This is a genomic window from Actinomadura napierensis, assembly GCF_039529375.1.
Lineage (GTDB): Bacteria > Actinomycetota > Actinomycetes > Streptosporangiales > Streptosporangiaceae > Spirillospora > Spirillospora napierensis.
Map to the genome: position 1 here is coordinate 1 of NZ_BAAAMR010000023.1, position 56,371 is coordinate 56,371.

General features: G+C 72.9%; 53 protein-coding genes (1 of these 53 cut by a window edge). 34 read left to right on the top strand and 19 right to left on the bottom strand.

Translation table 11 applies throughout. The annotated features are described in order from the left end of the window. Positions 1-272: 272 nt before the first annotated feature. The 4 genes from ABD296_RS15260 (at position 273) to ABD296_RS15275 (ending at position 5,363) form a co-directional block, all read left to right on the top strand. Complete coding sequence (locus ABD296_RS15260) at positions 273-824, top strand: hypothetical protein (protein WP_344266857.1); 552 nt, start codon at positions 273-275, stop codon at positions 822-824. Positions 825-1,354: 530 nt separating this feature from the next. Continuing rightward, a complete protein-coding gene (locus ABD296_RS15265; RefSeq protein WP_407061477.1) occupies positions 1,355-2,122 on the top strand; it encodes an ABC transporter ATP-binding protein in 768 nt (255 codons plus the stop codon). A 3-nt stretch (positions 2,123-2,125) separates the two neighbouring features. Further along, entirely contained in the window at positions 2,126-4,645 is a 2,520-nt protein-coding gene (locus ABD296_RS15270; RefSeq protein WP_344266863.1) for an ABC transporter permease, read from the top strand. 106 nt (positions 4,646-4,751) lie between these two features. Continuing rightward, a complete protein-coding gene (locus tag ABD296_RS15275; protein ID WP_344266866.1) occupies positions 4,752-5,363 on the top strand; it encodes an SMI1/KNR4 family protein in 612 nt (203 codons plus the stop codon). 27 nt (positions 5,364-5,390) lie between these two features. Here the strand turns inward: ABD296_RS15275 and ABD296_RS15280 are convergent, their stop codons facing one another. The 3 genes from ABD296_RS15280 to ABD296_RS15290 form a co-directional block, all read right to left on the bottom strand. Next, the gene (locus tag ABD296_RS15280) at positions 5,391-6,803 is read right to left on the bottom strand and encodes an NAD(P)/FAD-dependent oxidoreductase (protein ID WP_344266869.1); all 1,413 of its coding nucleotides are present in this window, start codon (positions 6,801-6,803) and stop codon (positions 5,391-5,393) included. Positions 6,804-6,880: 77 nt separating this feature from the next. Then, positions 6,881-7,351, bottom strand: coding sequence for an Lrp/AsnC family transcriptional regulator (locus ABD296_RS15285; protein ID WP_344266872.1), 471 nt, complete (start codon positions 7,349-7,351; stop codon positions 6,881-6,883). A gap of 55 nt (positions 7,352-7,406) precedes the next feature. Continuing rightward, positions 7,407-8,828 carry an amidase gene (locus ABD296_RS15290; RefSeq protein ID WP_344266875.1) on the bottom strand — a complete coding sequence of 474 codons (1,422 nt, stop codon included), beginning with the start codon at positions 8,826-8,828 and terminating at the stop codon, positions 7,407-7,409. A 157-nt stretch (positions 8,829-8,985) separates the two neighbouring features. Here ABD296_RS15290 and ABD296_RS15295 point away from each other — a divergent pair, with 157 nt between their 5' ends. Then, a complete protein-coding gene (locus tag ABD296_RS15295) occupies positions 8,986-9,561 on the top strand; it encodes a TetR/AcrR family transcriptional regulator (protein WP_344266878.1) in 576 nt (191 codons plus the stop codon). 42 nt (positions 9,562-9,603) lie between these two features. Here ABD296_RS15295 and ABD296_RS15300 read toward each other — a convergent pair whose 3' ends face one another. Then, complete coding sequence (locus ABD296_RS15300; RefSeq protein ID WP_344266881.1) at positions 9,604-10,230, bottom strand: TetR/AcrR family transcriptional regulator; 627 nt, start codon at positions 10,228-10,230, stop codon at positions 9,604-9,606. A 276-nt stretch (positions 10,231-10,506) separates the two neighbouring features. On the opposite strand from ABD296_RS15300, the gene ABD296_RS15305 reads away from it, so the two are divergent. The 6 genes from ABD296_RS15305 to ABD296_RS15330 all read left to right on the top strand — a co-directional run bounded on the left by ABD296_RS15305 (position 10,507) and on the right by ABD296_RS15330 (position 17,443). Then, positions 10,507-12,123: an ABC transporter substrate-binding protein gene (locus ABD296_RS15305; RefSeq protein ID WP_344266884.1), complete on the top strand. Its 1,617-nt coding sequence runs from the start codon at positions 10,507-10,509 to the stop codon at positions 12,121-12,123. Continuing rightward, positions 12,123-13,085, top strand: coding sequence for an ABC transporter permease (locus ABD296_RS15310; protein ID WP_344266887.1), 963 nt, complete (start codon positions 12,123-12,125; stop codon positions 13,083-13,085). Before ABD296_RS15305 ends, ABD296_RS15310 begins: the two co-directional genes overlap by 1 nt. Then, positions 13,082-13,951, top strand: a complete 870-nt coding sequence (locus ABD296_RS15315) for an ABC transporter permease (RefSeq protein WP_344266889.1) — start codon at positions 13,082-13,084, stop codon at positions 13,949-13,951. Before ABD296_RS15310 ends, ABD296_RS15315 begins: the two co-directional genes overlap by 4 nt. Beyond that, positions 13,948-14,931 carry an ABC transporter ATP-binding protein gene (locus ABD296_RS15320; protein WP_344266891.1) on the top strand — a complete coding sequence of 328 codons (984 nt, stop codon included), beginning with the start codon at positions 13,948-13,950 and terminating at the stop codon, positions 14,929-14,931. The genes ABD296_RS15315 and ABD296_RS15320 overlap by 4 nt, the downstream gene beginning before the upstream one ends. Further along, positions 14,928-15,749, top strand: a complete 822-nt coding sequence (locus ABD296_RS15325) for an ABC transporter ATP-binding protein (RefSeq protein ID WP_344266894.1) — start codon at positions 14,928-14,930, stop codon at positions 15,747-15,749. The genes ABD296_RS15320 and ABD296_RS15325 overlap by 4 nt, the downstream gene beginning before the upstream one ends. A gap of 65 nt (positions 15,750-15,814) precedes the next feature. Then, complete coding sequence (locus tag ABD296_RS15330) at positions 15,815-17,443, top strand: CocE/NonD family hydrolase (RefSeq protein ID WP_344266898.1); 1,629 nt, start codon at positions 15,815-15,817, stop codon at positions 17,441-17,443. Between the two features lie 24 nt (positions 17,444-17,467). Here the strand turns inward: ABD296_RS15330 and ABD296_RS15335 are convergent, their stop codons facing one another. Together ABD296_RS15335 and dapD are read right to left on the bottom strand one after the other, a co-directional pair. Next, the gene (locus ABD296_RS15335; protein WP_344266901.1) at positions 17,468-17,827 is read right to left on the bottom strand and encodes a hypothetical protein; all 360 of its coding nucleotides are present in this window, start codon (positions 17,825-17,827) and stop codon (positions 17,468-17,470) included. 140 nt (positions 17,828-17,967) lie between these two features. Further along, positions 17,968-18,942 (bottom strand): 2,3,4,5-tetrahydropyridine-2,6-dicarboxylate N-succinyltransferase, encoded by a 975-nt coding sequence (gene dapD / locus ABD296_RS15340; RefSeq protein ID WP_344266904.1) that lies wholly within the window; start codon positions 18,940-18,942, stop codon positions 17,968-17,970. A 180-nt stretch (positions 18,943-19,122) separates the two neighbouring features. On the opposite strand from dapD, the gene ABD296_RS15345 reads away from it, so the two are divergent. Together ABD296_RS15345 and ABD296_RS15350 are read left to right on the top strand one after the other, a co-directional pair. Beyond that, the gene (locus tag ABD296_RS15345) at positions 19,123-19,740 is read left to right on the top strand and encodes a CHAT domain-containing protein (RefSeq protein WP_344266907.1); all 618 of its coding nucleotides are present in this window, start codon (positions 19,123-19,125) and stop codon (positions 19,738-19,740) included. Positions 19,741-19,793: 53 nt separating this feature from the next. After that, positions 19,794-22,262 (top strand): tetratricopeptide repeat protein, encoded by a 2,469-nt coding sequence (locus tag ABD296_RS15350; protein WP_344266910.1) that lies wholly within the window; start codon positions 19,794-19,796, stop codon positions 22,260-22,262. A 16-nt stretch (positions 22,263-22,278) separates the two neighbouring features. Here ABD296_RS15350 and ABD296_RS15355 read toward each other — a convergent pair whose 3' ends face one another. From ABD296_RS15355 to ABD296_RS15365, 3 genes are all read right to left on the bottom strand, one after another. Then, complete coding sequence (locus ABD296_RS15355) at positions 22,279-23,607, bottom strand: serine hydrolase (RefSeq protein ID WP_344266913.1); 1,329 nt, start codon at positions 23,605-23,607, stop codon at positions 22,279-22,281. Then, positions 23,604-24,206, bottom strand: a complete 603-nt coding sequence (locus ABD296_RS15360) for a DUF3887 domain-containing protein (RefSeq protein WP_344266916.1) — start codon at positions 24,204-24,206, stop codon at positions 23,604-23,606. The genes ABD296_RS15355 and ABD296_RS15360 overlap by 4 nt, the downstream gene beginning before the upstream one ends. A gap of 239 nt (positions 24,207-24,445) precedes the next feature. Next, entirely contained in the window at positions 24,446-24,898 is a 453-nt protein-coding gene (locus ABD296_RS15365; RefSeq protein ID WP_344266919.1) for a VOC family protein, read from the bottom strand. Positions 24,899-25,037: 139 nt separating this feature from the next. Between ABD296_RS15365 and ABD296_RS15370 the strand changes: the two genes are divergently transcribed. Beyond that, positions 25,038-28,436 (top strand): protein kinase domain-containing protein, encoded by a 3,399-nt coding sequence (locus ABD296_RS15370; protein WP_344266922.1) that lies wholly within the window; start codon positions 25,038-25,040, stop codon positions 28,434-28,436. A gap of 4 nt (positions 28,437-28,440) precedes the next feature. Here the strand turns inward: ABD296_RS15370 and ABD296_RS15375 are convergent, their stop codons facing one another. From ABD296_RS15375 to ABD296_RS15405, 7 genes are all read right to left on the bottom strand, one after another. Further along, entirely contained in the window at positions 28,441-29,751 is a 1,311-nt protein-coding gene (locus ABD296_RS15375) for a protein kinase domain-containing protein (RefSeq protein WP_344266926.1), read from the bottom strand. Beyond that, entirely contained in the window at positions 29,744-32,101 is a 2,358-nt protein-coding gene (locus tag ABD296_RS15380) for an ATP-dependent Clp protease ATP-binding subunit (RefSeq protein WP_344266929.1), read from the bottom strand. The genes ABD296_RS15375 and ABD296_RS15380 overlap by 8 nt, the downstream gene beginning before the upstream one ends. 178 nt (positions 32,102-32,279) lie before the next feature. Beyond that, a complete protein-coding gene (locus ABD296_RS15385) occupies positions 32,280-32,816 on the bottom strand; it encodes a hypothetical protein (protein WP_344266932.1) in 537 nt (178 codons plus the stop codon). 334 nt (positions 32,817-33,150) lie between these two features. Further along, complete coding sequence (locus ABD296_RS15390; RefSeq protein ID WP_344267126.1) at positions 33,151-33,924, bottom strand: class I SAM-dependent methyltransferase; 774 nt, start codon at positions 33,922-33,924, stop codon at positions 33,151-33,153. A gap of 123 nt (positions 33,925-34,047) precedes the next feature. Continuing rightward, positions 34,048-34,242 (bottom strand): DUF397 domain-containing protein, encoded by a 195-nt coding sequence (locus tag ABD296_RS15395; RefSeq protein WP_344266935.1) that lies wholly within the window; start codon positions 34,240-34,242, stop codon positions 34,048-34,050. A gap of 3 nt (positions 34,243-34,245) precedes the next feature. After that, the gene (locus tag ABD296_RS15400) at positions 34,246-34,440 is read right to left on the bottom strand and encodes a DUF397 domain-containing protein (protein ID WP_344266938.1); all 195 of its coding nucleotides are present in this window, start codon (positions 34,438-34,440) and stop codon (positions 34,246-34,248) included. Beyond that, positions 34,437-35,252, bottom strand: coding sequence for a helix-turn-helix domain-containing protein (locus ABD296_RS15405; RefSeq protein ID WP_344266941.1), 816 nt, complete (start codon positions 35,250-35,252; stop codon positions 34,437-34,439). The genes ABD296_RS15400 and ABD296_RS15405 overlap by 4 nt, the downstream gene beginning before the upstream one ends. A 99-nt stretch (positions 35,253-35,351) precedes the next feature. Between ABD296_RS15405 and ABD296_RS15410 the strand changes: the two genes are divergently transcribed. The 3 genes from ABD296_RS15410 to katG all read left to right on the top strand — a co-directional run bounded on the left by ABD296_RS15410 (position 35,352) and on the right by katG (position 38,596). After that, positions 35,352-35,780, top strand: a complete 429-nt coding sequence (locus tag ABD296_RS15410; protein ID WP_344266944.1) for an ATP-binding protein — start codon at positions 35,352-35,354, stop codon at positions 35,778-35,780. Between the two features lie 133 nt (positions 35,781-35,913). Beyond that, positions 35,914-36,336: a Fur family transcriptional regulator gene (locus ABD296_RS15415; protein WP_344267129.1), complete on the top strand. Its 423-nt coding sequence runs from the start codon at positions 35,914-35,916 to the stop codon at positions 36,334-36,336. Between the two features lie 16 nt (positions 36,337-36,352). After that, a complete protein-coding gene (katG, locus tag ABD296_RS15420; RefSeq protein ID WP_344266947.1) occupies positions 36,353-38,596 on the top strand; it encodes a catalase/peroxidase HPI in 2,244 nt (747 codons plus the stop codon). An 83-nt stretch (positions 38,597-38,679) separates the two neighbouring features. On the opposite strand, the gene ABD296_RS15425 is transcribed toward katG, so the two are convergent. Further along, complete coding sequence (locus ABD296_RS15425; RefSeq protein ID WP_344266951.1) at positions 38,680-39,111, bottom strand: Fur family transcriptional regulator; 432 nt, start codon at positions 39,109-39,111, stop codon at positions 38,680-38,682. Positions 39,112-39,275: 164 nt separating this feature from the next. Here ABD296_RS15425 and ABD296_RS15430 point away from each other — a divergent pair, with 164 nt between their 5' ends. From ABD296_RS15430 to ABD296_RS15450, 5 genes are read left to right on the top strand one after another with little or no spacing between them, the layout of a single operon-like run. Further along, complete coding sequence (locus ABD296_RS15430; protein ID WP_344266954.1) at positions 39,276-40,502, top strand: serine/threonine-protein kinase; 1,227 nt, start codon at positions 39,276-39,278, stop codon at positions 40,500-40,502. A 56-nt stretch (positions 40,503-40,558) separates the two neighbouring features. Next, entirely contained in the window at positions 40,559-42,124 is a 1,566-nt protein-coding gene (locus ABD296_RS15435; RefSeq protein WP_344266957.1) for an ABC transporter substrate-binding protein, read from the top strand. Continuing rightward, entirely contained in the window at positions 42,125-43,108 is a 984-nt protein-coding gene (locus ABD296_RS15440) for an ABC transporter permease (RefSeq protein WP_344266960.1), read from the top strand. Positions 43,109-43,112: 4 nt separating this feature from the next. After that, positions 43,113-43,970 carry an ABC transporter permease gene (locus ABD296_RS15445; protein WP_344266963.1) on the top strand — a complete coding sequence of 286 codons (858 nt, stop codon included), beginning with the start codon at positions 43,113-43,115 and terminating at the stop codon, positions 43,968-43,970. Next, a complete protein-coding gene (locus ABD296_RS15450; RefSeq protein WP_344266966.1) occupies positions 43,964-45,427 on the top strand; it encodes an ABC transporter ATP-binding protein in 1,464 nt (487 codons plus the stop codon). The genes ABD296_RS15445 and ABD296_RS15450 overlap by 7 nt, the downstream gene beginning before the upstream one ends. Before the next feature lies 1 nt (position 45,428). Here the strand turns inward: ABD296_RS15450 and ABD296_RS15455 are convergent, their stop codons facing one another. Then, entirely contained in the window at positions 45,429-46,208 is a 780-nt protein-coding gene (locus tag ABD296_RS15455; RefSeq protein WP_344266969.1) for an SDR family NAD(P)-dependent oxidoreductase, read from the bottom strand. Positions 46,209-46,311: 103 nt separating this feature from the next. Here ABD296_RS15455 and ABD296_RS15460 point away from each other — a divergent pair, with 103 nt between their 5' ends. Genes ABD296_RS15460 through ABD296_RS15475 form a run of 4 tightly spaced genes read left to right on the top strand, consistent with a single transcriptional unit; the run spans position 46,312 to position 48,725 of the window. Further along, positions 46,312-47,136, top strand: coding sequence for a helix-turn-helix transcriptional regulator (locus ABD296_RS15460; RefSeq protein WP_344266972.1), 825 nt, complete (start codon positions 46,312-46,314; stop codon positions 47,134-47,136). A gap of 26 nt (positions 47,137-47,162) precedes the next feature. Further along, positions 47,163-47,876 (top strand): class I SAM-dependent methyltransferase, encoded by a 714-nt coding sequence (locus tag ABD296_RS15465; protein ID WP_344266975.1) that lies wholly within the window; start codon positions 47,163-47,165, stop codon positions 47,874-47,876. A gap of 7 nt (positions 47,877-47,883) precedes the next feature. Next, positions 47,884-48,039, top strand: coding sequence for a hypothetical protein (locus ABD296_RS15470; RefSeq protein ID WP_344266978.1), 156 nt, complete (start codon positions 47,884-47,886; stop codon positions 48,037-48,039). After that, a complete protein-coding gene (locus ABD296_RS15475) occupies positions 48,039-48,725 on the top strand; it encodes an alpha/beta hydrolase family protein (RefSeq protein WP_344266981.1) in 687 nt (228 codons plus the stop codon). Before ABD296_RS15470 ends, ABD296_RS15475 begins: the two co-directional genes overlap by 1 nt. Before the next feature lie 15 nt (positions 48,726-48,740). Here the strand turns inward: ABD296_RS15475 and ABD296_RS15480 are convergent, their stop codons facing one another. Beyond that, positions 48,741-49,283, bottom strand: a complete 543-nt coding sequence (locus ABD296_RS15480; protein ID WP_344266984.1) for an SMI1/KNR4 family protein — start codon at positions 49,281-49,283, stop codon at positions 48,741-48,743. Positions 49,284-49,379: 96 nt separating this feature from the next. Between ABD296_RS15480 and ABD296_RS15485 the strand changes: the two genes are divergently transcribed. The 8 genes from ABD296_RS15485 to ABD296_RS15520 all read left to right on the top strand — a co-directional run. Further along, entirely contained in the window at positions 49,380-49,751 is a 372-nt protein-coding gene (locus tag ABD296_RS15485) for a BlaI/MecI/CopY family transcriptional regulator (protein ID WP_344266987.1), read from the top strand. Continuing rightward, positions 49,748-50,638: a M56 family metallopeptidase gene (locus ABD296_RS15490; protein ID WP_344266990.1), complete on the top strand. Its 891-nt coding sequence runs from the start codon at positions 49,748-49,750 to the stop codon at positions 50,636-50,638. Before ABD296_RS15485 ends, ABD296_RS15490 begins: the two co-directional genes overlap by 4 nt. Positions 50,639-50,691: 53 nt before the next feature. Continuing rightward, positions 50,692-52,602 carry a potassium transporter Kup gene (locus ABD296_RS15495; protein WP_344266993.1) on the top strand — a complete coding sequence of 637 codons (1,911 nt, stop codon included), beginning with the start codon at positions 50,692-50,694 and terminating at the stop codon, positions 52,600-52,602. A gap of 90 nt (positions 52,603-52,692) precedes the next feature. Then, entirely contained in the window at positions 52,693-53,226 is a 534-nt protein-coding gene (locus ABD296_RS15500) for a toxin-antitoxin system HicB family antitoxin (RefSeq protein ID WP_344266996.1), read from the top strand. Between the two features lie 78 nt (positions 53,227-53,304). After that, complete coding sequence (locus ABD296_RS15505) at positions 53,305-54,150, top strand: DUF4097 family beta strand repeat-containing protein (RefSeq protein ID WP_344266999.1); 846 nt, start codon at positions 53,305-53,307, stop codon at positions 54,148-54,150. A gap of 28 nt (positions 54,151-54,178) precedes the next feature. Next, positions 54,179-55,153, top strand: coding sequence for an ATP-binding cassette domain-containing protein (locus tag ABD296_RS15510; RefSeq protein WP_344267002.1), 975 nt, complete (start codon positions 54,179-54,181; stop codon positions 55,151-55,153). Beyond that, positions 55,150-55,953: an ABC transporter permease gene (locus ABD296_RS15515; protein ID WP_344267006.1), complete on the top strand. Its 804-nt coding sequence runs from the start codon at positions 55,150-55,152 to the stop codon at positions 55,951-55,953. Before ABD296_RS15510 ends, ABD296_RS15515 begins: the two co-directional genes overlap by 4 nt. Before the next feature lie 99 nt (positions 55,954-56,052). After that, positions 56,053-56,371, top strand: the beginning of a protein-coding gene (locus tag ABD296_RS15520) for a polysaccharide deacetylase family protein (RefSeq protein WP_344267009.1). 458 nt of this gene lie beyond the right edge of the window; 319 of the gene's 777 nt are visible here — the first part of the coding sequence; it begins with the start codon at positions 56,053-56,055; the stop codon falls past the right edge of the window.

A 56,371-nucleotide genomic window follows, 5' to 3' on the forward strand; every position in this document is an offset into this window, starting at 1 on the left:
GGCGCCCTTGACTTTGGAGGGGCGGCCCCGTACGCCAGCGCCACCCCACCGCACGGCCGACCCCTCCGCCAACACCCTGTCCATCTCTCGCCGATCCACCACTCTCCGCTCACCCGAACGCCGCCCCACCCCGTACCGCTCCGGCCCGTCTGCCTCGGCCTTTCAAACCCGGCTTGTCTCACGTCCCAGTTTGGATTCTGCGCGCTGTCGCTTCTTGCGTCAGGTGGTGGCGTGCTTGGTGGAGGAGGCCATCGCGGGATGCCAGAAGGGAGGTGGTCGTCTCTCTGCGTTCGCTGGTCAGCGAGCTCGCGGTGAGCAAGGCGGGATTGACCGTCGAGAGCGGCGGACTGCCGGGCGCCCCGATCAGCGCCAAGGTGTACCGACCAGCGGAGAAGGGCTTCGCCTTGGATGAGTCGTGCGGCGACCTCGGTGGCGAGTGCGGCGGTGTAGTCCGTGCCGTCGTCGGTGCGGAGCCAGCTTTCGCGGCGGGTGCCGTCGGGCCAGGTGATGACCGCGTGTCCCCAGGAATGCTGGCGGGGACGGGGCGCGGCCTTGAGTTCGGTACCGGCCAGCCGGCGGACGGCGAAGCGTCGGAGGGGCTCGATGGACAGCAGCTTTCCGGCGATGGGGAGTACGGCCCGCAGGACGGGCGAGGCGGGGCCAGGCCGGTGGTCACGGTCACCGACGGTGCGTTGCCGGCGCGTTGGGCGGCGAGCAGTTCGGCGGAGGGGGCGCCGGTGGACTTCGCCTTCTGGCCGTCGGGCAGGGCCAGGTCCCGCGGGTCGGCGCTGAGGCGGGCGGTGACCTGGCGGTCGTCCTGGTAGCGGCGGCCGCCGGTGGTGATGGCGTCGGTGATGGACGCGACGAAGGCGGCGCCCATGAGGCCCTCCTCCATGGCCACGGATCGCTTTCGCGTCCGTCCAGGACGGAAGATCGACCGGTCCGCCGAACGCCGCGCCCGCCGTGGTCGTCTCCAGCTCGGAGCTTCAGGAGCGGGAGCGCACCAAGCAGGCCGCCGTCACCGGTGCGATCGAGGACGTGCTGCGGCAGCGCGGCGCGGAGCCCGGCAGGGCGAGGATGGCGGCGCAGATCGCCTCAGTCGCCTTTCAGAACGCCTTCGACCGATGGGTCGACGTCCACGAAGAAGGACTCCGCCGCCTGCCTTCACGCGGTCACCGTGTCGCTCCGGGACGCGCTGGTCGAAGGCGCCGGTCACTCCGGCTGACGCCGTCACTCGCGACGGACGGTACAGCCTGCACTACCACGGGTGGGTCACTAGCTGCATTGTTGCGGGTCGGCGACCTCCCTAGCGTCGGGAGCCTCCGAACCGAAGCCTCCCGGAAGGCACCAGCCGATGTCCATGCCCCCGGCGCCATACGCCGTCAGTGTCGAACGTGTCAGTAGGACGTACGGCGGTGGTGAGCGGCCCGTTGTGGCGCTGGCCGACGTCGACGCCTGGTTCGCCAGGGGGACGATGACCGCGGTGATGGGGCCGTCCGGTTCCGGCAAGAGCACGCTGCTGCACTGCGCGGCGGGCCTGGACCGGCCGAGTTCCGGCCGGGTCCGGATCGGGGACACCGACCTGTCGGCGATGTCGGAGAAGAAGCTGACCGAGCTGCGCCGCAGCCGGGTCGGCTTCATCTTCCAGGCGTTCAACCTGGTGGGGGCGCTGACCGTCGAGCAGAACATCATGCTGCCGTCGCGGCTGGCGGGCGTCCGCCCGGATCCGGCGTGGGTCGCGGAGGTGATCGGACGGGTCGGGCTGAGCGACCGGCTCCGGCACCGGCCGGCGGAGCTGTCCGGCGGACAGCAGCAGCGGGTGGCGATCGCCCGGGCGCTGGTGAGCCGGCCGGAGGTGATCTTCTGCGACGAGCCGACCGGCGCGCTGGACACCCAGACGGCGGCGGAGGTGCTGGCGCTGCTGCGGTCGGTGGTCGACCAGGCGGGCCAGACGGTGATCATGGTGACGCACGATCCGGTGGCCGCGTCCTACGCCAACCGGGTGATGGTCCTCGCGGACGGCCGGATCGTGCAGGACATGCCGCAGCCGGGCGTCCAGCGGATCGCCGAGCAGCTGGCGATGCTCGGCCGCCGGCAGCCCGCCGCGAGCCGGGAGGGCTGAGGCGTGCTCGCACTGGCCGCGCAGATGCTGCGGTTCCGCAAGGGCAATTTCGTGGCGACGTTCATCGCGCTCGCCGCGGGCGTCATGATCCTCACGGTGTGCGGGCTGCTGGTGGAGTCGGGGCTCCGCTACGAGGGGGAGACGCAGCGGTACGCGAAGGCGTTCGCCGTGGTCGCCCACCGCGACCTCACGATCACGCACAAGGAGTTCGGTGACACCGAGACCAGCACGGTGACGCTGCCCGAGCGCGGCGGCGTCCCGGACGCGCTGGTTCGCCGGATCGCCGCGGTGCCGGGTGTCGCGGGCTCGGTGGCGGACCGCTCGATCGCGGTGGCGCCGGCGGCGGCGCCGAAGGTGGAGACCACGGGGCACGGCTGGGGAAGCGCGGCGCTTGCCCCGTACCGGGTGGTGTCCGGGACGGCGCCGCGGGCCGACGGTGAGATCGCGGTCGACAGCCGGCTCGCAGCGGCGGGACGGCTGCGGCCCGGCGCCATCACGGCGGTGCTGACCGGGGGGACGGTCCACCGGTTCCGGGTGAGCGGCGTCGTCGAGGCGTCCGGCGTGCGCGGGTCGGTGATGTTCTTCACCGACGCGGCGGCGGCACGGCTCGATCCCCGCCGGGGACGCGCCGACGCGATCGGCGTGCTGCTGAAGCGGGGCGCGGACCGGTCGGAGGTGTCCGCCGCGGTGCGGCGCATCGCGGAGGCCGCCGGGGCGAAGGCGTACGAGGGGGGCGAGCGCGGACTGGCCGAGGAGCCGGAGGCGGCGGCCGGGCGGGACCTGACGGTCCAGGCCGGCGGCGCGTTCGGCGGCTACGCCGCGCTGATCATCGTCTTCGTGGTGGCCGCGACGGTCGGCTTGTCGGTCCGGCACCGCCGCCGCGACTTCGCGCTGCTGCGGGCGATCGCGGCGACGCCGGGCCAGGTGCGGGCGCTGATCCTCGGCGAGGTGGGGCTGCTCGCCGTGCTCGCCGCGGTGGTGGGCGTCCCGTCCGGGCTGGGGGTCACCGCGTGGCTGCGGGGCCGGCTCGTCGACCGCGGGTTCGTCCCGGACACGTTCACGGTGCAGGGCGGGGCGCTGTCGGGGCTCGCGGTGACCGCGGCGGTCGCCGCGGTGGCGCTGCTCGCCGGCTGGATCGCCGCGCGGCGCACCACCCGCATCCGGCCGACGGAGGCGCTCGGCGAGGCGGCCGTGGAGCCGGTCCTCGGGGGCAGGGTCCGGGTCGTGTCCGGGATCGTGCTCCTCGGCGCCGGGGTCGCGCTGATCGGCGTCACCGGCCAGGCCAACGGCGAGACCGCGATGGGCGCCGCGGTGGGGATGCTGTACACGTTCGTGCTGGCCATCGCGCTGCTGGCCCCGTGGATCAACTGGGGCACCGCGTGGGCGCTCGCGCCGGTCCTGCGGGCCGTCTTCGGCGACAGCGGGTACCTGGCCGCCGCGAACCTGCGGGCGAACGCGCGCGGCATGGTGGCGGTGCTGACGGCGCTCGTCCTGTCGGTCGGGTTCGGCGGGACGGTGTGGTTCCTGCAGGACAACCTGCAGCGGCAGACGGTGGTGCAGAGCCGTGACGGCACGCTCGCGCAGCACGCGCTCGTCGGCGGCGCCGGTCTTCCGGCGGCCGCCGCGGCGCAGGCCCGCCGGATCCCGGGGGTGGTCGCGGCGACGGGCGTGCGCCGGACGTCGGCGATCGTCCCGTTCATGGGCGACGGGCAGACGGTCGTCGCGCAGGGCGTCGACCCGCAGGGGATCGGCCAGACCATGGACCTGCGGGTCCGGTCTGGGAACCTCGCGGACCTGCGTCCCGGCACCGTCGCGGTGTCGGAGTCGCAGGCGTCGTCGGCGCACTGGAAGCTCGGCGGGAACGCGCGGTTCTGGCTCGGGGACGGCACGCCGGTCACGCTGCGGGTCGTCGCCGTCTACGAGCGGAACCTCGGTTTCGGCGACGTCACCGTGAACAACGCGACGCTCACCGGCCACACCCAGAGCGGTCTGGACGACCGCGTCCTGATCCGCAGCGCGCCGAACACCGGCGTCGGCGCGGCCCTGACGAGGCTGGCGGGCGAGTACCCGGGCAGCGCCGTCGTCGGCACCGACCAGCTCACCGGGGAGCTCGCCAAGGATCTGGCGATCAGCGCGTGGCTGAACAAGCTGCTGGTGGCCGTGCTGATCGGGTACTCGATCCTCGCGGCCGGCAACACCCTGATCATGGCGGCGCTGGCCCGGACCCGCGAGGTGTCCCTGCTGCGCCTGGTCGGGGTGACGCGCCGCCAGGTGAAGCGGATGGCGAACGCCGAGCAGGTCGCGCTGCTGGGGGTGGCGCTCGCGATCGGCGGCGCGATCGCGGCGGTCACCCTGTCCTCGATCGTCAACGCCGTCGCCGGGCAGCGCGTCCCGTACGTCCCGGCGGCCGGCTGGATCGCGATCGTCGCCGGCACCGCGGCGCTCGCGCTGGTCGCCACGGTGATCCCGATCGGCCGCCTGCTGCGCACCCCGCCCGTCGAAGGCATGGGCATCCGCGAGTAGGGCCCTCTTCAAGCCGGCGATTCGGTGCCCGCGCAGAGCGTGGAAAACGCGAACACGGGCACCGAGCCGGCCCTTCGAAAGAGCCGCCGTGGAATGTCGTAGTCGCATGGAAGCATTCCTGCTCGTGACCTCCCACCGTGAATTCGAACTTTCGTGGCAGCGCTTCGAGGACTGGCTTGCCGAGAACGCCCCGGCCAGTCACCGGACGCTGAATCCGCCCGCTTCTCCCCGGCAGGTCGATGACGCCGCCCGGAAGGTCGGGACAGTCGTCCCCGCCGAGCTGAGGGCTTTGCTGCTGCGTCACAACGGTGCGACGGAGACCGGGCCCCAGGGCGAGTTCTGGCAGGGGGCGCGGTTCTTGCCGTACGGCGCCTCGCTCTTCACCGTGGCCAGGATCGAGCAGCATCATCAGATGCTCACCGGAATCCTCGACCGTATGCCGGCCGAGCAGCGCGACACGTGGGGTCGCCAATGGTGGGACCGGAGGTGCGTGCCGTTCGCGGACACCATTTCCGGAGACGCGTGGATCATCGGTGGTTCCCGGCCGGATGCGGTCGGCCAGCACCTGGATGACGAGGGGTGCAGGTTCGACAGGTGGCCTTCGCTGGCGGCGATGGTCGATGACATGCTCTCCGCGATCACCGGCGGCCGGCCCCTCAGGACCCAGGAGACTCCACAGGTCGTCGAGGGACGGCTGGAATGGGAGTCCGCCTACTAGCCCCGGTGCGGCCGGCGCGGGGGCGGGTCAGGTGTCGAAGCCGAGGCCTAGGGTGTCCATGGTGCGCAGCCACAGGTTGCGGCGGCCGCCGTTGCGGTCGGCGGCGGCCATGGACCGGCGGGTCAGCTCGATGCCGAGCCAGCGCAGGGGCTCGGGCGGGAACGGGACGGGCTTGGTGCGCACCATCGCGAGCCGGGTGCGCGGGGTGTCCAGGCCGTCGAGCCGGTCGAGGGTGACCTGGGCGGCGAACCGGGTGGCGCCGACGCCGAGGCCGGTGAAGCCGAGCGCGTAGGCGACCCGGCCCCGCGCGGCGGTGCCGAAGAAGGCGGAGAACCGGGTGCAGGTGTCGATGACGCCGCCCCAGGTGTGGCTGAACCGGACGTCTTCGAGCTGCGGGAACGTGCGGAAGAAGTTCGCGGCGAGCAGGCGGAAGGTGTCGGGCCGCTGGTCGAGGTCCGGCGAGACGCGGGAGCCGTAGTGGTAGACGGCGTCGTAGCCGCCCCACAGGATCCGGTTGTCGGCGGTGAGCCGGTAGTAGTGGAACTGACTGCCGCTGTCGGACATGCCGTACCGGTTCCGCCAGCCGATGGAGTCGAGCTGCGCGTCCGTCAGCGGCTCGGTCACCATCGCGTAGTCGTACACGGGGACGATGTACGGCCGCACCCGGTGGACGAGCGACGGGAACGCGTTCGTCGCGAGGGCGACGCGGCGCGCCACGACCCGTCCGTAGCCGGTGGTGACGACCATGGAGGAGCCGCGCCGGGCCAGCGACGTGGCGGGGGTGCGCTCGAAGATGCGGACGCCGAGCCGGACGCAGGCGTCCCGCAGCCCCCAGGCGAGCCGCGCCGGGTCGACCAGCGCGGTGCCGTCCCGGTCGAGCAGCCCGGCGAGGTAGGTCGGGGACGCCACCTCGGCCCTGACCTGCTCGGCGTCGAGGAGCTCCGGGGAGCGGCCGAAGCGGCGTGCGGCCTCGGCCTCCTCGTGCAGCTCGCGGACCTGGTGGGGACGGGTCGCGACGTTCAGCTCGCCGGTGCGCTCCCAGTCGCACGCGATGCCGTACCGGCGGATCGCGTCCTCGATCTCGTCGAGGTTCCGCATGCCGAGCCGTTCCAGCTCGGCGATCTCGCCGGGCCAGCGGGCGAGGCCGTTGCCGAAGCCGTGCGTGAGGCTGGACGAGCAGAACCCGCCGTTGCGCCCGGACGCGGCCCAGCCGACCTCGCGCGCCTCGACGAGGACGACGTCGCGGCCGGGGTCGCGCTCCTTGGCCAGCAGCGCGGTCCAGAGCCCGCAGTAGCCGCCGCCGACCACGACGAGGTCGCAGTGCTCCTCGCCGGCGAGGGCGGGGAAGGGCGCGGGGCGCGCGGGGTCGTCCAGCCAGAAGGGGGCGGGTTCGGCGTGCACGAGAGCGCGTGCGGGATCAGCGGCGATGGCCTGCGACATGCCACTAATTTAGCGGCTTTCGCAGGAGATTTCACTAATCCAGTTGTGTCGATGTTGGCGAGCGACTGATTTAGTGGTCAGTGCGCGCCCCATCGGTAGCTCTCCTTGCGGAGCTGGAGGTAGACGAACGTCTCCGTGCCCCGCACCCCCGGGATCGACCGGATGCGGCTCGCCAGCACCTCCGCGAGGTGCGCGTCGTCGTCGCAGACGATCTCGCAGAGGATGTCGAAGCCGCCCGCGCAGAGCACGACGTAGATCGTCTCCGGCATGTCCGACAGGGCGGACGCGACGGGCTCCAACGGCCCCGCCACCTTCACCCCGACCATCGCCTGCCGGTGCCCGCCGACCACCAGCGGGTCGGTGACGGCGACGATCTGCATCACGCCGGCCTCGGTCAGCCGCTGCACCCGCTGCCGGACGGCGGCCTCCGACAGGCCGACCGCCTTCGCGATCGCGCCGTAGGAGCGCCGGCCGTCCTCCTGCAGCTGCTCGATGATCTGCCAGGAGATGGCGTCGAGGTCCGGCCCGGCCGTGCTCTTCCTGCTCATGGCCCGCATCATCGCAGCCCCCGGGCGGAACGGGCGCGGGCGGCGGGTGGACGGGTCAGGCGGACAGGGGTGCGGTGAAGTCGGGCGCGCGGTCCTCGACGGCCTGGGCGGCGTCGAGGACGAGGTCCTCGGCGAACCGGCCGCCGATGAGCTGGACGCCGATCGGCAGGCCGTCCGCCAGCGCCGCCGGCACCGAGACGCCGGGGAACCCGAGGACCGGCAGGGACGTCATCGGCCACTGCGCCGCGACGAGGTTCCGCCCGCGCTCGGGGTCGATGATGTCGGCGTCCTGCTCGAAGGGCGGCTCGGCCGAGACGGGTGTCAGCAGGATCATCCCGGTGCCGAGCAGTTCCTGGAGCCGGGTGATCAGTGTCGCCCGGCGGGCCCAGCCCTGGACGTAAGTCGCGAGGTCGGGCTTCTCGCCCCACAGCCCGGCCGCGTACTCGTAGGCGTAGCGCATGTGGACGCGCAGCCCCTCGTCGGCCATTTCCAGCATCCCGGGCAGTCCCGGACGCATCTCCTCGAACAGCAGCAGCGACCACAGCCGCGCCGCCTCCGCCAGCAGCGGCAGCTCGATCTCCTCGACCTCGTAGCCGGCGTCCGCCAGCCACCGCGCGGCGTCGTCCACCGCCGCGTCGACGGCCGGGTGCGGCTTGACGATGCCGACGTCCCGGACGACCCCGACGCGGATCGGCCGGTCGCCGGGCGCCGGCGCCTCGGGCAGCGCGGGCACGCCGAACGGGTCGCGCAGGTCGGCGCCCGCCATGGCGCGAAGGGCCAGGCGCGCGTCCGCGACGGTCCGCGCCATCGGTCCCTGCACGGCCCACGCCTGGACGGTGAGGGACGGCTCCGGCCCCATGTCCTCGGGGGCGATCCAGTTGGAGATCAGCCCGACCGTCGGGCGGACGCCGACCACGCCGCAGCAGCCGGCGGGGAAGCGGATCGAGCCGCCGATGTCGTTGCCCTGCGCCAGCGGCGTCATGCCGGAGGCGAGCGCGCTGGCGGCGCCGCCGCTGGAGCCGCCGGGGGTGTGCCCGGCGCTCCACGGGTTGAGCGTCCGGCCGTGCGGCTCGTTCGTGGAGAACCAGCGCACCGAGAAGGCGGGCGCGTTGCTGCGGCCGAGGAACACCGCGCCGGCGGACCGGAGCGCCGCGACGGACGCGTCGTCCTGCGCGGCCCTCATCCCCGCCATGGCGGTGACGCCGTGCGTCATCAGGGCGCCGCGCTGCGGGGTGTTGATCTTGGTGGAGGTCGGGACGCCGTGCAGCGGGCCGAGGTCGGCGCCGGCCGCGACCGCCGCGTCCGCGCGGCGCGCGTCCGCCAGCGTCTCCTCCGGGCGGACGTCGGCGAGCGCGTTCAGCTCCGGGTTCACGGCCTCGACCCGGCCCAGGCAGGACTCGGCCGCCTCGACCGCCGAGACCTTCCGGTCGCGGATCAGCGCGGCGACCTCGGTGACGGGCAACTGCCAGAGTTCCATGCCTGCTCCTAAGGGCGTCTTGGCGGCGCGCGGACGCTGCGCCTGTGGTCCGCCTTTTGTGGTGCGCGGAGCACCGGCGATGGCGAGGAGCGTACGTGATGCAACGCTGATGTACAACGGTGTTGTATGACGGGATTCCCGGGGTTACGCTGCCGTCATGCCGGTGGAGATCGATATCGACCAGCGCCTCGCGACCATCGCCGACGCCACCCTGGAGATCGTGGCGGCGGACGGCCTCGACGGCGTGTCCATCCGGGCCGTCGCCAAACGGATCGGCGGCTCGACGACCCTCGTCACCAACTACCTGCCCACCCGGGAGGCCCTGCTGCAGAACGCCATAGAGCACGCGATGCGGGGGTGGGCCACCGAGATGGACCAGGCCGTCGAGGGCGCCGACGCCTCGGGGCGGCTGCTCGCGATGGCCCGCTGGGCGTGCTCGACCACCGGCGACGACGAGGTCCTGCGCCGGCTGTTCATGGAGATCCTCGGCCGCGGCGGCCCCGGCTCGGACTCGCTGAAGGCCCTCAACGAGGACGGCCGGCAGAACCACGAGATGCTGGCCGGCGCCGCGCGCGACGCGGGCGCCGCCGACCCCGCGTTCGCCGCCGACGTCCTGCACCTGGTGTTCCGCGGCTTCTACGTCGCCGGCCTGGAGGACCCGGAGCGCTGGAACAGCGAGCGCATGACCCCCCTCATCGACCGGCTCGTCCGGCTGCTGACCACCGGCCCGTAGCGACCGGCCCAGAGCAAGGAGCCACGGATGGAGCTGAACCGGCTACCGCGACGCCCCCGCCCCGGCATCGGACGGCGGGGCGGCGTGCGCGGCTTCGAGGGCGGCGAGCATCTGCGCGGCGAGCGCCTTCATGCCCGCCTGCCGCGTCGCGGGGAAGGGCAGCGGCGCGAGGGTGGAGTGGCCGAACGCCATGCAGATCAGGGCGTAGGCGAGCTGCAGGCTCTCCGCCGAGCCGCAGCCCGGGACGGCGGCGCGGATCGTCTCGCCGATCTCGCGTTCGAGTCGGCTGTAGCTGTCGTAGATCCGGCCGCGCAGCCGCACGTCGTGCATCGCGCCGCTGATCAGCGCCTCGATGACGAGGTCGTCCTCGTTGCGCGCCATCTGCGGGCCGAACAGGTAGTCCACCAGCGCGGGCAGCCGCGCGGCGGGTTCCCGGTCGTTCAGCGCCTCCCGCATCGAGGCGAAGTACGGGGTGATGACGTGGTCCCACAGCGCGTCGACGAGCTCGTCGCGGTTGCCCACGTAGTGCCGGACGTGGGAGCGGCTCATCCCGGCCGCGGCGGCGATCCGCTCCTGCGTGCTCCCCGCCAGGCCGTGCCGGGCGACCGACCGGGCGGCGGCCCGCAGGATCTGCTCGCGCCGCTCCGCCACGAGGCTCGGCCGTCCCAACGGTCCCCCTTTTTTCGCCGCGGTAGTTCTGCGGAACGGAAGTTCAACGCGCGCCAAGGATAGCGCCGTGATCCTTCGGAAGGAGAGCGAGGAAGTCCCCGGCCCGACGGCCCGACGTTTTGTTTTGCGGTATTGACAATCAACTCGGAGAAGAACCACGCTGCGATTCCCCGTCCGGCTCCCTCCGATCTCCTCGGTCCTCTCGCATCCTCTCCGGTCCTCTCCGGTCCGTCCGCCCGTCGCGCACGGCCCGTCCACCATCCGAAGGGTCCGCCCATGCAACGTTCACGTCTGGCCGCGATCACCGCGATCCTCGCCGGCTCCTGCACCCTCGCCGCGTGCGCGGACGGCGGCGGGTCCGCGACGGCGGCCGCCCCGACCGTCACCACGTCCATGCCGGCCCCGACCGGCGACGTCGACACCGTCACCTGGAACCTGCCGCCCGGCGAGCCGCCGACGCTCGACCCGGCGCAGTCGGCGATCGAGTCCGTCAGCACACCGCTGGCGAACATGTGCGAGGGCCTGTTCAGCTTCGGGCCGAACTACGAGCGCGAACCGGCCCTCGCCACCTCGTTCGACCACCCCGACGACCTCACGTACGTCATCCACCTGCGCGAGGGCGTGAAGTTCTGGGACGGCAAGCCCGTCACGCCCGACGACGTCGTCTACAGCGTCAAGCGCCTCCTCGACCCGAAGCTCGGCTCCTCCTGGATCGGCTGGGCGGAGCGGATGCGGAGCATCGAGGCCACCGGCTCGCACGAGATCACCATCAAGATGAAGAAGCCGGACGTCCTCATCCCGAACTTCTTCTCCACGCCCGCGTTCGACGTCGTGGAGAAGGCGTTCGCGGAGTCCGCCGGCAAGAGCTTCGGCACGGCCGGGCGCGGCGTGATGTGCACCGGCCCCTACAAGCTCGCGAGCTGGACGCAGGGCCAGAACATCGTCCTCACCCGCAACGACGCCTGGTGGAACACCCGGGTGAAGCCGAAGGTGAAGAACGTCAAGTTCACGTTCATCACCGACCCGTCCGCGCAGACGGCGGCGCTGGACAGCGGGGACGTGGACGGCCAGTTCAACGTCCCGCGCGCCGCGCACGTCCGCCTCAAGGACAAGGGGCACCTGCTGTTCGGGCAGAGCCTGTCGCCCACGTTCATCTCGGTGCTGAACCAGAACGGCGCGCTGTCCGACCCGGCGGCGCGGCAGGCGCTCCAGGCGCTCATCGACTACAAGGGCATCATCAAGTCGGTCTACCAGGGTGCGGCGCAGCCGCTGCGGGCGCTGGTCCCGCCGGCGGCGTGGGGCTACGGCAAGGACGTCTACCAGCAGGCGTACGACCAGCTGCCGGCCCCGGCCCAGGACCTGGAGAAGGCCAAGTCGCTCATCGCCAAGGCGCCCAAGGCCAAGGGGAAGATCGTCCTGGCGTACACGACGGCGATCGAGGAGGAGTCGCGGATCGCCACGGCGATCGCCGACGCCGCCTCGCAGGCGGGGATGCACATCCAGCTGAGGCCGCTCACCGCCGAGCAGTACGGCGCGATGTTCTCCTCGCCGCAGGCCCGCGCGGGCGTCGACCTGTTCCTGTCGACCGGGTACCTCGACTTCCCCGAGCCGCTCACCTACTACCAGTTCTTCACGACCGGGAACTTCTACAACTTCCCGGCGTACAGCAACAAGGAGTACGACGCCGCCATCCAGGCCGCGATCGCCACCGCCGACCCGGCCGCCCGCGCGCGCGAGGTGACCAAGGCGCAGACCATCATGGCGCGCGACCTGGTCAACGTCCCGATCGCGACGCAGTACGTCAACGTCTTCTACAAGTCGGCCCTGACCGGGCTCGTCCCGCGGCAGAACTACCTGTACACGCCATGGGCGACCACCCTCGGCGGCAAGTGATGACGGTCCGAGCACTCGCGCCCTGGATCGGGAAGCGCGCGCTGGGCGCGGTCCTGACCGTCCTGGTCGCGTCGGTCCTGATCTACGGGGCGCTGCGGCTCGTCCCCGGGGACCCGGTGCTGGCGGTGACGTCCGGGCGCCGCCTCACCCCGGACCAGATCGACGCGCTGCGGCACGCCTACGGGCTCGACAGGGGGTTCGCGCAGGGGTACGCGGCGTGGATCGGCGACGCGCTCCACCTGGACCTCGGCAGGTCGCTGACCTACCAGACCGGCGTGACGTCGCTGATCGGGAGCCGGCTCGGCGTGTCCGGCCTGCTGATCGCCTACTCGGCGGTCCTCGCCGTCGCCGTCGGGTCGGCGGTCGCGCTGGTGTCGGCGGTGAAGGGCGGCCTGGTCGACCGGATCGCGACCGTCGCGGCGTCCCTCACCACCGCGACGCCCCCGTTCGTCGCCGCGATCGTGCTGCTGTCGGTGTTCGCGGTCGGGCTCGGCTGGTTCCCCTCGACGGGGGCGGGCACCGGCCTGCCCGACCGGCTGTGGCACCTGACGCTGCCCGCCGTCGCGATGGCGTTCGCGGCGTTCGGCGTCCTCGCCCGGGTCGGCAACGCGGCGTTCGCCGACGAACTGGGCCGCGAGCACGTGCAGGCGGCGCGCAGCCGGGGCGTGGACGGGGCCGCGCTGATCCGCCGGCACGTCGTCCGCAACGCCCTCGGGCCGCTGCTCACGGTCATCGGGGTGCTGGTGGCGAGCCTGTTCGTCGGCACCGCCGTCGTCGAGACCGCGTTCGGCCTGGACGGCGTCGGGTCGCTGCTGGTCACGTCGGTGTCCCGGCGGGACTTCCCGGTCGTGCAGGGCATCGCGCTGTTCGGGGTGCTGCTGTTCGTCGTGGTGAACACGCTGGTGGACCTGGCGCTGCCGTTCATCGATCCGCGCGTGACGGTGGGAGGCCTGCGCCGATGACCCTGACGATCCCCGCGCTGCGGGCGCGCGGCGCGAAGCGGCGCCGGCACCGCCCGCTCGGCGTCTCGCTCGCGATCGCGTTCCTGCTGGTCGCCGCGGTCACCGGCGCGCTCGCCCCGCTGCTCGCGCCGCACTCGCCGAACGCCACGAGCCTGCTGGACTCGCTCGCCGCGCCCGGCACGGCCGGCCACCTGCTCGGCACCGACTCCACCGGGCGCGACGTGCTGTCCCGGCTGATGTACGGGGCGCGGCTGTCGCTGCTCGCGCCGCTCGGCGTGGTGCTGCTGTCCGGGGTCCTCGGGACGGCGGTCGGGCTGCTGGCCGCCCGCGCCGGCGGCTGGGTCGACGCCGTCCTGTCCCGCGTCATGGACATCGTGTTCTCGTTCCCGAGCCTGCTGCTGGCGATGCTGGTGGTGGCGGTGTTCGGGCCCGGGCTCACCGCCCCGATCTGCGCGCTCGCCGTCAGCTACACGCCCTTCCTCGGACGGGTCGTGCGGAGCGTCGCGATCCAGGAGGGCGCGCGCCCGTACATGGAGAGCTACCGCGCGATGGGCTTCGGTGAGCTGTGGGTGACCGTCCGGCACCTGCTGCCGAACATGCTGCCGGTACTGCTCGCGCAGAGCGCGCTGTCGTTCGGCTACGCGATGGTCGACCTGGCGTCGCTGTCCTACCTCGGGCTCGGCGTCCGCCCGCCCGCCGCCGACTGGGGCTCGATGATCAGCCAGGCGCAGAGCGCGATCCTGCAGGGCGCGCCGTGGAGCGGGCTGATCCCCGGCCTCGCCGTGCTGCTGACCGTCGTCAGCGTCAACGTGCTGGGTGAGCACATCGGAGCCTCCGTCTCCAGGAAGCAGAGTGAGGTGAGATGACCGTGCTCGCGAAGGAGGAGACGGCGCGCCGGGACGCCCTCGGCGTCGCCGGGCTGACCCTCGGGATCGGCGCGCTCCCGCTGCTGGACGGCGTCACCGTCCGGGTGGGGCGCGGCGAGACGGTCGGGCTGGTCGGCGAGTCCGGGTCCGGCAAGTCGCTGACGGCCCGCGCCGCACTCGGGATGTTCCCGCGCGGCGCGAAGGCCACCGGGTCGGTCGTGGTTGGCGGCGTCGACGTGCTCGCCGCCGGACGCGCCGCGCTGCGCGACCTGCGCCGCACCCGCGCGTCGATGATCTTCCAGGACCCGCGGGCGGCGATCAACCCGGTGCGCCGCGTCGGCGACTACCTCACCGAAGGGCTGCGCGCCCGCGGCGTGCCGTCCCGCGAGGCCGCCGCGACCGCGCTCGGCCTGCTGGAACAGGTCGGCATCCGGGATCCGCGCGGCGCGCTGCGCCGCCACCCGCACGAGTTCTCCGGCGGCATGCTGCAGCGCGTCGTCATCGCCGGGGCGCTGTCCATCGAACCGGACCTGCTGCTCGCGGACGAGCCCACGACCGCGCTCGACGTCACCACGCAGGCCGAGGTCATCGGGCTGCTGAAGGACATGCAGCGCACCCGCGGCACCGGGATGCTGTTCGTGACGCACGACCTCGACCTCGCCGCCGCCATCTGCGACCGCGTCTACGTCATGTACGCCGGGCGGATCGTCGAGGAGGCCGCCGGCGCCGCGCTGTTCTCCTCGCCCGCGCACCCCTACACCAGGGCGCTGCTGGAGGCGAGCCCGTCCGTGCACGGCGAGAGGACCGCGATCAAGGCGATCAGGGGGCGTCCCCGCTCGCTGTCCGAGGCGCCGTCCGGCTGCGCGTTCCGCGACCGCTGCCCCCTGGCCGGCGACGACTGCGCCGAGGCCGTGCCCGCCGCCCGCCCGCACGGGACGTCCGCCGTCGCGTGCGTCCGTCCCGGGGAGGTGGCGCGATGACGACCGGGAACGAGCCGGTGCTGAGCGTGTCGTCGCTGGTCAAGCGGTTCGGCGACTTCACCGCCGTGGACGACGTCGGCTTCGAGCTGATGCCCGGCGCGTCCCTCGGGATCGTCGGGGAGTCCGGGTCCGGCAAGACGACCACGGCCCGCATCCTCGCCGGGCTCGACGAGCCGACGTCCGGCACCGTCACGCTCGCCGGGGAGCCCGTGGTGAGCGGTTCGCGCCGCGCCCGGCTCCGCCGCGCCGGCCTCCTCCAGATGATCTTCCAGGACCCGTACGGCTCCTTCGACCCCCGGCAGACCATCGCCGAGTCCATCGCCGAACCGCTCCGGCTCCACTCGCCGGAGCTGTCCGCCAGGGACCGGCAGGCCCGCGTCGCCGAACTGCTCGACCAGGTCGGGCTGAGCGAGCGCGCGGGGGAGTCGCCGCCGCGCGACCTGTCCGGCGGCCAGCGGCAGCGCGCCGCGATCGCCCGCGCGCTCGGCATCCGGCCGCGCGTCCTCGTCCTGGACGAGGCGGTCGCCGCGCTCGACGTGTCCATCCAGGCGCAGATCCTCACCCTGCTGGACGAGCTGCGCCGCGACACCGGCATCGCCTACGTCTTCGTCTCCCACGACCTCGCCGTCGTCCGCCACATCACCGACACCGCCGTCGTGATGCGGCACGGCCGCATCGTCGAGCGCGGCGGCACCGAACAGATCCTGCGCGACCCGCGGCACCCCTACACCCGCCTGCTGCTCGACTCGATCCCCGCGCCCGGCTGGGACCTCGACCGGGTGGCCCGCGACCGCCGCGCCCTCGACCCGTCCCTCTGAGGCGACACCCCGCCCTCCGAGGCGACACCGAACCCCTCCGGGGCGACACCGAACACGGAGAACACGTGCTGAACATCGAGCGGGTAGGCCCCGCCGCCGCGCCCGCCGACGCCGAACAGGTCATGATCCCGATGCGGGACGGCGTCCGGCTGGCCGCCGACCTCTACCGCACCGGATCCTCCCCGGCTCCCGTCGTACTCGTCCGGCTGCCCTACGACAAGGACGGCGCCTACTGCTTCATGCCGTTGATCGGGCGCTACTTCTCGGCGCGCGGCTACACTGCCGTCGTCCAGGACGTCCGGGGCAAGTACCGCTCCGAAGGCGCCACCGAATTCGGCGTCCACGAGCCCGACGACGGCTACGACACCATTCAGTGGCTCACCGAACAGCCCTGGTGCAATGGCGATGTCGTCATGTGGGGCGACTCCTACTACGGGTACACCGCCATCGCCGCCGCGATCGGCGGCCATCCCGCGCTCAGGGCGATCTCGCCCCGCGTCACCGGTTCCCAGTTGTCCACCGTGCTGGAATACGGCAACGGCACGCGCGACGTCGAGCAGACGAGCCGCAAAATGTACTTCGCCACCCACTACGTGGACGCGGACCGCTACGAATGGGAGCCCGACTGGAACGGCCGGCCGCTCCGGACGTCCTTCGACGCCTTCTTCGAGCAGATCGGCAAGCGCTCCGCCTGCTTCGACGCCGAGTTCTCGGGCGGGTCCCGGTTCGTCCCGCCGCCGCTGAAGGCGCTGGTGGAGAGCCGTCCCGTCCCGGCCCTCTACACGATCGGCTGGTTCGACAACTGCGCCATCTGGTCGTGGCACGACGTCCGCGCCCTGTCCCGCGACCCGGGCTGGTCGTCCTGCCTGTACCTGCGGATGGAGGCCATCGACCACGAGAACTACCGCCTGCGCGACGTGCCCGTCGCCCCGTCCGCCGACCACGCCGCCGATCCGGCCGCGCTTGAGCGCATGCTGCCCGGCTACCTCGACCCGGCCATCGAATTCTTCGACGCCGTCCTCGACGACTCCCTGGAAACGCAGCCGCGCGTCCGCTACGAGATATGCCACGGCGAATGGCAGGAGAACGAGACCTGGCCGCCCCGCCAGGCGACGGGATTCGAGTACTTCCTGACTCCGGACGGCCTCTCCGCCGAACCGCCGCAGCGGGAGAGCAGCGCGGAGTGGACGCACGACCCGTCCGATCTGGTCCCCTCGGCGTCCGGGAATCCTTTCGCGGCCCTCTTCGACCGGGCGGACCTCAGCGCCATCGGAGAACGCGACGACGTACTGCGTTTCACCGGCCCTGCTTCCAGCGAGGAAACCGACCTCATCGGCACCGCGACCCTGTCGGTGAACCTGTCGGCACCGGCCGGCGCGCACATTCACGCCCGCCTGCTCGACATGGCGCCCGACGGCTCCGCCTACCTCATCAGCAAAGGCCAGGTGCGTTTCGACGCGCCGCACGACGCGGCCGTCCTCGACCTCCAGGACGTCGGCTACCGGCTCCGCGCCGGCCACCGGCTCGCCCTCGACGTCATGAGCAGCGACTTCCCCGAGTACGTCCCGGAATGCCCGGCGGGCGCCGACCCGTGGGCGTCCCTGCCCAGCGGCCCGGTGACCCGGCGGATCGCGCTGGGCGGCGCCCGCCCGTCCCGCCTGCGCATCGGCCCCGACCCGCTCCGGGACCGGTAGGCCGGGCGCCGGCGCGCCGAGCGGTCAGTTGATGTTCAGGTCGCCGTTGACGTCGCGGAGCTGGACGACCTTCTCGGCGCGGCCGTTGAAGACGTTGACGACGCCGTCATCGGACGCCTCGGCCCGGGTCTGGGCCTGGTTCCAGATCGCCTCCAGCTCGGCGCGGAGCGCGGGATCCTCGTCCAGCAGGCGCCGGACGGCGCCTTCGAGCGCGGGGATCCCGCCGGCGTCCTCGGCGGCCCTGGCCAGGGCGTCCTCGTCCGCCGCCCGTCCCCGGAACCGCGCGCGGACGCGCCGGGACAGCTCGGCGACCGCGGCGCGCACCGGTTCCCCGGCGACTTCGACGGCTTTGCCCGCCATCGCCGTGGCGATGGCAACGGTCATCGGATCGCTCACCACCCCAGTGCACCACGCCGTCCCGCCGCCCGCACAGGGGCGCTGGAAATCCGCGGCGCGCTGCCGGGCGGGCCCGCCCTGCCGGGCGGGCCCGCCCTGCCGGGCGGGCCGCGCCGGGCGGCCGGGGCTCAGTTGTTGGTGTGGAGCGCGGTGTTGAGCTCGACGCCCTCGCCGCGGCGGGGGAGGGCCTCCACCGCGCCCGTCGTGGAGTTGCGGCGCAGCAGCAGCCCGGAGCGGCCCGACAGCTCCGCCGCCTTGACCGGGCCGGAGCCCGCGAGCGCGACCTTCGTGCCCGCGGTGACGTAGAGGCCCGCCTCGACGACGCAGTCGTCGCCGAGCGAGATGCCGACGCCGGAGTTGGCGCCGAGCAGGCAGCGCTCGCCGATCGAGATGACCTGCCGCCCGCCGCCCGACAGCGTCCCCATGATCGACGCGCCGCCGCCCACGTCGGAGTCCGCGCCGATCACGACGCCCGCGGACACCCGCCCCTCGATCATGGACGCGCCGAGGGTGCCCGCGTTGAAGTTGACGAAGCCCTCGTGCATCACGGTGGTGCCGGGCGCCAGGTGCGCGCCGAGGCGCACGCGGGAGGCGTCGGCGATCCGCACACCGGACGGCACGACGTAGTCGGTCATCCGCGGGAACTTGTCGAGCCCGTCGACCGAGACCGGCCCGCGCGCCCGCAGCGCCGTCCGGACCCGCTCGAAGCCGTCCACCGCGCACGGCCCGGCGCTCGTCCACACCACCGTCGCCAGCAGGCCGAAGACCCCGTCCAGGTTCACCTGATGGGGCCGGACGAGCCGCGCCGACAGCAGGTGCAGCCGGAGGTAGACGTCGTGCGCGTCCACCGGCGCGCCGGCCAGGGACCCGATCTCCGTCCGCACCGCGACCGTCTCGACCCGCCGCGCCTCGTCGCGGCCGAGGGGGAGGTGCTCCCCGAACGCCGCCTCGGCCTCGTCGGCGGACAGCCGCCGCGAGCCCTGGCCGGCGTCCCCCGCGATCCGCGGCGCCGGGAACCAGGTGTCGAGCACCGTCCCGTCGTCCGCGATCGTGGCGATGCCGTCGCCGGCCGCTCCGTCCGTCACGAATCCCGCGTCACTCATGCCGCACACGGTAACGGCACGGCCGGTGGCCCCGGTCAGGCGGTCCAGGGGTTCGCGGTGGCGGTGGTGGACGGTGCCGGAGTGTGGTGGGGTGTTGGCGGTGCGTCGGCGGCGGTGGTTTCGGCGGGAGGTCGGTGGATGGCGGGCGACTGGGGTGATCCGCGTCCGGAAGGGTTGCGGGTGCTGTATCTGACGGCGTCCGCGCGCGGGGACCTGCGGGTGGACGAGGAGGTCGGCCGCGTCCAGGAGGCGGTGCGCGCGGCGGTGCACCGGGACCGGGTGCGGATCGAGCACCGGCCGGCGGCGACCCTGGACCGGTTCCTGGACGGCCTGACCAGCGTGGTTCCGCACGTGGTGAGCTTCTCCGGCCACGGCGAAGAGGACGGCCTGGAGTTCGACACCGGCGCGGAACGCCGCGGCCCCGCGCACCGGCTCCCGGTCGAGGTCATCGCGGACGCGCTGGACGCGGTGGACGTCAAGCCGCGGCTTGTGGTGCTGAACGCCTGCAGGACCCACGCCCAGCTCGAACGGCTCGTGCGGGTGGTGCCGCTCGCGGTGGGGATGCGCGGCAGCATCGGCGACCCGGCCGCGATTGCGTTCGCGTCCCGCTTCTACGCGGCGCTGGCCGACGGCCAGTCGGTGCGGGCCGCGTTCAAGCTCGCCAAGGTGCAGCTCGCGGGCCAGGGGCTGCCGGACGCCGACCTGCCGGTGCTGGAGTGCGCGCCCGGAGTCGATCCGGGCGAGGCCGTCCTCGCGGTGCCGCCGGACCCTTCGACGCCGGACCCGACACGAGCCTGACCGGGTCCGGCGCTTTCCTGGGCACCCCACCCGTGCTGCCTGCGGTGGCGCGGGTGCCAGCGGACGGGGCGGTGAAGCTGCCGCGGCTGCCGTCACCGGTGTTCGTCGGCCGCGACGAGGTCCTCGACGGCCTGCGCGCCACGGTGCGCGACGGGCCGGGGGTGATCGCGCAGGCGGTGGTGGGCCTCGGCGGGATCGGCAAGAGCGAGCTGGCGCTGCAGTACGCCGACCGCCATCGCGGTGACTACGACCTGGTGTGGTGGGTGCTCGCCGAGACCGCCGACGACGTCCAGGCCGGGCTGGCGGACCTGTGCCGGGCGCTGTGCGCGCCGATCGCGTCGGCGGCCGCGGCGCAGGCGCCCGCGCCGGAGGCGGCGGCATGGGCACTGGCATGGCTTGCCGCCCACAACCGGTGGCTCGTGGTGTTCGACAACGCCGAGGACGTCAACGACCTGGAACCGCTGCTGGGCCGGTTGGCGGAAGGCCATGTCCTGGTGACCAGCCGCCGCGCCGTCGGCTGGGACGCCATCGGCACGGTCCTGCGGCTGCCGGTGCTGCGCCACGACGACGCGGTCGACCTGCTGGAGACCCTCACCGGCCCGGCCGGCAGCGCCGAGGATCTGGCCGAGGAGCTGGGCGGGCTCCCGCTGGCGCTGCGGCAGGCGGGCGCCTACATCGCCGCAGTCCCCGGCATGACCGTCCGGACCTACGTCGACAAGCTGCGGGAGTCGGCGCACTGGGCGGTGAGCGCCCGGCCGCCGCACGGGTTCGGCCGGCGCCGCAGCGACCAGCAGGTGGTGGCCGCCGTCTGGTCGGTGACCATGGACCGGGTCCGGGACGAGCACCCGCTGGCGGGGCAGGTGATGCGGCTGCTGGCGTGCTTCGCCTCCGACCGCCTCCCGTGCGACGTCCTCTACGGCCTCCCCGGCACCGAGCCCGTCGAGGTGGGGGAGGCGCTCGCGGCGCTGGCGTCCTACAGCATGATCGAGCTGTCGGCCGACCAGCGGTACGTCAGCGTGCACCGCCTCGTCCAGGCCGTGACCCGCGCGGCCCTCACCGACTCCGACCGCGAGCACGACAGGGCCGTGGCCGCCGAACTGACCCGAAAGGCCCTCCCGGACGGCCACAAGACGATCGGGACGTGGCCCAGATGGGCCGACCTCCTCCCGCACGCCCGCGAGGTACTGGACCCGGCCTCCGGCGCCATGGACGCCGTGCTCGACTACCTGTCCGCCAGCGGGAACCACCGCGCCGGCCTTGAGCTGCAACGGCTCTCCGCGGCCGCGTCGGAGCGGGTCCACGGCCCGGAGCATCCGAGGACGCTGCTCGCGCGCGGCAACCTCGCCTACGCGACGGGCGCCGCCGGTGACGCCGCGGGCGCCCGTGACATGTACGCCGCGCTGCTCCCGGTCCGGGCGCGGGTCCTGGGCGCCGAGCATCCGAGCGTGCTGGTGACGCGCGGGAACCTCGCACGCTGGACCGGTGAGGCCGGGGACGCCGTGACGGCCAGGGACATATGCGCGGAGTTGCTGCCGGTCATGGAGCGCGTGCTGGGCGCGGAGCATCCTCGCACGCTGACCGTCCGGTCCAACCTCGCCTCGTGGACGGGCGAGGCCGGGGACGTCGAGGCCGCCAGGGATCTCTATGCGGAGTTGCTGCCGGTCAGTGAGCGGGTGCTGGGCGCCGAGCATCCCGACACGTTGACCACGCGGGCCAACTTCGCCTACTGGACGGGTGAGGCGGGGGACGCCGCTGCCGCCCGGGACCTTTCCCTCGAGTTGCTGTCCGTCCGCGAGCGGGTGCTGGGCCCGGAGCATCCCAGCACGTTGAGCGCTCGCGCCGGTGTCGCCTCGTTGGCGGGCGTGGCCGGCGACGCCGCTGCCGCCAGAGACGGTTACGCGGAGTTGCTGCCCCTGCGCGAGCGGGTCCAGGGGGCCGAGCATCCCGCCACGCTGACCACGTGGGCGAACCTCGCCTACTGGACGGGCAAGGCTGGGGACGCCGCTGCCGCCAGGGACCTTTACGCGGCGTTGCCGCCGGTCATCGAGCGGGTGCTGGGCCCGCTGCATCTCAACACGTTGAGCGCTCGCGCCGGCGCCGCCTCGTGGACGGGCAAGGCCGGGGACGCCGCTGCCGCGAGGGACCTTTACGCGGCGTTGCTGCCTCTGCGCGCGCGGGCGCAGGGGGCCGAGCATCCCGAAACGCTGCTCACGCGAGCGAACCTCGCCTTTTGGACGGCCGAGGCCGGGGACGCCGTGACGGCCCGCGAAATGGGCGCGGCGTTGCTGCCCGTCCGCGAACGGGTGCTGGGTTCGGAGCACCGCAACACGCTGGCCACGCGGAGCAACCTCGCCCATTGGACGGGCAAGGCCGGGGACCCGGTGACCGCCCGCGACCGGTATGCGGAGCTGGTGCCGGTCCTGGAGCGCGTGCTGGGGGCCGATCACTCCGAGACGGTGACGGCCCGCCGCCGTCTCGCCTACTGGGCCGAGCGGGCGAGACGGCGGCGGGACGGCGGCTGAGCTGGAGCGGCCGGGGTCAGCGGGCGGCGAGTTGGACGCCGGCGCGGGCCACGGCGAGGGCGTCCAGGTCGATGGTGCCCGTGAACGCCGTCTTCGGGTCGGACAGCATCACGCTGGTGACGATCGTCCGGCCGCGGGACGTCCGGGCCAGGTAGTTCAGCGTGACGACGCCGGGTTCGCTGCCGCCCTTGAACCAGACCTTCGGGTAGGCCGCGCGGTCCAGGCCGATGCCGCCGTCGTTGATGGACAGCGCCTCGCCGACGCCGGGCTGGCCGGGCCGGGCGGACCGGTCATCGAGGCCGTCGAGCGCCGCGCACATGTCGGTCGGGGCGGCGAACCATTCGATGGAGTCGATGTCGCGCGGCTGCTGCCACGGGGTGATCTGCGAGAGCGGGACGGCGTCGAGGCCCGGCAGCGCGGCGGCGCGCTTGCGCTGCGGCAGGGCCAGGTAGCGGTCGGCGCGCGCCGGATACCCGGCGCCCTTGAGGGCGAACATCTGCCGGGTCGTGAGGAACGGGTGGTCGCCTCGCTGGTGCCGGTTGCCGAGCCGGGTCAACTCGGCCTCGACGGCGGCGCGTCCGAGGCGGTGAATGAGGTGGTCGGCGGCGGTGTTGTCGCTGATCGAGATCATGTAGTCGGCGTACTGGCCGAGGGTCAGCGTCGTGCCGGCCGGCTTGTTCTGGAGGGTCCCGGACGGGAGGCTCTTCCAGGCGTCCTTGATGGGCATGGTGGTGTTCCACGAGACCTTGCCGCGCGCGACGGCGTCGGACAGCGCGCCCAGCACGTAGAGCTTGAACGCCGAGCCGAGCGGGCGCGGTGTGTCCGCGTGCATGCCGTGGACGACGCGGCAGCGCCCGCCGGCCCCGATCTCGAACGTGGCGAAGGAGGCGCGGGGCGCGAGCCGGCGCAGTTCGGCGTCCAGCTCCTTCCAGGATCCGGGCTGCCCGGTGAGGTAGAGGCCGGTGATCAGGCCGGACGCGCCGGTCGCGACGGTGACGAGGAGCGAGGAGCGGTGCGCGCCGGTGAACCAGCCGATCGCCTGCGTCTTGGACGACTTGGCGGGCTCCTGCGCGGTGAGCGGGCCGCTCTGGGCCAGCGCCTTCGAGAGCCCGGCGGCGCCGCCGAGCGCGGTGAGGGAGGACGCCGCGACGTGGGCCTTGGCGTCCGCGTCGCTGATCGGCAGGTGCCGGGACGCGGAGACGATCCAGTCCAGCTGGTCGCCGGCGGTGGGGACGGCCGCCGTCTCGCGGGCGGCGGTGTGCTCGGCGGGGACGGAGGTGCTGCAGGCCGTGGCGCCGGTGACCAGTGCGGTGGCCAGGGCGAGGAGCCGGGTGGCGGTGTTCATGGGGCCTTTCCGGGGGGAGTGATGTACAGGCCCGCGACCTTGGCGTCGCGGGAGTAGGCGACCTTTCCGGTCATCTCGCCGGCCTCGAAGAAGAGCACGACGTCGACGACCGTGTGGTCGCCGGCCTGGTGGACGACGGGGGCGCCCATCCGCTCGTACGCGCCGACGGTGCCGATGACCTGCGCCCAGACGGACGCGAGCCGGTCGGTGCCGATGGCGTCGCGCATGGTGTCGTCGAAGTCGCGGCGGGCCGCCTCCCAGTCGCCGGCCGCGAGGTCGGCCAGCACGGCGACGGCGCGGCGGGCGGCCTCCGGCAGCACGTTGGCGGCCATGGGGGCGCCGGTTCTCGGGTCGGCCGGGCGCCCGAAACGCTGGAACGCGGCCTGCCGGGTGGTGCCGAGCACGTCGCCGATCTCCTGCCAGGTGCGCCCGGCGGCGCGTGCCGTCTCGACGGCGCGGCGGAGCAGGTCGTCGGCCCGGCGGGTCACCTCGGCGGCGGCGGCCACGGCGTCCATCGGCGCGGACGCCGACGCGGACGCCGACGCGGAGGCGGCGAGCCGTTCCGCCGCGTCGGCCAGCGTGCCGGACATCTCGGGCATGTGGCCCACGCTGCCATCGCCCTCGACCAACGTCAAGTCGATATTTACGTTGCGCGCCACGTCGGCACGCTTTTCGGCCCGCGCTCTGCGCGCCGCACTCCGGCACGTGGCGTTGCAGAACCTTCGCGTCCGCCCAGGCCCGTCACGCCTCGGCAGAGCCTTGCCGCAGAACTCGCACGTGCCGCCCATCGCGCCGTCCACCTTTCCGTGCCATCACTCTGGCACGAAAATAGCACGTTTTAGGGGCGTGCCTCCTCGTCGATCGCGGGCATCGACGGCCCGCCCGGGTGCCAGGTCTCCAGGAAGGACGCCTGGACGCTCCGATCGACCAGCTCGACGTGGGCGCCGATCGAGTCGACGCGGTGGTAGGCGAACGGGCGGCCGTAGGGGCAGCCCGAGAACGTCTCGGGGAGCCCGCCGGCGGCCAGCCGCGCCGTCCCGGCGGCGAGGTCGGTGGTCCAGTAACCGAGGTGGTGGAAGCCGGGCCGGACGGTGTCGCCCCAGGGTCCGCCGGGCGGAGCCTGGATCAGCTCGATGAACGGCGGCCCGTCGGAGAAGACGATGCGGTAGTCCCATTCCCCGATCCGCCCGTCCACGGGCTCGCGCCACCCCGTCCCGGTGGCGGCCGCGAGGTCGCGCATCGCCGCATCGAGATCCGGAACGGTGAAACAGACGTGGTAGAAACCGGTCATCGCGTGCGCACCGCTCCTTCTGTGGTGGTTCCGGTCGACACCATGATCACAGAGACGGCGGCCACATCCGGGGCGCCCTCCGAACGATCCGCGGCGCGCGGCCGTCCAAGCCTGGGGAACGGCATCGGAGGGCTGCTCGATGAGGCTGGACGACGCCGCCGTCCCGGCGGCTTCCGGGGTCTGGCGGGTGGGCGACGTGGTCGACGGGCGGTACCGGGTGACGCGCGTCCACGAGCACGGCGGCATGGGCCTGGTGTACCGGGTCAGGCACCTGACCTGGGGGATCGACCTCGCGGTGAAGAGCCCGCGGCCGGAGGCCCTCGCCGACGCCGCGGGCCGGGCCCGGTTCGTCGCCGAGGCGGAGAACTGGGTGTCGCTCGGACTGCACCCGAACGTGTGCGGCTGCCATTACGTCCGCACGCTGGACGGGATCCCGCGCGTGTTCGCCGAGTACGTGCCGGGCGGATCGCTGAACGAATGGATCGAGGACGGCCGGCTGTACGAGGGCGGGCCGGTGCGGGCGCTCGAACGGATCCTGGACGTGGCCGTCCAGACGGCGTGGGGGCTGGAGCACGCGCACGGCCGGGGCCTGGTCCACCAGGACGTCAAGCCCGCCAACGTCCTGCTCCACGCGGACGGGACGGTGAAGGTCACCGACTTCGGGCTGGCCGGGGCCCGGTCCACGGCGGCGGTCGTCGAGAGGGACGGCGGCGGCAGCGCGGCCGTCACCCGGCGCGGGCAGACACCGCAGTACGCCTCGCCGGAGCAGTTCGCGGGGGAGCGGCTGGGGCGCCGCACGGACGTCTACAGCTTCGCGGTGTCCGTGCTGGAGATGTTCACCGGCGGACGGACCTGGATGGTCGGGCCCGCCGCCGGCGAAGCCCTCGAACTGCACCTGGCCGAAGGCCCGGGCGAGGGCCTTCCCGCGATGCCGGCGGACCTCGCCGCCCTGCTGGCCCGGTGCCTGCGGCAGGAGCCGGAGCGGCGGCCGGGCACGATGGCCGAGGTCGCGGACGAGCTCGCCGCCGTGCACCGGGCGGCGAGCGGGACCCCGTACCCGCGCCCGGCGCCTGCCGCCGCCGAACTGGGCGCCGACGAGCTCAACAACCGGGCGCTGTCGCTGCTGGACCTCGGCCGCGCCGGCGAGGCCGACGAGGCGTTCGCCGCCGCGCTCGCGGCCGACCCGCGCCACCTGCCCGCCGCCTACAACCGGATGGTGGCGCGCTGGCGGCGGGCCGCCGCGACCGACCTGGAGGTGATCGAGCGGCTGATGGAGTTCCGGCCCTTCGATGGCGGTCCGCGGCAGGCCCGCCGCCTGCTCGCGCTGGTGGAGCTGGAGCGCGGGAACGTGCGGCGGGGCCGCGAACTGCTGGAGGAGATCGTCCGGGAACGTCCCGGAGACGCGGAGGCGAGGCAGGTCCTCGACGCGCTGCCGGACCCGGGCGAGCCGCCGGTCGACCGCATGCCGGCCTTCTGGGGCCCCGCGGGCCCGGAGCCGGGCGCGATCCGGTTCCTGTCCGGCGGCCGTCACCTCCTGTACGGGGAGGACCGGGGCCGCCTGCGGCTCCTGGACCTCCACAGCGGCGAGTTGATCTGGAGTCTCAGAGCGCACAAGGGGCCCGTGCGCTCGGTCGACGTCTCGCCGGACGGGACGCTGTTCGCCTCGGCCGGCGCGGACGACCCCGTGCTGGCGTGGCACCTGCCCGGCGGCGCCCGCGCGGGGTCCTACGGTCCGCGGGGGCGGCGCGGGACGGCGTTCGTCGCGGTCCGTCTCGGCGCCGGTCCGTCCGGCTCCGGCGTCCTCGGCCTGTCCCGCTCGGGGCGCCTGCACGTCTGGGACGAGCGGACGATGCGGCTCCGGGAGACGCACGATCTGTCCGGCACCTGGGCCAGGGGGCCGGTCGAGCTCACCGAGGACGGCCGCCGGGCGTTCGTCCGCGACGGCGGCGAGGGACTGCTCATCGATCTGGAGGCGGGCACGGTGGATCGGCGGCTGGCGTTCGGGGCGCCGCCGGCGGCGCTGCGTCTCGCCGGCGACGGCCGCACCGTCGCCGCCGCTACCCGCGACGGCGATATCGGCGTGTGGGATCTGGAGACGGGACGCCGCGTGCGGCCCCTGACCGGGCACGCGGGCCCGGTCGGGGCGCTGGCCTTCGGCCCCGACTCCCGGTCGCTGCTGTCGGGCGGTTCGGACGGCGCCGTCCGGCTGTGGGACCTCGCCACCGGACGGTGCCGCCGCACCCTGCTCGCCGCCGAGCCCGGCCCGGGCCCGGTCCTCCATGTGCAGTTCGGGCCCGGCGGCGCGACCGCGATGTCCGCGGGGCGCCGGGACCTGCGGTTCTGGGATCTGCCGTCGCCGCGTCCCGCCCCCTACCAGGTGGCGGCCCCGCGCCGGGCCGACGAGATGAACCGGCACGCCGCCCGGATGCGGGACCTGGTGGAGCGGGCGGAACGGGAGCGCGCGGCGGGCCGCCGTCCCGCCGCGCTGGCCCTGCTCGAACAGGCGCGGACGGTTCCCGGTTACGAGCGGGCGCCGCAGGTCATGGACGCCTGGCATGGCCTGAGCCGGCACCTGGAGCACACCGGGGTGCGCGGCGGGTGGCTCGTGGCGGCGCTCGGCGGCGACGGCAAGGGCGGCGGGGGCGTCGCGTCGGTGGACGTGAGCGCGGACGGCGCCGTCGCCGCGGCGGGCATGCGGGACGGCACCGTGGTGGTCTGGGACCTGGCCGCCCGCCGCCGCGCGCGGACCATCACGGTGCACCAGGGCCGGTCCGGCATCACCCGCGCCGTGCTCGCGGTGCGGCTGACCGGCGACGGCCGCGTCCTCACCGCGTGCGAGGACGGGTTTTTCCGCTCCTTCGGGCTCCCCACCGGGAGCCCGGTGGCCGAGTGGGCTTTGGTGGCCGTCCGCGGGACGGGGCGGAACCTCACCGCGGCCCACTTCACCCCGGACGGGCGGCGCCTCCTGGTGGGCGAAGCCGGCGACTGCCTGATCGGCTGGTGGAACGTGGACACCGGCGGGCGCCTGTGGACGTGCGAGGGCCACCGGCGGCAGACGGCGACGGTCGCGCTGTGGGCCGGCGACGGCGGCCGGACGGCCGTGTCGGCCGGGCGCGACGGCGCCGTCCGCGTCTGGGACCTGGCGACCGGGGGGCTGCTGCGGGAGCTGAAGGACTACGGGGGGACCGCCACCTCGGTGTGCCTGAGCTCCGGCGACCGGCTGGCCATGGCCACCTTCCAGGACCGGAGCGGCACTTCCTCGCGGATCTGGGACGTCCGGAGCGGGGCCGAGCTGCCCGGCCGCGGCGGGGCCGCGCCGGTGGCGCGGTTCACCGCCGACGGGCGGTTCGCCGTGATCGAGGACGACCGGTTCGCGCTGCGGGTCCTGGACCTGCACGAACGCCGCACGACGGTGCTCGGGCGGCACCGCATGAAGGCCGCGGCGATGGCGCTGACCCCCGACGGGCGCTACGTGGTGAGCGGCGGGCAGGACGGCCAGGTGCGGGTGTGGGAGATCGACTGGCGGCTCGGCGCCTGACGTCTCAGCAGGCGAGAAGGGCGTCCCGGAACTGCGCCGCCGTCGTGAACCCGAACGTCGGCTTCTCGCGCAGCGCGATGTCGACGACGCCGGCCAGGGCCCTCGGGACGTCGGGCGCGCGCTCGCGCAGCGGCACCGGCGGCGCTTGCAGGACGATCCGCCACGGGTCCTTGCCGGGCGGGAAGTCGCGCGGGACGGCACCGCTCAGCGAGTGGTAGAGGCAGGCCGCCGCGGCCCACACGTCCACGGCGGGCGCGGCGTTCTTGAAGTCGATGACCTGCCGGCGCGCCATGAACACCGGCTTCCCGGCGGTCGCCCCCGTCCTGGTGAGCCCGCTGAGCCCGGCCTGGTCGAACGCCTTCGCCAGCCCGAAGTCGGCGACCTTCGCCACCAGGGTTCCGGTGTCGGCCTCGTGCAGCAGGATGTTCGACGGGCTGAGGTCGCGGTGGACCACGCCCTGGTCGTGCGCGTGCTCCAGGCCGTCCAGCACCTGGAGGAAGAGCGGGACGGCCTCGCCGGCCGGGAGCCGCCCGCCCCGGCGGGACACCAGCCGGTCGAGGCTGCCGCGCGCGCAGTACTCGATCGTGAAGTAGAAGACGCCGCCGGACGAACCGAGGTCATGCAGGGCGGCGATGTTCGGATGGCGCAGCATGCTGGTCAGCTCGGCCTCGCGAAGGAAGCGGGCGCGCGATGTGGGGTTCACCGCGACTCTCGGCAGCATCAGCTTCAGGGCGACCTCGGCGCCGGTGGCGTCGTCGCGGGCCAGGTAGACCGCGCCCATTCCGCCGCGTCCCAGCTCCCGGAGGATCGTGTAGCCGGGGATCAGCGTCGCGTTCTCGCCGCGCGCGATCTCCTGGAGGAGCGCGGCGATGTCCGCCGGGTCGAGGGAGGGGACCGACAGCTCGTCGCCGCTCGGCCATTCGCCGGTGCCGGGAGCGTGGATGCCGACACGGAACACGGTGTCCCCGAGCCGGATCTCGTCGCCGTCGGCGAGGTCGTGCTCCGGGTACGTGAGCAGCGCGGCCTCCTCCGGCGTCTGGTGCCGCTCCCGCTTGCCGATCCTCCGGCCGTTGACGTAGGTGCCGTTCAGGCTGCCGAAATCGCGGATGCGGGCGGCCGGCGGATTGATATCGATGAGGCAGTGGTGCCGGGAGATCCTGCGGTGGTGCTCGTCGTCCGGCAGGCGCGGCGAGCAGTCGGACGAGCGGCCGAGCACGCAGGTCGCCCGTTCGTCGAAGACGAACTCCTTGTGGTCGAGCCGTCCTTTGACCAGGGTCAGCGTGACGGAGGGGGCCATCCGCCTCGTGCTACTCACGGTCCTCCTCGCCCGGCGCGAAGACCAGTTCCTCACCGGCGGCGCCGACCAGCAGCAGCGAGCCGTCCGCGATCCGGCCCGCCACCAGTTCCCGGCCCAGCGGCTGGACCAGCATACGTTCGACGGCCTGCTCCAGCGCCCGCGCACCGGACCTCGCGGCGTCGCCGTGCCGCAGCAGCAGAGCGCGGGCCTCGCCGGTCAGCCGCAGCGTGATCGAACGGTCCGCGAGCCTTTCCCGGACGCGACCGAGCACCTTGTCGAGGACCTGCCGGCGCGCGGCCTCGTCCAGCGGCGAAAACACCACGATCCGGCCGATGCGGCCGAGCAGTTCCGGGCGCAGGCTTTCGCGGAGCGCGGCCATCACGCGTTCGGTCCCGGGCCGCTCTTGCACGACGGCCTGGGCGGGCGCGAAGCCCAGCGGACGCTTCGCCGCCGCGGGCGCCGACCCGGACGCGCCGAGGTTCGACGTCATGACGATCACCGCGTCGGTGAACGGGACGCGCCGCCCCCGCGCGTCGGTCAGCCGGCCCTCGTCGAGGATCTGCAGGAACAGGTCCAGGACCTCCGGATGCGCCTTCTCGATCTCGTCGAACAGCACGACGCTGTGCGGCTGGTCCCGCAGGGGGCCGCTGAGCTGGCCGTCCCGGTCGTGCCCGAGGTACCCCGGCGGTGCGCCGAGCAGCCGGGAGACCGCGTGCCGCTCCTTGTACTCCGACATGTCGATGCGGACCAGCCGCCGCTCGTCGTCGAACAGGAACTCCGCGAGCGCCTTGGCCAGCTCCGTCTTGCCCGTCCCGGTCGGCCCCGCGAACAGGAACACCCCTGCGGGACGGCCCGGATCACCGAGCCCCGCGCGTGCCGCGCGGATCGTCTCGGCGACCGCGCGGACCGCCTCGTCCTGCCCGGCCACCCGGCGGCGCAGCCGCTCCTCCATGCCGAGCAGGCGGTGCGCCTCGTCCGCCTCGACCCGCTCCAGCGGAAGGCGGGCGCGCTCGGCCACGGCCGCCGCCACCTCCGCGCGGCCGATCCGGGCGGGCTCCGGCGGCCCGTCCTCCGGGCTCAGCGTCCGGATCCGCGCGGCCGCGCACGCCTGGTCGACCAGGTCGATGGCCTTGTCCGGCAGCCGCAGGTCGGGCAGGTGGCGGACGGACAGGTCGACCGCCGCCTCGGGGACGTCCGGATCGATGCCGACCCCATGGTGGGAAGCGAGCCGCGCGCGCAGGCCGCTCAGGATCGTCACCGCCTCCGACCGCGTCGGCTCCTCGATCCACACCGCCTCGAACCGCCGTTCCAGCGCCGGATCCGACTCGATGTGGCGCCGGTACTCCTGCGGCGTCGTCGCGCCGACGCAGCGCAGCTCGCCGCGCGCCAGCGCCGGCTTCAGGATGTTCGCCGCGTCCGACGCGCCGCGCCCGCCCGCGCCGAGCACCGTATGCAACTCGTCGACGAAAAGGATCACCTCCGGGGCCCCGGACGCCTCCTCCAGGACGCCCTGGATCCGCTCTTCGAACTCGCCCCGGTACTTCGTGCCCGCGACCAGCGCCGACATCGACAGCTCGATCAGCCGCGAACCGGCCAGCGCGGCGGGCGCGTCCGCCGCGACCAGCCGCTGCGCCAGCCCTTCGACGACGCACGTCTTCCCGACGCCCGCGTGCCCCACCAGGACCGCGTTCGCCTTGCGCTGCCGCACCAGCACGCGGGCCAGGCGGCGCAGCTCGTCCCGCCGTCCGATCAGTTCGGGAAGCCGGCCGCCGCGGGCCAGCGCGGTCAGGTCCCGACCGTACTTGCCAAGGAGTTTCAGCTCACGCTCCGGCGGCGGCGGCGGCGGTTGTTGCTGCTGTTGCTCGCGATGGGTGCCGTGCCCCAGCTCCGGGAACAAGACGGCGAGCGGATCGGCGACGTCCAGATCCTCGAACGCCTTCCGCGACCACCGGTCGGGCCGTTCGGCGATCGCCCGCAGCAGATGCGGTGCCCCGGCCTGGGACGGCTCGGCGAGCTGCGCGGCCCGGCCGAACGCGTGATACGAATCGCGGCTGCGATGCGGCGGCCGTTCGGGCATCGGGCCCGCGACGGTGGAGGCGAGCAGCGTGCGCAGCCGGCCGCGCAGCTCCACCGGGTCGACGCCGCCGGCGGCGAAGCGCTCGCGCACCAACAGGGCGTCCGCGCGCAGGGCCTCGAGATCGACCGGGACCGATTCCGCCTCGGCGAAGACCTCCGCCTGGTCGGGACGCGTCAGCCTGCTCAGCCCGATGAGCAGATGCCCGGGCTCCACCGCGAGCGCGCGCCCGGCCCGCGCCTCGTACCGCGCCAGGCGCAGCACCACGCGGACGCTCCCGCTGAACCGGCTCACCGCTTCCTCACATCGGACGTGCCGAGCTGCGGACTCCGCGCCGATTCACGGGGCATGCCACGAATGTAGTAGCAGTCAAACAGCAATGTCTATTTGCATTCGGTGAACTCTCCGGAACGCGGCGGGCGGGCACGAGCCCCACCAGGGGACCGTGCCCGCCCAGGCCGGCGACCGGAAGCTAGCCGGTCAGGCCGAGCAGAGCGTTCAGCTGGGCGAGCAGCGCGGGGAGCCCGGTGATGTCGCCGACACCGTTGAGGAGGCCGGCGATCGCGCACAGCAGGTTGCCGAGCAGGTTGCCCGGACCGGAGATCGCCGTGATGTCCAGGACGACCCGGTCGAGGTGCACCTTCAGGCCGAGCAGGTTCAGGTCCAGCGGGCCGAGCGTCAGGTGCAGGATCGGGCACGTCGCGGTGGGCAGCGCGACCGGCACGGACACCGGAGTCGCGTCGACCGTGCCGGAGGTGGCGCCGGCCGCGTTGCGCATCGTCCCGCTGAGCGTGCCGTTGAGGTTGAGCTGGCGGCCCTCGGAGGTGAAGGCCGACGGGACCAGCGTCCCGGTGAACGTCGACCCGTCGTCAGCGGTCCCGGTGACGGGAACGCCGGCGAGTGGAGCCGGCGCCGCCTGCTGGCGTGCCGAGGCAGGTGCGATGGCGAGGGCCAGGGCCGTCACCAGCGCGATCGCGATCGCGGACAGCTGAAAGGCAGCTCTTTTCATGGACGCATTCCTCTCTTTCGTTCTTGCGTCTCTACGAAGAGGGTGCCTGCCTTACCCGTGCTCGACCCTGGTACACGCCAGGGAGAAGAGGTAGAGTGATCATTAGTATTCGTGCCTGGTAGGCGCCCTCTCGCCCCCTCGGAATTGACCGCTTCGGGTCAATGTGCACGACCGTGTAAACGCATCACGGGGTACGGGAGTCCTTGGACGAATTCCAGTGAAAACTTACCGCTCCGCTTTAGCCCGCCGAATGAATTAATTGCCCGGGCACGAAGAGACCCCACCCCGAGGCGGAGCCATCCAGCGGGCGTCCGTCAGCGGACGTCGACGCGCCTCACCTCGCGGCGGTCACCAGCACCCGGCGCAGCAGGTGAGCGGCGGGAAGCAGGCGGCGCGCCTCGTCCTGGAGCCCGGCGAGGGCCGCATCGCCACCGGGATCGCCGTGGGCGAGAGCCGCGGTATAGACGGCGCGGAACGTCCGATCCCAGGCGGCGTCGGTGGCGCAATCGACAACGGTGAACCCGGCGGCGGTCAGAGAGGCGGGCCAATCAGTACCGCGATGCCGTTCGGGGAGGCGCTCATCGCCGATGCCGACGGGATGCCACCCGGTCAGAACCAGACGCCCACCGGGCCGCAGAACCCGCCAAACCTCCCCGACGGCCGCAGCCCGGTCGGCGGGAAAGTGCAAGGCATCGATGGAAACGAGCGCGTCCGCCACGGCGTCCGGCAACCCGGTCGCAGCAAGGTCGCCCTGCCGAAAACGCGCGGACCGCCCGCGACGGTCAGGGGCCTGCGCGGCGCGTCGCGAGGCATGAGTCACGGCGACGGACGAGAAGTCGACGCCGATCAGGTGCGCCTCGGCCTGCCGAGCCAGCCAAAGCCCCGGGCCGCCGCGCCCGCACCCGAGGTCGACCAGAACGTCCCCGCTGACCAACGCCAGCGCACGCGAAACGCAGGCCAGCAGATGCGACGACAGGAACGAGTAGGGCTCAACCCCGGCCGGCAACCCGGGATCGAGTTCGGCAACGGTCCGCGCGAACACGTCTCCGACGCCCTCAGCGCAAAACGCCCGGTCATACCCGCCGGCCGAATCGTCCCCTCGCACCATCGTCACCCCCGCCTCCGGAAGCGTTGACTTGCGGCGAGTCGTCGGTGAAGCGGCTCCCATAACGACGACTCGCCGCAAGTCAACGAACGGGCGCACGGGGTGGACGGCTTGCGCTGGCGGGGCTTAGCGGGTCGTGCGGTGCTTGAGCTGGCTGAGGAGGTTCGTGAACTGCGCGGGCGTGAGGGTGAGATTGCCGCCGTCCGGGTCCTTCGAGTCCCGCACGCCAATGGCCGCCCCTGGCGCAAGTCGTCCCAGCTCAACGCACTGCTTGTCGTCCACGCCGCCACTGTGAGAGCTCTTGCGCCAGTGGAAGGTCATGGCCTATCGCTCCGGGTGCTGCTTGAGCTGGCTGAGGAGGTCCGTGAACTGCGTGGATGTGAGGGTGAGGTGGCCGCCGTCGGGGTTCTTCGAGTCGCGCACGCCGACGCCGTCCCCCGGCGCAAGTCGTCCCAGCTCAACACACACATCGTCATTCGCGGTGCCACTGTACGAGCTCTTGCGCCACTGGATGATCATGGGTGACTCTCCAAGTACTTCTTGATCAACTCGCGCGAGGCGTCCTGGGAGTCGGCCTTTGCGCCGATACGTTCGAACGTATCAGCAAAGCCCTTGAACTCGTCTTGGGCGTCGATCAAGCGTCCACCTCCCTGTGCGCCCGCATAAGCGATGTCTCGATCTGGCAGGCCGATGAGCTGGAAGAATCCCTCCGAACCGAGGTGTTCGCCCGCTGAGAAGGGGACCACTCGAAGGATCACGTTCCAGCGGTCGGCCATTTCAAGGAGGTGTTCAAGCTGCGGTCGCATGACCTTCGCTCCGCCGACTCGGCGGGCCAGGGCGGCTTCATCTAGAAGCACCCAGATGTAGGGCGGGTCCTCCCGCTCCAGAACGGCCCGTTTTCGAGCGATCCGTCCGGCCAGGACCGCCTCACGATCCCTCGCCGTGCTGAGGCGGCCGTAAGCCCGCGTGTAGTCGTCGGTCTGAAGGAGTAGCGGGATGGCCTGCCCGTGGAAGACCTTGATCTCGGCCGCGTGCCGCTCGTGCTCGCTGTACTGCTTGAACCAGTTCGGGTCGTGGGCCATGCGGGAGTACCAGAGCAGCAGCTCGAACAGGCCGCCGGTCTCGAACTTCACGTCCAGACGTCGGGCGTAGTCCTCCTGGAGGCGGGCACGTCCTGCCTCGATGTTAGAAACACTCGACCGGGCCAGTCCGATGATCTTGCCCCACTGGGTGAGCGACAGCCCCTCCTGCTCGCGGACGAACCGCAGGTAGTACGCGAGGAAGTGGCCCATCGAGATCTTCGGGTCGAGAGGTTCGCGGACCTTGGGCATCGCCCCTCCTGTTTTGGGTTCCCGTTGATACACCCAAAGTTAAGACAGGTCAGTGACCCTTGCCACAGGAAATCCAAAACTGCGACAAGGGCGGGGACGATGGTGATGACGGCGACGGGGGATTTGATCATTTCCCTGCTCGGGACGCCGGCAACGGTGGGGCTTGCGCGTACTCTCGCGGACGCATGGATGCGCAAATGGGACTATTTCCATATTCTCGACGATGCACTTCTGATCGTCTCCGAGCTCATCACGAACGCCGCCCACGCGACCCCGCACAAGGAGATCCGCTTCCAGCTCAGCCGGGACGCGCAAGGGATCATCATCGCCGTCTGGGACTCCGGCATCGGTGCCCCGCGTCCCAGGCCGCTGCGCCAGATCACCCTCGAAGACCTTGACCTGTCCGAGGAGGCGTTCGACGACAACGGGGGCTGGGGCCTGCACATCGTCCAGGCCCTGTCGGTGCGCTGCGGCGCCACCCAGGATCCGAGCGGCGGGAAGTGGATCTGGGCTCGGATGGTCCCGTGAACGAGGTGGGTGCGGGGGTGTGGTGGGGGCTTGGACCTTAGGTGGTCAAGAAGTGGGGTGCTGCAAACACTTGACTGATTCAAGAAAAGGGGGCAGCCTGTCGGACGTGGCCACGACCGTGGAATACCAGCAGATGCTGCGCGGGGCCGCGCTCCGCGTGACCCGGCCACGGGTCGCGGTGCTGAGCGCGGTGCACGCGCATCCGCACGCCGACACGGACTCGATCATCGACGCCGTGCGCCGGGACGTCCCGAAGGTGTCCCACCAGGCCGTCTACGACTCGCTGCGCGCGCTGACGGCGGCGGGCCTGGTGCGGCGCATCCAGCCGTCCGGCTCCGTCGCCCGGTACGAGGCCCGGGTCGGCGACAACCACCACCACATCGTGTGCCGGTCCTGCGGGGCCATCGCCGACGCCGACTGCGCCGTCGGCGAGGCGCCCTGCCTGACCGCCCCCGATGACAGCGGCTTCACGATCGACGAGGCCGAGGTCATCTACTGGGGTCTCTGCCCCGGTTGCTCCACCGCCCAGAGTTCCTCGTCCGCCAACCTCGCGTAGTCCTGGAAGGAACCACATGTCCGACAACAATGAAGTCGTCACGCCGACCCCCGAGCAGGCCAAGGAGGGCGCGGACCAGTGTCCGGTCGCGCACTCGCGCGCGCCGCACCCGACCCAGGGCGGCGGCAACCGCGGCTGGTGGCCGGAGCGGCTGAACCTGAAGCTCCTCGCCAAGAACCCGCCGGTGACCAACCCGCTGGGCGAGGACTTCAACTACGCCGAGGCGTTCGAGAGCCTCGACCTGAACGCCGTGAAGCAGGACATCGCGCACGTGCTCACGGACTCGCAGGACTGGTGGCCGGCCGACCACGGGCACTACGGGCCGCTGATCATCCGGATGGCGTGGCACAGCGCGGGCACCTACCGCGTCAGCGACGGCCGCGGCGGCGCCGGCGCCGGCCAGCAGCGCTTCGCGCCGCTCAACAGCTGGCCGGACAACGCCAGCCTCGACAAGGCCCGCCGCGTGCTGTGGCCGGTCAAGCAGAAGTACGGCCGGAAGATCTCCTGGGCCGACCTGATGGTCCTGGCCGGCAACGTCGCGCTGGAGACGATGGGCCTGAAGACCTTCGGCTTCGCCGGCGGCCGCGAGGACGCCTGGGAGGCCGAGGAGGACGTCTTCTGGGGCCCCGAGACGGCCTGGCTCGACGACGAGCGATACAGCGGCGAGCGCGAGCTGGAGAAGCCCCTGGCCGCGGTGCAGATGGGCCTGATCTACGTCAACCCGGAGGGCCCGAACGGCAACCCGGACCCGATCGCCGCGGCGCGCGACATCCGCGAGACGTTCGCCCGCATGGCGATGAACGACGAGGAGACCGTCGCGCTGATCGCCGGCGGCCACACCTTCGGCAAGACGCACGGCGCGGCGCCCGACACCCACGTCGGCCCCGAGCCCGAGGCCGCCCCGCTGGAGGACATGGGCCTCGGCTGGAAGAACGCCTACGGCACCGGCAAGGGCCGCGACTCCTACACCAGCGGCCTCGAGGTCACCTGGACGCCCACCCCGACCAAGTGGGACAACACCTTCTTCGAGGTCCTGTTCGGCTACGAGTGGGAGCTGACCGAGAGCCCCGCCGGGGCCAAGCAGTGGCGGCCGAAGGACGGCGCCGGGGCCAACACGGTGCCCGACCCCGAGGACGGCACGCTGAACCGCCAGCCGATGATGCTGACGACCGACCTGTCGCTGCGCTTCGACCCGATCTACGAGCCGATCTCGCGGCGCTTCAAGGACGACCCCGAGGTGTTCGCGGACGCGTTCGCCCGGGCGTGGTTCAAGCTGACCCACCGCGACATGGGCCCGGTCGCCCGCTACCTCGGCCCGGAGGTCCCGGACGAGACGCTGGTGTGGCAGGACCCGGTACCGGCGGCCGACCACGAGCTCGTGGACGACGCCGACGTCGCGGCCCTCAAGGCCCGGCTGCTCGACTCCGGCCTGTCGGTCTCCCAGCTGGTGGCGACCGCGTGGGCGTCGGCGGCCTCGTTCCGCGGCACCGACAAGCGCGGCGGCGCCAACGGCGCCCGCATCCGCCTGACGCCGCAGAAGGACTGGGAGGTCAACAACCCGGACCAGCTGCGGACCGTCCTGCGCACCCTGGAGCAGGTCCAGGAGGCGTTCAACGCCGAGCAGACCGGCGGCAAGCGGATCTCCCTCGCCGACCTGATCGTCCTCGGCGGCTGCGCCGGCGTCGAGAAGGCGGCCAAGGACGCGGGCCACGACATCACGGTCCCCTTCACCCCGGGACGCACCGACGCGTCGCAGGAGGAGACGGACGTCGAGTCGTTCGAGGTGATGGAGCCGACGCACGACGGGTTCCGCAACTACCTCGCCAAGGGCAACATCCTGCCGGGCGAGTTCCTCCTGATCGACCGGGCGAACCTGCTCACCCTGAGCACGCCCGAGATGACGGTGCTCGTCGGCGGCCTGCGGGTCCTCGGCGCGAACCACGACCTGTCGTCCCTGGGCGTCCTCACCGACAAGCCGGGGGTGCTGACCAACGACTTCTTCGTGAACCTGCTCGACATGAGCACCACGTGGAAGCCGACGTCCGAGACCTCGGAGACCTACGAGGGCCGCGGCCCCTCCGGCGACGTCAAGTGGACGGGCAGCCGCGCCGACCTGGTCTTCGGCGCGAACGCCGAGCTCCGCGCGGTCGCGGAGGTCTACGCGAGCGACGACGCGAAGGAGAAGTTCGTCCAGGACTTCGTCGGCGCGTGGGACAAGGTCATGAACCTCGACCGGTACGACCTCACCTCCACCCGGTGATCCGGGCCTGACATGACGGCGGCCGGGCCGGTCCTCAGGGACCGGCCCGGCCGTCATATGTCGGCGAAAGGGAGGGCGCCCGGTCAGCCGGTCTCGCGGCAGCGCGGGCACAGGCCCCAGAACGTCACGTCGGCCTCGTCGACCAGGTAGCCGGCGTCGTCGACCGGGTCCATGCAGGGCGGGTGCCCGACGGCGCAGTCGACGTCCTTGACGGCCCCGCACCTGCGGCACACCAGGTGGTGGTGGTTGTCGCCGACGCGTCCCTCGAAGCGGGCGGGGCTCCCGGCCGGCTCGATGCGGCGGACCAGTCCGGCCTTCGTGAGCGCGTGGACGGCCTCGTACACGGCCTGCAGGGAGATGTGGCCGACGCGGTCGCGGACCCCGGAGGCGATCCCCTCGACGTCGAGATGGTCGCCCTCGCGGACGGTCTCCAGCAGCGCGACGCGGGCGGCGGTCACCCGCAGGCCGGCACCGCGCAGTTCCTCGGCGGTGGTCGGGGTCTGCGATGCGCACATGAGGCCCAGGGTACCTTAACAAATCGAGAACGATTCAAAACAGCAAACGGTACAAGTCATTGCGCCTGCCGGTGCGGGGCCGCCTCCGATACTTTGTGGGGCTTGGGGAGTCCCTGGGGCTCTTGTGCAGAGCGAATCGCCGATGGGCCGGAGGTACGCGTCCGGTGCTGGACGAGATGCGAAGCGGGAGCCTGCCGGCGGGCGTCGATCCCCTGAACCCCGGAGACCCTCCCGCCGTCGGGCCCTACCGGCTCCTGGGGAAGCTCGGCGAGGGCGGCATGGGGACCGTCTACTTCGGGCGCGGCGCGGACGCGCGCCCGGTCGCCATCAAAGTCATCAAGCCGGAACTGGCCGCCGACGACCGCTACCGGGCCCGGTTCCAGGACGAGGTCCGGCACGCCCAGCAGGTGGCGTCCTTCTGCACCGCCGCGGTGCTCGACTACGGGGACGACGCCGGGCGCCCCTACCTCGTCACCGAGTACGTCGACGGACGGCCGCTGTCGGAGCACATCAAGCAGCAGGGCGGCCTGCCGCCCGGCACCGTGCACGGCCTGGCGGTGGGCGTCGCGGCGGCGCTGACCGCCATCCACGCGGCGGGTCTCGTCCACCGCGACCTCAAGCCCGCCAACGTGCTGCTGTCGATCTCCGGCCCCCGGGTGATCGACTTCGGTATCGCGCGGGGCGTGGGGGAGCGGTCCGGGCACACCAGGTCGGGGTTCGTGGTCGGCTCGCCCGGCTGGATCTCGCCGGAACAGGTGCAGACGGGGGAGGTCTCGCCGGCCGGCGACGTGTTCGCTTGGGGCTGCCTGGTCGCGCTGGCCGGGACGGGCCACCACCCGTTCGCCGGCTCCGGCGCCCAGTCGACCAGCGATCCGCTGGTGGTGGCCTACCGGGTGCAGCAGCGCATGTACGACCTGGGCGACCTCGCCGAGCCGCTGCGCACCGTCGTGGCCGCGCTGGCGGTCGCCGGCCTGGCCTACTACCAGCACAAGCACAAGCCGGCGGCGGCGGAGTTCGGCCGGCCCGCCAAGGACGGCGACATGTCCTTCCAGGCCTCGCCGCCGAAGTGCGGGGGAAAGGTGAAGGGGGTCACCGCGAAGGAGGGCAAGCTCTGCCAGGTGACGGTCACGGTGACCAACACCGGCACGGCGGCGGAGGTGCTGGCCCCGGCCGACCAGCGGCTGCTGGACGGGGGCGACGGCGACCACCGCGCGATCATGCTGTTCAAGGGCAGACCGGGGCCGAAGACGCGGGTGAACGTGCAGTCGCTGCCGAGCGCGGAGTCCTTCACCGGGGTGCTGCTCTACGACGTCCCGTCCGGGTTCGTCCCGCACGCCGTGGAGTTCCACGAGAACCGCTCCAGCAACGGGGTCCGCCTCGCCGTCCCGTGATCGTCCGCTAGATGCGATGAGTTGGTTACTGCATAGAGTTTGCAATAATGCCGGGCATGCTGAAACGTCCGGTTCTGGCGGTATTGGCCGTTGTGGTGGCGGCGTCGGTCGCGTCCGCGTGCGGGCAGGGGGACGCGACCGCCCCGGGAAGCAAGGACGGCTCGCTCACCTACGCGATCGGTGACGAGCCGGAGACGTTCAACCCGGGGCTCCAGGACGAGCACACCGACCCGGTGACCGAGCTGGTGTTCCGCGGGCTTACCCGGCACGACAAGGACAACAGGGTCGTCCCGTCGCTGGCGAAGTCGTGGACCGTCGCACCGGACGGGAAGACCTACACCTTCGTGCTGCGGCCCGGCGTCACCTGGCAGGACGGCAGGCCGTTCACCTCCGGCGACGTCAAGTTCACCATCGAGACCGTCCGGGACGCGGGGGCCGGGTCGCCGCTGTCGCGCAACTTCACCATGGTGAGGTCGGTCGAGACGCCCGACCCGGCCACCGTCCGCCTCACCCTGGCCGAGCCGTTCGCGCCGATGCTGGACGCGGTGTCGATGGGCATGCTGCCCGAGCACCTGCTGCAAGGGAAGAAGCTCACCGACCCCGGATTCGGGCAGCACCCCGTGGGCACCGGCCCGTTCGCCCTCAAGACCTACAAGCACGGCCAGTACGCCGAGCTGACCGCGTTCGACGGCTACTACGAGGGCAGGCCGGGGCTGAAGAAGATCGTCGTCAAGTACGTCCCGGACGACTCGGCGCGGCTGATCCAGCTGCGCAACGGCGAGGTCGACGCCGCGAACCTGGCGCCGCAGCAGGCGGGGAAGGCCGGCGGGCACCGGCTGGAGGTCCACCCGACCGCCGACTACCGGGCGCTCATGTTCAACATGAAGGAGCCGGTGTTCGCCGGCCGCAGGATTCGGCTCGCGATGAACTACGCCGTCGACCGCGACGCCATCACCAAGAGCGTCGTCCTCGGCTACGGCTCCCCGGCCAAGGGCCCGCTGGACACCAGCCCCTACGCCGCCGCGCCCGGGTTCGCCTTCGACCCCGCCAAGGCCGCCTCCCTGATGAAGGAGGCCGGCTACGCCAAGAACACCCAGGGCATGTGGGCCAGGAACGGCAGGACGGTGAAGTTCGAGCTCACCACCTTCGCCGAGGACTCGCTGCGCGTCGCCATACTCAACGTGTCCGCCACCCAGCTCAAGCAGCAGGGCTTCGACGTCGACCCGCACCCGCGCCCGCGCGACTGGGTCCGCAAGCACTGGGGCGACCTGCAGGGCATGGTGGTCGGCTGGGGCACGCCCTACGACCCGGACTCCTCGGTGTACGGGCCGTTCGCCTCGTCCCAGGCCCTCGCCAAGGGCGGCTCCAACTACGGCTCCTACAGCAACCCCGCCGCCGACAAGGCGCTGGAGGACGGCCGCTCCACCCTCGACCCGGCGAAACGCAAGGCCGCCTACACCGCGTTCCAGCAGGCGCTGCAGGACGACCCGCCGTTCGTGTGGATCTCCTACCTCAAGACCATCAACGCCGTCCCGAAGAACCTGACCGGCCCGGCGCAGCGCACGCTCGGCCACCACGGCTACGGGTTCTTCTGGAACGCCGAGACCTGGCGCTACAACTAGATGGCGCTGCGTGTGGTGCGCCGGCTGGCGACGGCGGCGCTGGTCGTCGTCGCGCTGTCGGCGGTGTGCTTCGGGCTGCTGGACGCCGCGCCCGGCGACCCGGCCGCGTCGGTGCTGGAGGCCCGGTCGGGCGGGCGTCCGGCGTCCCCGGCGGCCGTCGCCGAGCTGCGCGGCGAGATGGGGCTCGACGACCCGCCGCCCGTCCGGTACTGGCGGTGGGCGTCGCACGCGATGCGCGGCGACCTCGGCACGTCCTACATGTCGGGCCGCCCCGTCACCGAGACGCTCGGCGACACCGTGCCGTGGACGCTGCTGCTCACGGCCGCGGCGGTGCTGCTCAGCTTCGCCGCCGCGCTGGCGGTCGGGCTGGTCGCGGCGCTCACCCGGCGGGCGTGGCTGCGGCGCGGCATCGACCTCCTGCTGTTCGTGATGGGCGGCATGCCCGGATTCGTCGTCGCGTTGCTGCTGCTGTACGTCTTCGCGGCGGCGACCCACCTGATGCCGTCGGGAGGCGTCAGCCGCCCCGGCGAGCCCGTCACCGCGTACGGGCTTCTCGCCCATCTGGTGCTGCCGGCGTGCGCGCTCGCGTTCGGCCACCACTTCAGCGTCTACGTGCGGCTGGTGGAGAACGGCGTCGGACGGCTGCGGGACGCGCCGCACGTGCAGAACGCCCGGGTCCGCGGGCTGCCCCGCCGCACGGTGGTCACCCGGCACCTGATGCGGCCCGGGCTGGTGCCGTTCACCGCCCGGCTCGGCGTCGGCGTCGGGTCGCTGATCGCCGGCGTCTACGCCACCGAAGTGATCTTCTCCTGGCCCGGCATGGGCCGGGCGGCCATCACCGCCGCCCGCGCCCAGGACCACCCGCTGCTCATCGCGATCGTCCTGGTCACCGGCCTGATCGTCATCGCGGCCAACCTGGTCGCGGAACTCGCCGTCGCCGCGCTGGACCCGCGCGCCCGGTCGGGCGGTGCCCATGCCGTCTGAACCTTTGGCTGAATCGGTGAAGCCGCGCGGGCTGCTCGCCGTCCGGCTGCGACCCCGGCGCCCCGCGCTCGCCGCGGCCGTGGCGGTGCTGGCCGCGTTCGCGGTGCTCGCCGTCCTGGCGCCGCTGTTCACCTCGCTCGACCCGGTCGCCACCGACACCTCGGCGACCTCGCTGCCGCCCGGCTCGCCCGGCCATCCGCTCGGCACCGACCTGCTCGGCCGCGACCTGTGGACCCGCATGCTGTACGGCGCCCGCACGTCCCTGCTGGTCGGACTCACCACCGCGGCGATCACCGTCGGGCTCGGCATGCTGGCCGGCGGGCTGGCCGCCGTCGCGCCGCGCTGGCTGGACGGCCTGATCGCCCGCACCGCCGACATCCTGCTGGCCCTGCCGCTGCTGATCGTCGTGCTCGCGCTCGCCGCCGTGGCCGGGCCGTCGCTCGGCCTCGTCGTCGCGGCGATCGCGCTGACGAGCTGGATGCCGGTCGCCCTGATCGTCCGCGCCGAGCTGCGCAGCCGCCGCGAGCGCCTCTACATCCGCGCCGCCTACGCGCTCGGCCTGTCGCGCCGGCAGGTCCTGTGGCGGCACCTGCTGCCGGGCGCGGTGCCGCCGGTCGCGTCCATCGCCGCGTTCGAGGTCGGGCACGCGATCCTCACCGAGTCCACGCTCAGCTTCCTCGGCCTCGGCGTCCCGCCGAACCGGCCGAGCTGGGGCAACCTGCTCACCGAGGCGCAGTCGCACCTGCTCACCGGCGAGTGGTACACCGTCGCGGTCCCGGCCGCCGCCGTCGTCGCGACGATCATCGCGGTCAACGCCGTCGCCGGGGCGATCTCCGGTCCGTCCGAAGGCAGGACATGGTGAGCGGCCCGGCTCCCGGCCTGATCGTCACGGGCCTCACCGTCGACGTCCCCGGACGCCGCGTCGTGCACGGCGTCGACCTCGCCGTCCCCGCCGGGCGGATCCTGGCGCTGGTCGGGCCGAGCGGCAGCGGCAAGACCCTCACCGCCCGCGCCATCGCCGGCCTGCGGCCGCACGGCGGCACGGTCCTGGTGAACGGCCGTCCACCTGTGCGCGGGCGGGACGTCGGATACGCCTTCCAGGACGCCCTCGCCTCGCTGAACCCGACCGTCACCGTCCGGCGGCACCTCACCGAGACCGTCAGGGCGCACCGGACCGGGGACCCGCACGCCGCGCTGGCGCGCTTCGACCTCGACCCCGCGCTCGGGCGGGCCTGCCCGTTCGAGCTGTCCGGGGGACAGGCGCAGCGCGTCGCGCTCGCGCTCGCGACCGTGCACGAGCCGCCCGTCCTGATCGCCGACGAGGTCACCACCGCCCTCGACCCGGTCACCCAGGCCACCGTGATGGACCTCGTCCGCGCCCAGGCGGCGGGCCGGGCCACGCTGCTCATCACCCACGACCTGAGCGCCGCCGCCCGCTGGGCCGACGACATCGCGATCATGCGGGACGGGCGCATCGTCGAGCAGGGCCCCGCCCAGCGGATCCTGTCCGAGCCCGGCAGTGAATTGGCCCGCGAGCTGGTCGCGGCCGTGCGGGAGACGCCTCGTCCGCCGGAGGTGCCTTCCGAGAAGGCGGGGACCGCGGAGGAGCTCGCTCTCCGGAAGGTGCGGCGGGTTCTGGGCTCCCGCAGGCGCAGAACCCTGGCGCTCGACGGCGTCGACCTGCGCATCAGGCCCGGGGAGGCCGTGGCGATCGTCGGGCGCAGCGGTTCCGGGAAGTCCACGCTCATCGGGGCTCTCGCCGCCCTCGACCGTCCGGCTCAGGGCACCGTCCTGCGCGACGGCCAGGACGTGTGGGCGCTGCGCGACCGCGAGCGGCGCGCCGTCCGGCACCGCACCGGGATGATCTTCCAGGGCCCGCTCGCGTCCTTCGACCCGCGCCACACCGTCCGCCAGGTCATCGCCGAAGCGGGCCCCTATGACGACGGGCTGCTGCGCCGCGTCGGCCTCGACCCGGCCATGGCCGACCGGCGTCCCGCCACGCTGTCGGGCGGGGAATGCCAGCGCGTCGCCATCGCCCGCGCGCTCGCCCAGGAGCCCCGCGTCCTGCTCGCCGACGAACCCACCAGCGGCCTGGACGTCCTCACCGAGGAGCACATCCTGCGCCTGCTGGCCGCGCTGCGCCGCGACCACGGGCCGACGGTCGTCCTGGTCACCCACGACCTGCGCGTGGCCCGCCGCGTCGCCGACCGGATCGTCGTGCTGCACGACGGCCGGATCGTCGAAGAGCTTCCCTCCGGCGACCTCGACTCCGCCCAGCACTCCGAATCGGTACGCCTGCTCCAGGCCACCGCCCTCTAGCTCACTGGGCCGTCCAGCCGCCGTCGACGGCGACGAGCGCGCCCGTGACGAACGCGGAGGCGTCGGACGCGAGGAAGGCGATCGCCTCGGCGACCTCCTGCGGGCGCCCGATCCGGCCGATCGGATGGGCCGGGCCGAAGGAGGCGAGCATCTCGCGGCCGTTGTCGACCACGCCCTCCATGATGTCGGTGTCGATCACTCCGGGCAGCACCGCGTTCGAGCGGATGCCCTTGGGGCCGCCCTCGATGGCGAGCACCCGCGTCATCTGGGCCAGCGCGCCCTTCGACGCGGCGTAGGCCGTCTGCGTCTCGAAGGCGACGACCGAGGACACCGAGGCGACCGAGACGATCGCCCCGCCGCCCGCGTCCGCCATGACGCCGAACGCCTCGCGCGCCTGGACGAAGTTGCCGCGCGCGTTGACCCGCAGGATCCCCTCGAAATCGGCGACGGACGTCTCGGTGATCGGCTTGTTGAGCGTGCGGCCCGCGTTGTTGACGAGGATGTCGAGCCGTCCGAACCGGTCGGTCGCCAGCCGCATGGTCGCCCGGGCGAGCTCCTCGTCGGCGACGTCCCCGACCAGCGCCGCGACGCCGCCGGGATCGTCCGCGGCGAGCTCCTCGACGGCCTCGGAGCGGTCGGTGACGACCAGCCGGGCACCCCGTTCGCGCAGCAGCAGTGCCGTGGCGCGGCCGATGCCGCGGGTGGCCCCGGTGACGACGGCGACCCGCCCGGTCAGGTCCCAGGAGGCCGGAAGCGTGCTGTGGTCATGTGTGGTGGTCATGGGTACGACCCTCGCCCGTCCCGGCGGCGGGCAGAAGGGCGCGGTTCACCCTGGGAGTAACGCACCCACCCAGCCCGCCCGGATCGCGACCTACGATGGTGGTATGTCCTCCTCTGAGCTCGGCCTTTACCTGAAGGCCCGGCGCGCCCAGGTCACGCCGGAGCAGGCCGGCGTCCCCAGCATCGGGCAGCGCAGGGTCCCCGGCCTGCGGCGCGAGGAAGTGGCGTCGCTGGCCGGCGTCAGCGTCGACTACTACGTCCGGCTGGAGCAGGGCCGCGAACGGACGCCGTCCGGGCAGGTCGTCGACGCGCTCGCCGCCGCGCTGCGGCTGCCCGAGGACGGCCGGCTGCACCTGTTCCGCCTGGCCGGCCTCAGCCCGCGCGCCCGCGCCGCCGCCGCGACCGACCACGTCGACCCGAACCTCCTGCAGCTCATGTCCGCCTGGCCGAACAACCCGGCGATCGTCTACAACCGCGCCTACGACGTCCTCGCGTCCAACGCGATCGCCGACGCGCTCTTCCACGACTGGTCGCACTCGCGGAACCTCATGCACGTGGTGTTCACCGAACCCGCCGCCCGGACCTTCTACCGCGACTGGCACGAGGTCGCGCGCAACTCCGTGGCCGGCTTCCGGCTCGGCTACGGCACCGCGCCCGACGACCCGCGCATCCGGCGGGTGCTCACCGAGCTGCTCGAACAGAGCCCCGAGTTCGCCGAGCTGTGGGCCCGGCACGACGCGCGCGGCAAGTCGCTGGAGAGCAAGCGCTTCCACCACCGCGAGGTCGGGCCGCTGACGCTGTCCATGCAGACCTTCGACGTCCGCTCCAGCCCCGGCCAGGAGCTCGTCGTCTACCACGCCGAGCCCGGCTCGGCCAGCAGCGAGGCCCTCGGCCTGCTCGGCTCCCTCGCCGCCACCGCCGCCGGGTGACGCGCCGCCGCAAGTACCCTTGGCCGGTGTTCTCGCCTCAAGGCCCTTCTCTGCGCGAACTGGCGGTCCAGGCGCTGTCGTCGGTCGAGCACGGCTACGACCTGCTCGCCCCCAAGTTCGACCGCACGCCGTTCCGGACGTCCGACGTCCTCCTCGACGCGACCGCCGACGCGCTCCGCCCGCTCGGGCCGTTCGGCTCCGGGCTGGACGTGTGCTGCGGCACCGGCGCGGGCATGCGCGTCCTCGAACCCCTGTGCCAGGGACGGACCACGGGCGTCGACTTCAGCGCCGGCATGCTCGCGCAGGCCCACGCGTCCCACCCAGAGGTCGAATGGGTGCAAGCCGACGTCCGATCGCTGCCCTTCACGGAGGCGTTCGACCTGGCGGTCACCTTCGGCGCCCTCGGGCATTTCCTCCCCGCCGAGCGGCCCGCGCTGTTCGCCGGGGTCTACCGCGCGCTGCGTCCCGGCGGGCTGCTCGCGTTCCCTATCGGCGGCCCGCCGCCCATCACCTCGTTCTGGTACTGGGCACTGCTCGGCTTCGACGCGGCGATGCGGGTGCGGAACGCGGTATGGCGCCCGCCCTTCGTCATGTACTACCGCACCTGCCCGCTGCAGGCGATGCGCGACGACCTGACGGCGGCCGGGTTCACCGTGACGACGCCCCCCTTGACCGGCCTTGGGCCCCGCAAAGACGGCGCGCCTCGCTACCGCCTCGTCCTAGCCCGCAAGCCCAGCTGACGGAAGCGTGCTGGAGAAGCGGCTGACGGCGAAGGGACGCGCCACCCGGAGCCGGATCGTCGAGGGCGCGGCCGAGGTGATCCAGGAGGCCGGAGTGCCGTCCGCCACCCTCGAAGACGTCATGGCCCGCACCCGGACCAGCAAGAGCCAGCTGTTCCACTGATGCCGTCCATCCTCGATTTCCCGGCGCGCACGCCCGGCGGCGGCACCGTCGTCGTCATACCGGGCCGGGGCGTCGCCACCGGCTGGTACCGGTGGGTCGCGGACGCGGCGGTCGCGGCCGGATGGTCGGCGGAACTGGTCGACGGCCTCTACGAGGGGAGCCTGGACGACCGGGGCGGCCCGGCCGCCTACGCCGCCGTCACCCGGCTCGTCCGCGAGGCGCACCCGGACGGCGGCGTGGTCGCGATCGGGCATTCCACGGGCGCTCGGGTCGCGCTTCAACTCGGCCGGGAACTGCCGGTGGCCGGGTACGTGGCGCTCTGCCCCATCGCCGACCTGGCCGACCACGTCCAGCGCGCGCGGGCCTACCTGCCCGACTACGCCTGGCAGGTCATCGCCGACCTCGGCGAGCCCACCCTCCGGCGCGCCGCCTACCGGGAACGCTCTCCCGTCACCTGGCTCGACCGGCTCGACGCGCCGCTCCTGGTGGTCGCTGGCGCGGACGACCGGGTCTGCCCGCCGTACCAGGCCGAGGCGTTCGGCGCTGCCGTGGTCGGCGGCGGGCCGCCGGTCCGGATCGAGATCGTTTCCGGCGCGGGTCATTTCTTCGAAACGGCGGCGGCGACCGGTAGCGCTTTGCCGCAGGTGTCGGCGCTTGTTACCGGGTGGCTGGGGTCTCTTTCGTAGCTCCTTGGACGCCGGTCAGCGGCACATTGCGTCGATGAGGTCGGAGAAGTGCGGGAATTCGGTCTGCGCGTCGCTCACGATCTGGACGGGGGGACGGGCGCGGCCGGGGGCGTGGCGTTCGGCGATCACGCGGAAGGCGTCGTTCGGTTCCGCGGGGGAGGCGGGGTCGTCCATGGCCTCGGCGGGGCCGAGACCGGCGGCGAAGAGCCAGAGGAGGTCGCCGAGATCGCGGGCGAGCACGCCGCGCTCGCCCTCGGAACCGATGTGGACGACGGGCTGGCCGGTGACCGGCGCACCCGGCCGGACCAGCCAGAACCCGGTGTAGTCGCCGGCGCCGGTCGTGCCGAAGAAGCGGAACTCGCTCCCGTCGACCTCCTGGTTGCCCGTCCACAGGCGGAACCACCACGCCGTCCGGTCGGGCTCCTCGAAGTGCTCGTACAGCTCGAAGTCGCAGCCGCGGCCTTCGTCGGTCTCCTCGTCCCATTCCCACTCGAAGCCGATCGCGGCGATATCGGCCAGGGCGGTGGGTAGGGCGAGATCTGCAGATATGTCCGCCATCCCGGAAGGTTAGCGAGCATCGGGGCACGGCGATCGGGTAACGGATGCTCCCCCTTCGGTGATCTCGGTTATTAGTACGCTTGTAGTAACCGAGGAGTGAGTGACGTGTCGCGCAAGGCGCTCGGGCAGTTGGAGGCGGAGGTCCTGGCGGCGCTCGCGGGGCGGGGCGGGGAGGCCGGGACGGCGGAGCTGCTGCCGCACCTGGACGCCGATCTCGCCTACACGACCGTGAACACGGTGCTGTTCCGGCTGTACGAGAAGAAGCTCGTCACGCGTGTGCGCGCGGGGCGCCATTACCGGTACCGGCTGGCGGTGGACGAGTCGGAACTGGTGGCCTGCCGGATGCGCGACCATCTGCGCCATGCCAGCGACCCGGGCGGGGTGCTGAGCCGGTTCGTCCGGACGCTCAGCGCCGCGGAAGAGCGCAAGCTGCGCGAGATCCTCGGCGGGCTGGACGACCCCCGGTGAACGTCCTCACGTTCCTGCCGTTGGGGCTGATGGCGGCGTTGAGCGTGGTGCTCGGCGTCGCCCCGTTGCCCGTTCACCCGGTGTGGACGGCGCGGCTGCTGGCCACCACCGGCGCGATGACCGCCGTCGCCGCCCTCGGAACCGGCGTCTTCGTCGCCGTCAACCATGCGGCGTCGCTGGCTCCCGAGGTCGCGGCGCGTCTCCCGGAGTGGGTGTTGTTCGGCGACGATCGTCCTGTTCCGGGTGCGGTGGGGGTGCCGGTGGCGGTGCTGACGGTCGTCGGGCTGCTGGTCGTCGTCCGGGCCAGTGTTCGGTGGAGGCGTGAGCTGCGCGCCGCCGGCGATGCCGCCGGGCGTCCGTTGGAGACGTCGCTTCCGATCGCGGTCGCGGTCCCGGGACGGCGCGGCGGGGTGCTGGTCTCCCGCGGCCTGCTGCACGACCTGGCGCCGGAGGAACTGCGGGTGGTGTTCGAGCACGAGGGCTCGCACCTGCGGCATCGCCATCACCGGTACCTGGCGGCGGGCACGGTCGCGGCGGCGCTCCTGCCGTTCCTGCGGCCGCTGGAGGCCCGGCTCCGGCTGGCGGTCGAGCGATGGGCGGACGAGGACACCGCCGAGGCCGTCGGTGACCGCGCCCTGGTCGCCCGCACGATCGCCAAGGTCGCCCTCGCACACCGTCCCGCAACGGTACCGGCCGCCGGGTTCGCCGACTCCGGAGTCGTGCAGCGCGTCGAGGCGCTGCTGGACACCCCGCCCGCCAAGAACACCGTCACCGGCCCGCTGCTCCTGCTGGGCAACGGATTCGTCACCGGCTCGCTGACCGCCGCCACGCTCCAGCTCGACCACGCCGCCGCGTCCGTCCTGCTGCCGCTGCTCGCGCTGTCGTGACGACACGGTCGTGATCGGCATGAACGGGCCGGTCATTCGGTAGACCTTGCTTCATGACCGATCAAGGGGGGCCGGCGGCCGGGCGGCGCCCGCGCGCGGCGTTGACGCTCGCCGCGTTGGGCGTGGTCTACGGGGACATCGGCACCAGCCCGCTGTACTCGTTGCAGACGGTGTTCTCGATCGACCACGGCGAGGTCCGCCCGACCAGCGGCGACGTCTACGGCGTGATCTCCCTGGTGTTCTGGACGATCACGCTGATCGTGTCGGTGAAGTACGTGACGTTCATCCTGCGGGCCGACAACGACGGCGAGGGCGGGGTGATGGCGCTCGCCGCCCTGGTCCGCCGGGTGCTGGGGGACGTGCGGGGCCGGGCCGCGGTGGCGATGGCGCTGGGGGTGTTCGGCGCCTCGCTGTTCTACGGCGACAGCGTGATCACCCCGGCGATCTCGGTGATGTCGGCGGTCGAGGGCCTGAAGGTGAGCACGCCGGGCCTGTCGCACGTGGTGGTGCCGGTCGCGGCGACGATCCTGGCGGCGCTGTTCGTGGTGCAGCGCTGGGGCACGCACCGGGTCGGAAGCCTGTTCGGGCCCGTCATGCTGGTGTGGTTCGCGGCGCTGGCGGCGGCGGGCCTGGCCGAGGTGCTCCAGCGGCCCGGCGTGGTGCGGGCGCTGTCGCCGACCTATGCCGGCGCGTTCCTGGTGGATCGCCCCTTCACCGCGTTCGTCGCGCTGGGCGCGGTGGTTCTGGTGATCACCGGCGCCGAGGCGCTGTACGCCGACATGGGCCACTTCGGCAAGGGGCCGATCCGGCGGGCCTGGTTCGCGGTCGTGTTCCCCGCGCTGACGTTGAACTACCTCGGCCAGGGCGCGCTGATCCTGGACGACCCGCACAACACCGAGAGCCCGTTCTTCCTGCTGTTCCCGCACTGGGCGCGGCTGCCGATGGTGGTGCTGGCCACCGCCGCGACCGTGATCGCCTCCCAGGCCGTCATCTCCGGCGCGTTCTCGGTGTCGCGGCAGGCGGTCCGGCTGGGGTTCCTGCCGTACCTGCGCATCCGGCACACCTCGCCGCGCGAGGCCGGCCAGGTCTACCTGCCGGCCGTCAACTGGATCCTGTTCGTCGGGGTGCTGATCCTGATGCTGGGCTTCCGCTCCTCCGGACGCCTGGCCACCGCCTACGGCCTGGCCGTCACCGGCACCTTCCTGATCACCACCGCGCTGTCCCTGGTGGTCGCGCGGGTGGCGTGGCGGTGGGCGGCCTGGAAGCTGGTACTGGCCGGCGTCGTGCTCGGCGGCGCGGAGGCCGCCTACTTCTCGGCGAACCTCACCAAGGTCACGCACGGCGGCTGGCTGCCGCTGCTGATCGGGGTCGCGGTGTTCACGATCATGAAGACGTGGGAGCGCGGGCGCGAGATCGTCACCGACCGCCGGACGGCCAAGGAGGGGCCGCTGCCGGAGTTCATCGAGAAGCTGCACCACGACGGCGTCCAGCGGGTCCCCGGCACCGCGGTGTTCCCCCACCCGACCAAGATGACCACCCCGCTCGCGCTGCGCGCCAACTACGAGCACAACCACGTCGTCCACGAGCACGTCGTGATCGTCTCGATGATTTCCGAGAACGCCCCCTACGTCCCCGCCGACGAGCAGCTCGCCATCGACGACCTCGGCTACCGCGACGACGGCATCCTCCACGTCACCGTGCGGCACGGCTTCCAGGACCGCCAGGATCTTCCGGCGGCGCTGCGCCGGGCCGCCCGCCTCCCGGACGCCGAGCTGCGCTTCGATCCCGACCGCGCGTCCTACTTCCTGTCCCGGGTGACGCTGCGGTCGACGCATCCGGACGGCATGCCGCGCTGGCGCAAACGGCTGTTCCTGGCCCTGGCCCGCAACGCCGCCAACCCCGCCGAGTACTTCGGCCTGCCCGCGGCGCGCACCGTCGTCATGGGGTCGCAGGTCGACATCTGACGCCGCCGCGCTGTCGTGCTGACGTCAAGCTGATGCCAGTGACGTCACTTGCTGCTTGACATGACGTCGCTATGGCGTCATAGTTGGGGCATGGACCTGATGCCGTACGTCGAGAACCTGCGCCGCGAACTCGCCGTCGCCGCCGAGGCGGGCGGTCCGGAGGCCCGCGTGCTGGCCGAGCGCCTGACGGGCCCCCTGGAGTCGGCGCTGCGGCTCACGCTGCTGGAGGCGCTGTCGGCCGCGGCGGACGAGATCACCAGCGACCTCGCGCCGGGCTCGGTCGACGTGCGGCTCCGCGGCGGCGACCCGGCGTTCGTGGTGACGCCGGCGCAGCCGTCCTCTGAGAGCAACGCCGGGGAGCAGGCGGAGACGGCGCCGTCCGTTGGGCCGCCGTCCGCCGCGCCGGCGCCCGGCGAGGAGGGCGGCACCGCGCGGATGACCCTGCGGCTGCCCGAGCACCTCAAGCTGCGCGTGGAGGAGGCGGCCGGCCGGCAGGGGATCTCGGTGAACGCCTGGCTGGTCCGCGCCATCTCCGCCGCGTTCGAGCCCGGCGCCGCGAGCCGTCCCGCCGACCGGCCGCAGTCGTCACCGACCGGGCGCAGCTACACCGGCTGGGTGCGCTAGCGGCCCGCCCGCCCCATCGCTCATCGCCCGGCCGCCGAGGCCGGGATTTCGCTCCGGACCCGTGAGGAAGGCTCCGCCATGCCCGAATTCGACACTCCCGAACCGATCACCGCCGACATCGACGTCTACATCGGACAGGTCCGCGTCCACGCCGGCGACCGTGCCGACACCGTGGTGGAGGTGCGGCCCAGCGACCCGTCCCTCGAGGCGAGCGTGCAGGCCGCCGAGCGGACGATCGTGGAGTTCTCCGGCGGGCGGCTGCTCGTCAAGGGCCCCAAGCCCAAGGGGCTCGCGCACCTGCGCTCCTGGCGCGGCACCATAGACGTGACCGTCGCCCTGCCGGCCGGCTCCCGCGTCGAGGCCAGGGTCGCCGCGGACTTCGTCGCCACCGGCAGGCTCGGCGAGACCGTCCTGCGCAGCCTGAGCGGCGACGTCCGGCTGGAGGAGACCGGCCCGCTGGAGACCAAGGCGTCCGTCGGCGACATCACCGTGGACCGGGTGACCGGGCCCGCCGAGGTGACCGCCTCCACCGGGACGGTCCGGATCGGCACCATCGACGGCCCCGGCTCGGTGAAGAACTCCACCGGCGGGATCACGCTCGGCGAGGCGACCGGCGACCTGCAGCTGAAGACCGGCATCGGGGACATCACCGTCGACCGCGTGCCCGCCGGCCTCACCGCCAGGACCGCGCACGGCCGCATCCGGATCGGTGCGGCGATCAGCGGCACCGTCCGCATCGAGGGCGGCCACGGAAAGGTCGACCTCGGCATCGCCGAGGGCACGGCCGCCTGGCTGGACCTGACCTCCAAGAACGGCGTGGTGCGCAACGCCCTGACCGCCGCCGAAGGCCCCGAGACCAGCGACGCGGTCGTCGAGGTGCACGCGCAGACCAACTGGGGCGACATCGACGTCCACCGGGCCTGACCCCCCGTCCACCAGCAAGGAGCCCCCCATGAGCGATGCGATCACAGCCGAAGGGCTGGTCAAGAGATACGGCGAGGCAACGGCGCTGGACGGGCTGAGCTTCACCGTCCCGCAGGGCACGGTGCTCGCCCTTCTCGGCCCGAACGGCGCAGGCAAGACGACCACGGTGCGGATCCTGGCCACGCTGCTGCGCCCCGACGCGGGCCGCGCCACCGTCGCCGGATGCGACGTCGTCCGCGACGCCCGCCGGCTGCGCTCCTCCATCGGGCTGTCCGGCCAGTACGCCGCCGTCGACGAGCACCTCACCGGCGCCGAGAACCTGGAGATGGTCGGACGGCTCTACCACCTGGGCGCCAAGCGCAGTAAGGCCCGCGCCCGCGAGCTGCTCGAACGTTTCGACCTGACCGACGCCGCCGACCGCCCGGTGAAGGGCTACTCCGGCGGCATGCGCCGCCGCATCGACCTCGCCGGTGCCCTGGTCGCCGACCCGCCCGTCCTGTTCCTGGACGAACCCAGCACCGGCCTCGACCCCCGCGCCCGTGCCGCGCTGTGGGACACCATCGCCGAACTCGTCGCGGGCGGCAGCACGCTGCTGCTGACCACCCAGTACATGGACGAGGCCGACCATCTCGCCGACCAGGTCCTGGTGGTCGACCACGGCCGCGCCATCGCCCGCGGCACCGCCGACGAGCTCAAGGACCGGGTCGGCGGCAACCGCATCGAGCTGACCGTGACCGACGCCGCCGAGCTGGAGACCGCCCGGGAGGCGCTCGCCTGGGTCGCCGTCGGCGCCATGCGGACCGTCCCGGAGTCGCTGCGGATCACCGTCCCGGTCACCGACGGCGCGGAGGCGCTCCGCCGGGTCCTCGGCCGGCTCGCCGAGGAAGGAGTCCGGGTCCGGGACGCCGGGCTGCGGCGCCCCACCCTCGACGACGTTTACCTCACCCTCACCGGGCACCAGGCGTCCGGTACCGACGAGCAGACGCGGGAGGCCATCCGATGAACGCGGTCACCATGCCGGTCATCGACGGCTGGACCATCGCCAAGCGCAATGCCCTGAAGATCAGGCGGTCGCCGGACATGCTCGGCGGCGTGATCATGCTCCCGATCGTGCTCGTGCTGCTGTTCGCCTACGTCTTCGGCAGCGCCATCCACGTTCCGGGGATGTCGTACCGGGAGTTCCTGCTGCCCGGCATCTTCGTCCAGGCGGTGATCATGAGCGCGCAGATCACCGGGTACACCCTCACCCTGGATCTGCAGAAGGGCATCTTCGACCGGTTCCGCTCGCTGCCCATGGCGCCGTCCGCGGTGCTGATCGGGCAGACCGTCAGCGACCTGCTGATGAACCTCGCGGGCCTGGTCGTCATGGCGGCGGTCGGGCTGGCCGTCGGCTGGCGGGTGCACACCTCGCCGGTCGAGGCGGTGCTCGGGTTCGGGCTGCTGCTGCTGTTCGCCTACGCGTTCTCCTGGATCACCGCGACCGTCGCGCTGGCCCTGCGCACGCCGGAGAGCTTCAACAACATCGCGACCATGGTCTCGTTCCCGCTGGTGTTCGTCTCCAACGCCTTCCTCGACAGCTCCAAGCTGCCCGCGCCGCTGCGCGTCGTCGCCGAGTGGAACCCCGTCTCCACCTTCACCCAGGCGGCACGCGAACTGTTCGGCAACACCAGCTCGGCGCTGAAGACCTCGGACGTCTGGCCCATCCAGCACGCCGTCCTGGCGTCGCTGCTCTGGATCGCCGTCATCCTCGTCGCCTTCGTCCCGCTGGCGACCCGCCTCTACAAGAAGACGGTCAGCGCCTGACGCCCGTCAGCCGACCGGTGACCGAGCGGAGGAGCGCCAACTCGAAGGCTCGACGGGCCATCTCACCTACCAATGCCCCCCACGACAAAGGACACCGAAATGGACCGCCGTCACGTGCTCACCCTGATGGCCGCCGCCGCTGCGGGCGTGGCGGCCGGCGCGGTCCCGGAGCTGCGGCATTCCGGAGGGCACCGGCCGGCCCACGCGGCGGCCCGCCGGACGCCGCCACCGCCACCGGACCCGGGATTCGCGCCGGCGCGGTCCATGAGAGCCGCCACCAACCCGATCCACTCCCTGCACGAACTGGCCCCGGCCGCCCCGCCGAACGCGGTGGCGCTGACCATCGACGACGGGCCGCACCCCTACTGGACGCCCAAGGTCCTCGACGTGCTCGCCGAGCACGACGTGCACGCGACGT

Bases quoted from the DNA above. Each gene is read 5' to 3' on its own strand.
- ABD296_RS15265 (WP_407061477.1), top strand. From the start codon at position 1,355: ATGTCCATGCCCCCGGCGCCATACGCCGTCAGTGTCGAACGTGTCAGT.
- ABD296_RS15275 (WP_344266866.1), top strand. From the start codon at position 4,752: ATGGAAGCATTCCTGCTCGTGACCTCCCACCGTGAATTCGAACTTTCG.
- ABD296_RS15280 (WP_344266869.1), bottom strand. From the start codon at position 6,803: ATGTCGCAGGCCATCGCCGCTGATCCCGCACGCGCTCTCGTGCACGCC.
- ABD296_RS15285 (WP_344266872.1), bottom strand. From the start codon at position 7,351: ATGAGCAGGAAGAGCACGGCCGGGCCGGACCTCGACGCCATCTCCTGG.
- ABD296_RS15290 (WP_344266875.1), bottom strand. From the start codon at position 8,828: ATGGAACTCTGGCAGTTGCCCGTCACCGAGGTCGCCGCGCTGATCCGC.
- ABD296_RS15295 (WP_344266878.1), top strand. From the start codon at position 8,986: ATGCCGGTGGAGATCGATATCGACCAGCGCCTCGCGACCATCGCCGAC.
- ABD296_RS15305 (WP_344266884.1), top strand. From the start codon at position 10,507: ATGCAACGTTCACGTCTGGCCGCGATCACCGCGATCCTCGCCGGCTCC.
- ABD296_RS15310 (WP_344266887.1), top strand. From the start codon at position 12,123: ATGACGGTCCGAGCACTCGCGCCCTGGATCGGGAAGCGCGCGCTGGGC.
- ABD296_RS15315 (WP_344266889.1), top strand. From the start codon at position 13,082: ATGACCCTGACGATCCCCGCGCTGCGGGCGCGCGGCGCGAAGCGGCGC.
- ABD296_RS15320 (WP_344266891.1), top strand. From the start codon at position 13,948: ATGACCGTGCTCGCGAAGGAGGAGACGGCGCGCCGGGACGCCCTCGGC.
- ABD296_RS15325 (WP_344266894.1), top strand. From the start codon at position 14,928: ATGACGACCGGGAACGAGCCGGTGCTGAGCGTGTCGTCGCTGGTCAAG.
- ABD296_RS15335 (WP_344266901.1), bottom strand. From the start codon at position 17,827: ATGACCGTTGCCATCGCCACGGCGATGGCGGGCAAAGCCGTCGAAGTC.
- dapD (WP_344266904.1), bottom strand. From the start codon at position 18,942: ATGAGTGACGCGGGATTCGTGACGGACGGAGCGGCCGGCGACGGCATC.
- ABD296_RS15355 (WP_344266913.1), bottom strand. From the start codon at position 23,607: ATGAACACCGCCACCCGGCTCCTCGCCCTGGCCACCGCACTGGTCACC.
- ABD296_RS15360 (WP_344266916.1), bottom strand. From the start codon at position 24,206: ATGCCCGAGATGTCCGGCACGCTGGCCGACGCGGCGGAACGGCTCGCC.
- ABD296_RS15365 (WP_344266919.1), bottom strand. From the start codon at position 24,898: ATGACCGGTTTCTACCACGTCTGTTTCACCGTTCCGGATCTCGATGCG.
- ABD296_RS15370 (WP_344266922.1), top strand. From the start codon at position 25,038: ATGAGGCTGGACGACGCCGCCGTCCCGGCGGCTTCCGGGGTCTGGCGG.
- ABD296_RS15385 (WP_344266932.1), bottom strand. From the start codon at position 32,816: ATGAAAAGAGCTGCCTTTCAGCTGTCCGCGATCGCGATCGCGCTGGTG.
- ABD296_RS15390 (WP_344267126.1), bottom strand. From the start codon at position 33,924: ATGGTGCGAGGGGACGATTCGGCCGGCGGGTATGACCGGGCGTTTTGC.
- ABD296_RS15395 (WP_344266935.1), bottom strand. From the start codon at position 34,242: ATGACCTTCCACTGGCGCAAGAGCTCTCACAGTGGCGGCGTGGACGAC.
- ABD296_RS15400 (WP_344266938.1), bottom strand. From the start codon at position 34,440: ATGATCATCCAGTGGCGCAAGAGCTCGTACAGTGGCACCGCGAATGAC.
- ABD296_RS15405 (WP_344266941.1), bottom strand. From the start codon at position 35,252: ATGCCCAAGGTCCGCGAACCTCTCGACCCGAAGATCTCGATGGGCCAC.
- ABD296_RS15410 (WP_344266944.1), top strand. From the start codon at position 35,352: ATGGTGATGACGGCGACGGGGGATTTGATCATTTCCCTGCTCGGGACG.
- ABD296_RS15415 (WP_344267129.1), top strand. From the start codon at position 35,914: ATGCTGCGCGGGGCCGCGCTCCGCGTGACCCGGCCACGGGTCGCGGTG.
- katG (WP_344266947.1), top strand. From the start codon at position 36,353: ATGTCCGACAACAATGAAGTCGTCACGCCGACCCCCGAGCAGGCCAAG.
- ABD296_RS15425 (WP_344266951.1), bottom strand. From the start codon at position 39,111: ATGTGCGCATCGCAGACCCCGACCACCGCCGAGGAACTGCGCGGTGCC.
- ABD296_RS15435 (WP_344266957.1), top strand. From the start codon at position 40,559: ATGCTGAAACGTCCGGTTCTGGCGGTATTGGCCGTTGTGGTGGCGGCG.
- ABD296_RS15440 (WP_344266960.1), top strand. From the start codon at position 42,125: ATGGCGCTGCGTGTGGTGCGCCGGCTGGCGACGGCGGCGCTGGTCGTC.
- ABD296_RS15450 (WP_344266966.1), top strand. From the start codon at position 43,964: ATGGTGAGCGGCCCGGCTCCCGGCCTGATCGTCACGGGCCTCACCGTC.
- ABD296_RS15455 (WP_344266969.1), bottom strand. From the start codon at position 46,208: ATGACCACCACACATGACCACAGCACGCTTCCGGCCTCCTGGGACCTG.
- ABD296_RS15460 (WP_344266972.1), top strand. From the start codon at position 46,312: ATGTCCTCCTCTGAGCTCGGCCTTTACCTGAAGGCCCGGCGCGCCCAG.
- ABD296_RS15475 (WP_344266981.1), top strand. From the start codon at position 48,039: ATGCCGTCCATCCTCGATTTCCCGGCGCGCACGCCCGGCGGCGGCACC.
- ABD296_RS15480 (WP_344266984.1), bottom strand. From the start codon at position 49,283: ATGGCGGACATATCTGCAGATCTCGCCCTACCCACCGCCCTGGCCGAT.
- ABD296_RS15495 (WP_344266993.1), top strand. From the start codon at position 50,692: ATGACCGATCAAGGGGGGCCGGCGGCCGGGCGGCGCCCGCGCGCGGCG.
- ABD296_RS15500 (WP_344266996.1), top strand. From the start codon at position 52,693: ATGGACCTGATGCCGTACGTCGAGAACCTGCGCCGCGAACTCGCCGTC.
- ABD296_RS15505 (WP_344266999.1), top strand. From the start codon at position 53,305: ATGCCCGAATTCGACACTCCCGAACCGATCACCGCCGACATCGACGTC.
- ABD296_RS15510 (WP_344267002.1), top strand. From the start codon at position 54,179: ATGAGCGATGCGATCACAGCCGAAGGGCTGGTCAAGAGATACGGCGAG.
- ABD296_RS15515 (WP_344267006.1), top strand. From the start codon at position 55,150: ATGAACGCGGTCACCATGCCGGTCATCGACGGCTGGACCATCGCCAAG.